This window comes from Pseudomonas sp. ZL2 (assembly GCF_054788455.1).
Map to the genome: position 1 here is coordinate 114,300 of NZ_JBGOGX010000047.1, position 56,128 is coordinate 170,427.

Here is a 56,128-nt window from a genome sequence, read left to right on the forward strand (position 1 = left end):
CGCCAAATTGCTCGATGTGCTCAAGGACGTTCCGCAAGAACAGCGCGGCGCCCAGTTCGTCTGCGTCCTGGCCCTGGTCCGCCATGCCGACGACCCGCTGCCGATCCTCTGCGAAGGGCTGTGGCATGGTCGCATCCTGACCCAGGCCAGCGGCGCCCACGGTTTTGGCTATGACCCGCTGTTCTGGGTGCCGGAGCTCGATTGCTCCAGCGCCGAGCTGAGCCCTGCCGACAAGAACCAGATCAGCCACCGTGCCCGCGCCATGAGCCTGTTGCGTCAACGTCTGGGCCTGGCATGACCGAGCGTTCGCCGGCACAGCCACTGCACTTGGGCGAGGCTGGCTTTTCTTCCCAAGCACCGCGGGCGGCATTGACGCAGTTGCCGCCCCTGGCGCTGTACATCCATATCCCCTGGTGCGTGCGCAAATGCCCGTACTGCGACTTCAACTCCCACGCCGCCACCCCCGAGCTGCCTGAAGAAGCCTACGTCGATGCCTTGCTGGCCGACCTGGACCAGGAACTGGGCGCCGTTTATGGCCGCCCGATCAGCTCGATCTTCTTCGGCGGCGGCACCCCGAGCCTGTTCAGCGCCCGCGCCCTGGGCCGCTTGCTGGTGGGTGTGGAGCAACGCATCCCGTTTGCCAGGGACATCGAGATCACCCTGGAAGCCAACCCCGGAACGTTCGAGCAGGAGAAGTTCAAAGCCTACCGGCAGCTGGGCATCAATCGCCTGTCGATCGGCATCCAGAGCTTCCAGCAGGCCAAGCTCGAAGCCCTGGGCCGCATCCACAACGGTGACGAGGCCATTCGTGCCGCCGATATGGCGCGCAATGCCGGGTTCGACAACTTCAACCTCGACCTGATGCATGGCCTGCCCGACCAGTCGCTGGACGACGCCCTGGGCGACCTGCGCCAGGCCATCGCGCTGAACCCCACGCACCTGTCCTGGTACCAGTTGACCCTGGAGCCGAACACGGTGTTCTGGAACCAGCCGCCGCTGCTGCCCGAAGACGACATCCTCTGGGACATCCAGGAAGCCGGCCAGGCGCTACTGGCCAGCCACGGCTACGCCCAGTACGAAGTCTCGGCCTACGCCCAGCCCGGCCGCGCCGCCCGCCACAACCTCAACTACTGGAGCTTTGGCGATTTCATCGGCATTGGCGCTGGCGCCCACGGCAAGCTCAGCCACCCCGACGGGCGCATCCTGCGCACCTGGAAAACCCGCCTGCCCAAGGACTATCTGAACCCGGCCAAGGCCTTCAAGGCCGGCGAGAAGCTGTTGCCGGTGGATGAACTGCCCTTCGAGTTCCTGATGAACGCCCTGCGCCTGACCCAGGGCGTGGACATCGAGCTGTTCAGCCAGCGCACCGGCTTGCCACTGGAGCAGCTCACCGCAGCGCGGCGTGAAGCCGAACAAAAAGGGCTTTTGCAGGTCGAACCGACGCGACTGGTCGCTACCGCGCGTGGCCAGTTGTTCCTCAACGACCTGCTGCAGTATTTCTTGACCTAAGGATTGCGAATGGACCTGGTACTCGACTTGCTCTCGACCGTTTCCCGCTGGAGTCGCAGCAACTTGTCGGAGATTTCCCTGGCCTTGGTGGGCTGTTTGCTGGTGCTGTTCGGCACCGACATCAAAGGCTGGGTCGAACAACGCCTGGGCGGCCTTGCAGGCGCCTTGCGCGTGCCGTTCATGGCCCTGCTGGTGATGATCGGCAGCGGTGCGGCGCTGATCTATGCCACGCCGTGGGTAGTGAAGGGGCTCGCGCAGTTCAACAACTATGCGTTGGCGCCGGTGTTGCTGATTGTGCTGGTGTTGATTGGCGTGGTTGCTGATCGACGCTGAAGATCAGGGCGCTTTCAGGGCTGCTTCGCAGCCCATCGCCGGCAAGGCCGGCTCCCACACAGATCTCCTGACAATTTAACACTGCAGGCAATCACAGCACCTGTGGGAGCCGGCCTTGCCGGCGATCGACCGCAAGGTTTACGCCAGCTTCTCGAACTTCAGATCCCACACCCCATGCCCAAGCCGCTCGCCGCGGCGTTCGAACTTGGTGATCGGGCGTTCGGCCGGGCGCTCTACGCACTTGCCGTCTTCGGCCAGGTTGCGATAACCCGGGGCCACGTTCATCACTTCCAGCATGTATTCGGCATAGGGCTCCCAGTCGGTCGCCATATGGAACACGCCGCCCACCTTGAGCTTGCTGCGCACCAGCGCGGCGAATTCCGGCTGAACGATGCGGCGCTTGTGGTGACGGCTCTTGTGCCATGGGTCGGGGAAGAACAGCATCAGCCGGTCGAGGCTGTTGTCAGCCACGCACTTGTTCAGCACTTCAATGGCGTCGCAGTCATACACCCGCAGGTTCTTCAGGCCCTGGGTCAGCACGCCGTTGAGCAGCGCGCCGACACCCGGACGGTGCACTTCGACACCGATGAAGTCCTGCTCCGGTGCGGCAGCAGCCATTTCCAGCAGGGAATGGCCCATGCCGAAACCGATCTCCAGGGTCCGCGGCGCCGAGCGGCCAAAGACCTGGTCGTAGTCCACCGGGCTCTCGGCCAGGGGCAGGATGAACAACGGCCCACCCTGGTCCAGGCCACGCTGCTGGCCTTCGGTCATGCGCCCGGCACGCATCACGAAACTCTTGATGCGGCGGTGTTGGCGCTCTTCGCCTTCGGTGGTGATCGGCGTTTCTTGCGATTCAGTCATCAGGGGCTCTTACTTGATCAGACCATCCAGCGGCGACGAGGCGCTGGCATAGAGTTTTTTCGGCATACGCCCGGCCAGGTAGGCCAGACGGCCAGCGACAATGGCGTGTTTCATGGCTTCGGCCATCATGACCGGCTGTTGTGCGTGAGCAATCGCCGAGTTCATCAGCACCGCCTCACAACCCATTTCCATGGCGATGGTGGCGTCCGATGCGGTACCGACTCCAGCGTCGACCAGCACAGGTACTTTCGATTCTTCGAGGATGATCTGCAGGTTGTACGGGTTGCAGATCCCCAGGCCCGTACCGATCAGACCGGCCAGCGGCATCACTGCGATACAGCCGATTTCGGCCAGCTGACGGGCAATGATCGGATCGTCACTGGTGTAGACCATCACATCGAAACCGTCCTTGACCAGCACTTCGGCGGCCTTGAGGGTCTCGATCACATTAGGGAACAGGGTCTTCTGGTCGGCCAGCACTTCGAGCTTGACCAGGTTGTGGCCATCGAGCAGTTCACGGGCCAGGCGGCAGGTGCGCACGGCTTCGACCGCGTCATAGCAACCCGCAGTGTTCGGCAGGATGGTGTAGCGATCGGGTGGCAGCACGTCGAGCAGGTTCGGTTCGCCCGGGTTCTGACCGATGTTGGTCCGGCGCACGGCCACGGTGACGATCTCGGCACCGGAGGCCTCGATGGCCAGGCGGGTTTCTTCCAGGTCACGGTACTTGCCGGTGCCGACCAGCAGGCGCGACTGGAAGGTACGACCGGCCAGGGTGAAGGGCTTGTCGCTACGAACGTTGCTCATCGGTAATCCTCTTGAAGGTTGAGGGACTTGCAGGTAAATCGCGAAGGCCTAGCCACCGCCAATAGCGTGTACCACTTCAACCTGGTCGCCTTCGTTCAGCGCGGTGCTGTCGTGCTGGCTGCGCGGCACGATGTCCAGATTGAGTTCGACCGCCACCCGGCGACCCGCCAGGTCAAGCCGGTTGAGCAGGGCCGCGACGCTTTCGCCATCGGGCAATTCGAAAGGTTCACCGTTCAGTTGAATGCGCATGCGCACGGCCGCCATTATTTTTAGGGGCCCGCATTCTAGCCCTGATCAGGGCGCAAACCCAAGGCCGGGCCGCGCCATTCGTCTCGATCCGGACTCGCGGGTCAGCTCAGGCGCCAGGCTGCAAGGCCCAGGCACAGCCATCCGCCGAGAAACGCCAGACCGCCAAAGGGGGTGATGATGCCAAGCTTGCCGATGCCGCTCAGCGTCAGCACATACAGGCTACCGGAAAACAGCAGGATCCCCAGGGCGAACAGACCACCGGCCCAACCGACCAGGCGCCCGGGCAGGTGCACCGAGAGCACGGCCACCGCGAGCAGGGCCAGGGCATGCACCAGCTGGTAGGTCACGCCGGTATGGAAGATCGCCAGGTATTCGCTGCTCAACCGGCCCTTGAGGCCATGGGCGGCAAAGGCCCCCAGGGCCACGCCGGTGAATCCGAAAAATGCCGAGAGCAGCAGAAAGCTACGAAGCATTGGGAAGACTCCTAGTCATCACAGGGTCTGTATAATGGCCCGCTCCATCGGTTCGGCCAAGCCATCACCTATGCTGTCTTCCATTTTCCGCCGTCTCACCCGTGCCCTGTTGTGGTTCGCCGCTGGCAGCGCCCTGCTGGTGCTGGTGTTTCGCTGGGTGCCGCCGCCAGGTACCGCGCTGATGGTCGAGCGCAAGGTCGAGTCCTGGTTCAACGGCCAGCCGATCGACCTGCAACGGGACTGGGAGCCGTGGGAGCAGATCTCCGATGAGCTCAAGCTGGCGGTGATCGCCGGCGAAGACCAGAAGTTCGCCTACCACTGGGGCTTTGACTTCAATGCCATCCAGGCGGCGCTGGCCCATAACGAACGCGGTGGCAGTATCCGCGGCGCCAGCACCCTGAGCCAGCAAGTGGCCAAGAACCAGTTCCTCTGGGCTGGCCGTAGCTGGCTGCGCAAGGGCCTGGAAGCCTGGTTCACCGCGTTGATCGAGCTGCTGTGGTCGAAAGAGCGGATTCTTGAGGTCTATCTCAACAGCGCTGAATGGGGTGAAGGCGTGTTTGGCGCGCAGGCCGCAGCGCGGCACCACTTTGGCGTTGATGCCCGTCAACTATCGCGCCAACAGGCCAGCCTGCTGGCTGCGGTGCTGCCCAGCCCGTTGAACTGGAGTGCCAGCCGGCCAAGCACTTATGTGGCGCGACGTGCCGGCTGGATTCGCCAGCAGATGCGCCAGCTGGGCGGTAGTGGTTATCTGGCGCAGCTGGACAGCCCGCGCCGGGCGCCCTGGAGCCAATAAAAAACCCGGCAAAGCGCACACTTTGCCGGGTTTTTTATTGGCTGATTACTGGGTAACCGCCTTAGAACGCGCCCATATAGTCACGTTTGCCCACTTCGACACCGTTGTGACGCAGGATTGCGTAAGTGGTGGTGACGTGGAAGAAGAACTGTGGCAGGCCGTAGGTCAGCAAATAAGCCTGGCCACTGAAGCGCTTCTCTTTCGGCGTGCCCGGACGGGTCACGATTTCGATGCCTTCCTTGCCGTCGATCTGCGCCGGCGCAACGCCATCCAGGAAAGCCAGAACCTTACTGATCAGCGCTTGCAGTTCAGCAAAGGTGGTTTCGCTGTCATCGTATTTCGGCAACTCGACCTCAGCCAGGCGCGCCGATACACCCTTGGCGAAATCAACAGCGATCTGCACCTGGCGAACCAGTGGAAACATATCCGGATACAGGCGAGCCTGGAGGAAGACGCTCGGATCAATGTTTTTCGCCGTGGCGTGAGCTTCGGCCTTGTTCAGAACATCACTCAAGGCGTTGAGCATTTGCTTGAAAACAGGAACAGAAGCGGCGTACAAGGAAATGGTCATAACAGTCTCGACAGGGTGGCGGAGAATCATGAAAAAGCCCCGACACGTCGGGGCTTTTTGGTTATTGCCGTATCGCGAATCAGACTGCGATCAAGGCTTTGACCTTGTTCATCGCATTCTTTTCCAGCTGGCGAATCCGCTCGGCAGACACGCTGTATTTCTCGGCCAGGTCATGCAAGGTGGCCTTTTCCTCGGCCAGCCAGCGCTGGTAGAGGATGTCACGGCTGCGATCATCCAGGCCCTGCAGGGCTTCGTGCAGGTTGCTGGTGGAGTTGTCACTCCAGTCGGCATCCTCCAGTTGACGCGCCGGGTCGTAACGGTGGTCTTCCAGGTAGTTGGCCGGCGACTGGAATGCACTGTCGTCGTCGGCTTCACTGGCCGGGTCGAAGGCCATGTCCTGACCGGTCAGGCGGCTCTCCATCTCACGCACTTCACGCGGCTCGACACCCAGGCTTTCGGCGACACGATGGACTTCATCGTTGTTCAGCCAGGCCAGGCGTTTTTTCTGGCTGCGCAGGTTGAAGAACAGCTTGCGCTGAGCCTTGGTGGTAGCGACCTTGACGATGCGCCAGTTACGCAGGATGAACTCGTGAATCTCGGCCTTGATCCAGTGCACCGCAAAGGACACCAGACGCACACCCATTTCCGGGTTGAAACGCTTGACCGCTTTCATCAGGCCAACGTTACCTTCCTGGATCAGGTCGGCCTGGGCCAGCCCGTAGCCGGAATAGCTGCGAGCAATGTGTACAACAAAACGCAGGTGGGCGAGCACCATCTGCCGAGCCGCCCCAAGATCCTGCTCATAGTAGAGACTCTCGGCCAGTTCACGCTCCCGCTCGGGCGTCAGCAATGGAATGCTGTTGACCGTGTGCACATAGGCTTCCAGGTTTGCGCCGGGAACCAGGGCATAGGCAGGTTGCAACGAAGTGGTCATACGAAAAAACCTCCGACTCACTAAACTCGTGCCATAGGCACTGCCAACATTGACCGGGAACCGCGAAACAAGTTCCCTAAAAATGAAAAGAGTCAATACCAGCAAAAAGACACTATCGCGGTGCAAGCTCGCTCAAGTGGCGGGCGACCGCAATCCAAGCACCGATATACCCTAACAATACCGCTCCAAGCAAGAGGGATAGACCATCGGCTGACGGAACCCCGGCCAGGGCAAAATCACTGCCGTACAGTCCGGAGAGCCCGATAACCGCGTCGTTCAGCCAGTTCAGGCCAAACGCCAGCACGCCCCAGGCCAACACCCCGGCACCCAGGCCATACAAGGCGCCCATGTACAGGAAAGGCCGGCGCACATAGCTGTCGGTACCACCGACCAGCTTGATTACCTCGATCTCGGTACGGCGGTTCTCGATGTGCAGGCGAATTGTGTTACCAATTACCAAAAGCAGTGCCGATACCAGCAAAACCGTCAGGCCGAAGACAAAGCGGTCACCCAGCTTGAGAATCGCCGCCAGCCGCTCGACCCAAACCAGGTCGAGCTGCGCCGCTTCGACCTTGGGCAGCTCCGCCAGGCGCTGACGCAGGGCTTCCAGCGCCGGCTTGTCGACTTCCGCCGGGGTTACCACCACCACGCCAGGCAGCGGGTTCTCCGGCAATTCACGCAGGGCTTCGCCCAGGCCGGACTGCTGCTGGAACTCATTGAGGGCCTGCTCGCGGCTGACATACTCAGCCTCGGCAACCCCGGGCAAACCCTTGATCTGCTCACGCAGGGCTTCGCCTTCGTGGCTGCTGGCATCGAGCTTCAGGTACAGGGAAATCTGTGCCGCGCGCTGCCAGGAGCCACCCAGGCGTTCGACGTTGCTCAGGAGCAACGACAGGCCCATGGGCAGGCTCAGGGCCACCGCCATCACCAGGCAGGTAAAGAAGCTGCCGATCGGCTGCTTGCCCAGGCGCCGCAGGCTGTCGAGCAGGCTCGAACGGTGGCTTTCCAGCCAGGCATGCAGCAGGGTACGAAAATCCGGGCCGTCATCATCGTGACCGCCACGTTTGTTTTTTTCCGGTGCAGCGTCCGCCGCCTTGGGTGCTACCCGCTCGGAAACCTTGGGACTACGTGTCGCACTCATTGCCCGGCCTCCCCGTCGCCGATCAAGCGGCCGCGCTGCAGGGTCAGCATGCGATGGCGCATGCGCGCGATCAGCGCCAGGTCGTGACTGGCGATCAGCACGCTGGTACCCAGGCGGTTGATATCTTCGAATACACCCATGATCTCCGCAGCCAGGCGCGGGTCGAGGTTACCGGTAGGTTCGTCCGCCAGCAGCAAGGCCGGGCGGTGGACAATAGCGCGGGCAATGCCGACGCGCTGTTGCTGGCCGGTGGACAGGTCGCCGGGGTACAGCTCGGCTTTGTCTGACAGGGCCACGCGTTCCAGCGCCGAGTCGACCCGCTTGGCCACTTCGACCTTGGACAGGCCGAGGATCTGCAGCGGTAGGGCGACGTTGTTGAATACGGTACGGTCGAACAGCAGCTGGTGGTTCTGGAACACCACGCCGATCTGCCGGCGCAGGAACGGGATCTGCGCGTTGCTGATCTGCCCCAGGTCCTGCCCGGCCAGCAGCAGCTTGCCGCTGGTGGGACGTTCCATGGCCAGCAACAGGCGCAGCAAGGTACTTTTGCCGGCGCCGGAATGGCCGGTAACGAACAGGAATTCGCCCCGACGCACCCGAAAACTCAACTCATGCAGGCCAACGTGACCATTGGGGTAGCGCTTGGCGACCTGTTCGAATCGAATCATGGATGCTCCCGCTCGGCAAACAGTGCTTTCACGAAGGGTTCGGCTTCGAAGGTGCGCAAATCGTCAATCCCTTCGCCCACGCCAATATAGCGGATCGGCAGGCCGAACTGCTTGGCCAGGGCAAAGATCACCCCACCCTTGGCGGTGCCGTCGAGCTTGGTCAGGGCCAGGCCGGTCAGTTCGACGCTCTGGTTAAAGTGCTTGGCCTGGTTGATGGCGTTCTGGCCGGTACCGGCGTCGAGCACCAGCAGCACCTCGTGGGGTGCGTCGGCATCGAGTTTGCCGATCACCCGACGGACCTTCTTCAGCTCTTCCATCAGGTTGTCTTTGGTGTGCAGGCGACCGGCGGTGTCGGCGATCAATACATCGATATTACGGGCCTTGGCGGCCTGCACGGCATCGAAGATCACCGAAGCCGAATCGGCGCCGGTGTGCTGGGCGATGACCGGGATCTGGTTGCGCTCGCCCCAGACCTGCAGTTGCTCGACCGCAGCAGCGCGGAAGGTGTCACCGGCGGCGAGCATGACCTTCTTGCCTTCGAGCTGCAGCTTCTTCGCCAGCTTGCCGATGGTGGTGGTCTTGCCGGCGCCGTTGACGCCGACCACAAGGATCACGAACGGCTTGCTCTGGTTATGAATGCGCAGCGGCTGCTCGACCGGCTTGAGCAGGTCGGCCAGCTCGCCTTGCAGCGACTTGTACAGCGCATCGCTGTCGGCCAGCTGCTTGCGCGCGACCTTCTGGGTCAGGCTCTGGACGATCACCGAAGTGGCTTCGACGCCGACGTCGGCGGTCAGCAGGCGGGTTTCGATTTCATCCAGCAGGTCGTCATCGATGGCTTTCTTGCCGAGGAACAGGCTGGCCATGCCCTCGCCGATGCTGGCGCTGGTCTTCGACAGGCCCTGCTTGAGGCGGGAGAAAAAGCCACTTTTGCTCTCTTCGCTACGCACTGGAGCGGCTGGTTCGGCAACCGGGGCAGCCACTTCCACGGCAGCGGCCACGGGTACAGGCTCGGGCTCCGGTGCGACGACTGGCGCAGGCACGACAACAGGCTCAGGTGCAATGACGACGGGCTCAGGCGCAACTACAACCGGCTCAGGCTCAGGCTCGATGACCGGCATGGGAGCGGGATGCGCACGCTCGGGAATCGGCGGCGGGGTATGCGACTCAAGGTCGGCAACCAGGGCCACCGGCTCTTCAGGCACAGGCAGGACAAGGCCGACGGAAGGCGCGGGCTGAACTTCGACCGGCACGGCAACTGGAGCGACATGCACGGCTTCTGGCACAGCAACAGGTGCAGGTGCAGGTGCAGGTGCAGGTGCAGGTGCAGGTGCAGCCTCGACCGGTGCAACGGCAGCCGCAACCTCGGCAGGCAACGCAGCAGGTTGCTCCGCTTCAATCGGTGCAGGGGCTTGCGGCTGTTCAGCTACGGGTTGCTGGGGCTTTTTGCGCAACCAGCCGAACAGGCCTTTCTTTTCACCAGCCGCGGCCGGCGTCTTTTTGTCGTCGTTGGAACCAAACATGGAAGACGGCTATCTCAGGGTAGCGATGCGCCACTGCGGCGCCTCGTAAATTCTTTTAACGCAGAACAGTCTACTTTTAATCCGGCTCGTTCTTGCGCAGCATTTTGTCATCAAGCCTACGGGCTGGATCCACGACAGGCATGGTCCTCAGGCAACCGGATCAGTATCCTAGCACCTCCAAGCCCGCTGACGCTAAGACCACGCGGGCAGTCCTACAGGTTAAACAACGTATGAATGCTCTAGCCCGCCGCGCCGCTGGCCTGTTGCTCAGCACAGTTTGTCTGCCGTTCGCGGCCTTCGCCGCCGATACGCAACCCACTCACGAGTTCATTCTCGACAACGGCCTGAAAGTGGTCGTGCGCGAGGACCACCGGGCGCCGGTGGTGGTCTCGCAAATCTGGTACAAGGTCGGATCGACCTATGAATCCCCCGGCCAGACCGGCCTTTCCCATGCCCTGGAACACATGATGTTCAAGGGCAGCGAGAAGCTCGGCCCCGGCGAAGCCTCGCGCATCCTGCGCGACCTGGGCGCCGAAGAGAACGCCTTTACCAGCGACGATTACACCGCCTATTACCAGGTGCTGGCCCGCGACCGCCTGCCGGTAGCGCTTGAGCTCGAAGCCGACCGCATGGCCAGCCTGCGTCTGCCGGCCGACGAGTTCAGCCGCGAAATCGAGGTCATCAAGGAAGAACGCCGCCTGCGCACCGACGACCAGCCCAATGCCAAGGCCTTCGAGCTGTTCAGCGCCATGGCCTTCCCGGCCAGCAGCTACCGCACCCCGACCATAGGCTGGATGGCTGACCTTGACCGTATGAAGGTCGAGGAGCTGCGTCACTGGTACGAATCCTGGTACGTGCCGAACAACGCCACCCTGGTGGTGGTCGGCGATGTCACTGTCGAGGAGGTCAAGGGCCTGGCCCAGCGCTTCTTCGGCGCCATCCCGAAACGCGCGGTGCCACCGGCCAAGCTGCCGCTGGAGCTGGCCGAGCCTGGCCTGCGGGAAACCACCCTGCATGTACAAACCCAGCTGCCGAGCCTGATCTACGGCTTCAACGCCCCCGGCCTCGCCACTGCCAAGGACCCCCGCACCGTGCACGCCCTGCGGCTGATCTCGGCACTGCTCGACGGCGGTTACAGCGCACGCCTGCCGAGCCGCCTGGAGCGTGGCCAGGAGCTGGTCTCCGGCGCTTCCTCCAGCTACAACGCATTTACCCGCGGCGACAGCCTGTTCCTGATCTCGGCCACGCCGAACCTGCAGAAACACAAAACCCTGGCCGACGTCGAAGCCGGTATCTGGAAGCTGCTCGACGAGCTCAAGACCACCCCGCCTTCGGCTGAAGAGCTTGAGCGCGTACGTGCCCAGGTCATCGCCGGGCTGGTCTACGACCGTGACTCCATCAGCAGCCAGGCCACCGCCATTGGCCAGTTGGAAACCGTCGGCCTGTCGTGGAAGCTGATCGACAGCGAGCTGGACGAGCTGAAAAGCGTGACCCCGGCAGACATCCAGAGCGCCGCCCGCACCTACTTCACCCGTGAACGCCTGAGCGTTGCCCATGTACTGCCCGAGGAGAACGCTCATGAGTGAACGCAGCGCACCCCGCTACACCCTGATCGGCCTGGGCCTGCTGTTGCTGCTGGGCTTGCTGGCTTTCTTCCTGGCCAAGCCGGCGCAGTCGGATAACGCCGCGCAACCGGCCACCAGCACCGCCGCCAAGGCGGCCAACACCTTGCAATCGCTGGCTGAGCTGGACGGCAAGGCGCCAAGCCGCCGACAGTTGAACATCCAGACCTGGAATACCGCCGAAGGCGCCCGCGTGCTGTTCGTCGAAGCCCGCGAGCTGCCAATGTTCGACCTGCGCCTGACCTTCGCCGCCGGCAGCAGCCAGGACGGCGATGCCCCGGGCCTGGCGACCCTGACCAACGCCATGCTTAACGAAGGCGTAGCCGGCAAGAGCGTCACCGCCATCGCCGAAGGCTTCGAAGGCCTGGGCGCCGACTTTGGCAATGGCGCCTACCGCGACATGGCCGTGGCTTCGCTGCGCAGCCTGAGCGCCGCCGACAAGCGCGAGCCGGCGCTGAAGCTGTTCGCTGAAGTGGTCGGCAAACCAACCTTCCCGCAGGACGCCCTGGCACGCATCAAGAACCAGATGCAGGCCGGCTTCGAGTACCAGAAGCAGAACCCTGGCAAACTGGCCGGTATCGAGCTGTTCGAGCGCCTGTACGGCACCCACCCTTATGCCCACCCGAGTGACGGCACAGCCAAGAGCATCCCGCCGATTACCCTGGAGCAACTGCGCGCCTTCCACGCCAAGGCCTATGCCGCCGGCAACACAGTCATCGCCCTGGTCGGTGATTTGAGCCGCAGCGAAGCCGAAGCCATTGCCGCGCAAGTTTCCTCTGCCCTGCCAAAAGGCCCGGCACTGGCCAAGGTTGAACAGCCTAGCGAGCCCAAAGCTGGCACCACGCACCTCGATTTCCCGTCCAAGCAGACCCACCTGATGCTCGCTCAACTGGGCATCGACCGTAACGATCCGGACTACGCTGCGCTTTCGCTCGGCAACCAGATCCTCGGCGGCGGCACCTTTGGCACCCGCCTGATGAGCGAAGTGCGCGAGAAGCGCGGCCTGACCTACGGCGTGTACTCGGTGTTCAGCCCGATGCAGGTGCGGGGCCCATTCATGATCAACCTGCAGACCCGTGCCGAGCTCAGCGAGGGCACCCTCAAGCTGGTTCAGGACATCCTCGCCGACTACCTCAAGAGCGGCCCGACCCAGCAAGAGCTGGACGATGCCAAGCGCGAACTGGCCGGCAGCTTCCCGCTGTCCAATGCCAGCAACGCCAGTATCGTCGGCCAGTTGGGCGCCATCGGCTTCTACCACCTGCCGCTGACCTGGCTGGAAGACTACATGCAGCAATCCCAGGCGCTGACCACCGAACAGGTCAAGACCGCGCTGAACAAACACCTGGCCGCTGACAAGATGGTCATCGTCACCGCCGGGCCAAGCGTGCCGCAAAAACCACTGCCGCCGCCCACTGACAAACCCGCCGAGCAACCGCTTGGCGTACCGGAGCATTAATGGCCAGTCCATCCGCAAAATCGGCCAAGCCGCACCACGGCCAGGGCCAGCTGCGCATCATTGCCGGCGAATGGCGCAGCCGGCGCCTCGGCTTCCCTGACGCGCCGGGCCTGCGGCCGACCCCGGACCGGGTCCGCGAGACCCTGTTCAACTGGCTCGCCCCGCACATCGAAGGGGCAAAAGTGCTCGACGCCTACACCGGTAGCGGCGCGCTGTACCTCGAAGCGCTGTCCCGTGGCGCGGGCGAGTCCGTGGCCCTGGACAGCAACCCGGCGGCCATCGCCAGCTTGCGGCAGAACCTGGAAACCCTGCGTTGCCCACGCGGCCAGGTGATCCAGACCGACGCCCAGCGCTACCTGCAGGGCGAGCCGAAGCTGGCCTTCGACCTGGTGTTCCTCGATCCGCCGTTCAACCAGGGCTTGCTGCCCACCACCTGCGCCCTGCTTGAAGAGCGTCAGTGGCTGGCCGAGAACGCCTGGATCTACACCGAGAGCGAAACCCCGCCATCGACCCTGCAGCTGCCCGGCAACTGGCGCCTGCACCGAGAGAAGAAAGCCGGCCAGGTGTATTACGCACTCTGGCAACGCAGCTGATTCACAGCAGGAAGGCGCAACGGGCGTTACACTTCAAGACAACCGTTGCGCTTTTCTGCCGAGATACCTCCGATGTCATCTGCCCCGTCCAGCCCCTTCAAACCCGCCCTGGGGCTGGGCAATCCGCATATGCAGACGCTATGGGGACCGTTGTGGCGTAAATCAGCGGCCCTGAGCCGCCAGCGCGAACGTTTGTGGCTCGCTGATGGCGATTTTCTCGACCTCGACTGGCACGGCCCCCATGAAGCGACAACGCCAGTGGTGCTGGTGCTGCACGGGCTCACCGGCTCCTCCAGCTCACCTTACGTGATTGGCATGCAACAGGCCCTGGCCGACCGTGGCTGGGCCAGCGTGGCGTTGAACTGGCGCGGCTGCTCGGGCGAGCCCAACCTGCTGCCACGCAGCTACCATTCCGGCGCCAGCGAAGACCTGGCTGAAACTATCAACCATCTGCGTGCGCAACGGCCTCAAGCGCCGCTGTATGCGGTGGGCTACTCGCTGGGTGGCAACGTGCTGCTCAAGCACCTGGGTGAAGCCGGTTCGACCAGCCAGTTGCAGGCGGCGGTAGCGGTATCGGTGCCATTTCGTCTGGACCAGTGTGCCGACCGCATCGGCCTGGGCTTTTCCCGGGTGTACCAGGCGCACTTCATGCGCGCCATGCTCGCTTATGTGAAAGACAAGCAGCGCCACTTCCAGCATCACGGGCACCATGAAGGGCTGGCTGTATTGGAGCGCCTGGGATCGCTGGAAAACCTGCGTACATTCTGGGATTTCGATGGTCGGGTGACCGCGCCGCTCAATGGCTTTGCTGACGCCAAGGACTATTACCGGCGCGCATCGAGCCGGTACTTTTTGGGCGAGAACCGTACGCCAACGCTGATCATCCACTCCAGCGATGACCCGTTCGTGTTTGCCCACAGCCTGCCAGGGGCCAATGAGCTGGCGGCGCAGACCACCTTCGAGCTGCACACACGTGGCGGGCATGTGGGGTTTGTCGATGGCAGTGTGCGCAACCCGGGGTACTACCTGGAACGGCGGATTCCGCAGTGGCTGGCGATAAATCGAGCTGACTGAAAAGCTTCGCCGGCAAAGCCGGCTCCCACAGGATTTGTGGTGTTGCACAGTTCTGTGGGAGCCGGCCTTGCCGGCGAAAGGCTGCATTGCAGCCCAACAAGGGCTTACTCAGTCGCCGGTGGCCACCGCCCGCTTGGGATCGGTAATCCACTCACTCCACGAGCCCGCATACAACTTGCCCAGCGGATACCCCGCCAGCGCCAGGGCAAACAGGTTGTGGCAAGCCGTCACGCCGGAGCCACAGTAAGCCACCAACTGCTCTGGCGAACGCTTGCCCAGTTTCTCGGCAAAACGCTGCTTGAGCTGCTCGGCCGGCAAAAACCGTCCATCCGCCCCCAGGTTGTCGGTAAATGCCGCGCACTGCGCGCCTGGGATGTGCCCGGCGACCGGGTCGATGGGTTCGACCTCGCCACGAAAACGCGGCAAGCCACGGGCATCGATCAGGGTCAGCTCGGGCTTGCCCAGGCGCTCGCCCAGCTGCGCGGCATCCAGCACCAGGCTGTCGTCCGGCTCACCGCTGAAGGTGCCTTCACGTTTGGCTGGCGGGTCGAGGCTCAACGGCAGCCCGGCCGCGTGCCAGGCTTTGAGGCCGCCATCCAGGATCGATACGCCGCTGCGCTTGCCTAGCCAGGCCAGCAGCCACCAGGCCCGGGCTGCGAAGGCGCCCGGGCCGTCATCGTAAAGAACGATCGCACTGTCATTGTCGATGCCCCAGGCCCGCAGCCGCTCGACCAGTTGCTCTGGCTCCGGCAACGGATGACGCCCGGTCACGCCCTTAATGATTGGCCCGCTGAGGTCGCGTTCCAGGTCGGCAAAATACGCTCCGGCGATATGCCCCTCGGCGTAACTGCGCTGACCATAATCGATGTCTTCCAGGGCAAAACGGCAATCGAGAATCACCAGCGCCGGCGCCTCCAGGCGTTCGGCCAATTGCTGGGCGGTGATCAGTTGCGCGAGGGGCATGACAGTCTCCTGAACGATTGAACGGATAAGGCCCGGGCGTTATTGCTCCAGCGCCTGGTTAAGCGAAACGTAGAATTCCTGGCACAAGGCATCCACCGCGGGGCGCGCCTTGGCGGTGACGAAGCCGAGCTCCAGCACCAGTACCTGATAGACACCGCGCTTGAAGGCTTCTTCACTCAGGTGCGCGGAATTTTCGCGAGTGGTGCAGAGAAAGCGCACCCAGGAAGTGAGGATGATCCAGGCATTGAGGGTCAGCGACTCGATCTGCACGGTATCCATCTCGACGATGCCGGCCTCGACAAAGCCGCGGTAGATCGCCTGGCCCTGCAGCAGGCAGCGCTGGGAAAAACGCCGGTATCGGGCGGCCAGCTCCTTGTCGCTGTCGAGCAGGTGCTCCAGGTCGCGGTGCAAAAAACGGTAGTTCCACATCGCCGCCAGCAGCGCCTTGAGGTAGAAGCGCTTGTCTTCCACCGTGGCCAGACGCCCTTGCGGCGGGCGCAGGAAGCTTTCCACCAGCTCTTCATACTGAGTGAAGAGCACAGCGATGATTTCCTGCTTGTTGGCGAAGTGGTAGTACAGGTTGCCGGGCGAAATCTCCATGTGCGCGGCAATGTGGTTGGTGCTGACACTACGCTCGCCCTGCTGGTTGAACAGCTCCAGGCTGTTCTGCACGATGCGCTCGCGGGTCTTGATACGCGGGGCCATGATCAATTCCAGGCGTTGAGCTTGAATGAATAGGTCCATCTTACGGTGTATCCACACCGGTATGTACCTGCAGACGCTGTGAAAAACAGTCGCACAGCACACATATTAGAGTATATGCTCTAGAAAACCTGCCTTGCCGTGGAGTTTCGCATGCTCGCCGACGCTACCCGCTCCCTGCCGCTCACTGAATTCGACGCCCTCGACGCGCTGTTTGCCAAGCAGCGCCAGGCCTTTGCCGATAACCCCCGGCCCACGGCTGCACAACGCCTGCAATGGCTCAAGAGCTTGCGCACTGCGCTTCTCGGCCAGCAGGACACCCTGATCGCAGCGATCAACGAGGACTTTTCCGGGCGTAGCGCCGACGAAACACTGCTGGCCGAACTGATGCCGAGCATCCAGGGCCTGCGCCATGCTGAAAAACATCTCAAGCAGTGGATGAAAGCCTCGAAACGCAAGGTCGGCCTGGCCTTCCAGCCAGCCAGCGCCGAGGTGCAGTACCAGCCGCTGGGCGTGGTCGGCATCATCGTGCCGTGGAACTACCCGCTGTTTCTCGCCATCGGCCCGCTGACCTGCGCCCTGGCCGCCGGCAACCGGGTGATGCTCAAGCTCAGCGAAGCCACACCGGCCACCGGCCTGCTGCTCCAGCAATTGCTCGACAAGGTATTCCCCGAAGACCTGGTCAGCGTGGTGCTGGGTGAAGCCGACGTTGCCCAGGCCTTCTCGCGCCTGCCGTTCGATCACCTGCTGTTTACCGGTGCCACCAGTGTCGGCCGCCAGGTGATGCTCGCCGCCGCGCAAAACCTCACCCCGGTAACCCTGGAGCTGGGCGGCAAATCGCCGGCCATTGTCTCTTCCAGCGTGCCACTGGCCGACGCCGCCGAACGCATCGCCTTCGGCAAGACCCTCAATGCCGGCCAGACCTGCGTGGCACCCGACTACGTGCTGGTGCCACGCGAGCGCTTGGACGATTTCGCCAGTGCCTACCAGAACGTGGTGCGGCGCTTTTATCCGACCCTGGCCAACAACCGGGACTACAGCGCGATCATCAACCCACGCCACCTGGCCCGCCTGGAGAGCTACCTGGAAGATGCGCGTAACAAGGGCGCCGAGATCATTGATCTGTATCCCGAAGAGCCGCGCCAGGGGCGCCGTCTGCCGCCGCACCTGCTGCTGAAGGTCAGCGACGAGATGCGCGTGATGCAGGACGAGATCTTCGGCCCGCTGCTGCCGCTGGTGCCCTACGACAACCTCGACCAGGCGCTGGCCTACATCAATCAGCGCCCGCGCCCGCTGGCGCTGTACTACTTCGGCTACGAACGCAGCGAACAGCAACGGGTACTGGAGCAGACCCACTCCGGTGGCGTGTGCCTCAACGACACCCTGCTGCACGTCGCCCAGGACGACCTGCCGTTCGGCGGTATCGGCCCATCGGGCATGGGCCATTACCACGGTCATGAGGGCTTCCTGACCTTCAGCAAGGCCAAGGCGGTGTTCGCCAAGCAGCGCTTGAATGCCGCGCGGCTGATCTACCCGCCCTACGGCAAGGCGCTGCTGAAGCTGGTGTACAAACTGTTCATTCGCTGAAAAACCATCTTCGGGCCTGATAACAATGACCACAAGCCTGCCTGTAAACCCCGCGCTGAGCCGGCGCGGGCTGCTCAAGCTCAGCCTCGGCGCCAGCGCTTTTCTCGCCACTGCCGGGCTGGGTGCCAGCCTCAGCGGCTGCTCGGCGCAAACACCGGCCAGCGGCTTCACTGCCCTGCGCCAGAACGACCTGCCGATTGTTCAGGCCCTGATTCCGGTAGTTCTGGCCGGCACCAAGGCGGCGGACAACCGCGAAGCCTTGCTACGCAGGCTGGACAACAAGCTCGCTGCCCTGTCGCCGGCCATGCTCAAGCTGACCCGGCAGCTGTTCGACGTGCTTGCCATGGCGGTCACCCGCGGGCCGTTGACCGGCATCTGGGGCAGTTGGGACAACGCCAGCAGCACGCAAATCGAAGCCTTTCTGCAACGCTGGCAGGACAGCTCGCTGAACCTGCTGCGCATGGGCCACGCCTCGCTGCTGCAACTGCTGCACATGGCCTGGTACGAACTGCCTGAATCCTGGGCCCATTGCGGCTACCCGGGGCCACCCAAGGTCTGATCCCCCCATAACGACAAGAGGCTGAAGATGCCCGTACCCGACCTGTTCCGCGACGGCCTTGGCCGTGGCTGGAAAACCCGTGACGCCTCGCGCCTGGACCAGGACCTGAGCCTGGAAACCGATATCGCCATCATCGGCAGCGGCGCCGGGGGTGCCACCAGTGCCGAGCTGCTCAGCGCCGCCGGTTTCAAGGTGCTGCTGATCGAAGAAGGCCCGCTGAAAACCAGCAGCGACTTCCACATGCTCGAAGACCAGGCCTACGCCAGCCTCTACCAGGAAGGGATCGGCCGTATGAGCAAGGACGGCGCCATCACCATTTTGCAAGGCCGCGCGGTCGGCGGCACGACCCTGATCAACTGGACCTCGAGCTTTCGTACACCCGAGCCCACGCTGGAGCACTGGGCCAGGGAACATGGCGTCAAGGGCCTGAGCAGCGCCGAACTGGCGCCGTGGTTCGCACGTATGGAGCAACGCCTGGGCATCGAGCCGTGGATCATGCCGCCCAACGCCAACAACGAGGCGCTACGCCGCGGCTGCGAAGCGCTGGGCTACAACTGGAAGGTGATCCCGCGCAACGTGCGCGGCTGCTGGAACCTGGGCTATTGCGGCATGGGTTGCCCGGTCAACGCCAAGCAGTCGATGCTGGTCACCAGCATTCCAGCGACCCTCGAGCACGGCGGCGAGCTGCTTTATCTGGCCCGGGCCGAGCGCCTGGAACACAACGGTGAACAGATCAGCGGTCTGCACTGCGTGGCCATGGACGCGCGCTGCGTCGAGCCGACCGGCCGCAAAATCCGGGTCAAGGCCCGGCATTACATCCTCGCCGGTGGCGGTATCAACAGCCCGGGCCTGCTGCTGCGCTCCGAGGCTCCGGACCCCCACGAGCGCCTGGGCAAACGCACCTTCCTGCACCTGGTCAACTTCAGCGCCGGGCTGTTCAAGGACCAGGTCAACCCGTTCTACGGTGCGCCGCAGTCGATCTATTCCGACCATTTCCAGTGGCGCGACGGCGTTAGCGGGCCGATTGGCTACAAGCTCGAAGTACCGCCCCTGCATCCAGCGCTGGCCAGCACCCTGCTGGGCAGCTTCGGCAAAGAAAACGCCCTGCGCATGGAGCAACTGCCGCATACCCACGTAATGCTCGCCCTGCTGCGCGACGGTTTTCACCCGGACAGCGTCGGTGGCGAGGTGCAACTGCGTGGCGATGGCTCGCCGGTGCTCGACTATCAGGTCTCGCCCTATGCCTGGGATGGCGTGCGCCGGGCTTTCCAGAGCATGGCCGAGATCCAGTTCGCGGCGGGTGCCGAAAGTGTGCTGCCGGTGCACAGCGATGCCCGCCATGTGAAAACCCTGGCCGAAGCCCGGCAAATGATCGACGGGCTGAATCTTGAGCTGTTTCGTACCCGCCTGGGCAGCGCCCATGTCATGGGCGGCTGCGCCATGGGCGAGGACCCACGCCAGGCAGTGTGTGACAGCCTGGGACGGCATCATCAGCTGGCCAACCTGTCGATCCACGACGGTTCACTGTTCCCCACCAGCATCGGTGCCAACCCGCAATTGTCGGTGTATGGCCTGACTGCGCGGCTCAGTGACGCCCTGGCCGAGCGCCTGGCAGCCGGCAGATGACAACAAATGGCCTCACTGTCTATAGTGCCTTCAGCGTGCGCGGGCGACTTGGCCGACCGCCATTGCTGCGATACCATCCGACTCCCCAACGCACTCCTGCCAGGACGACGCGATGAACCGAGTGTTGTACCCAGGTACTTTCGACCCTATTACCAAGGGCCATGGCGATCTGGTCGAGCGAGCCTCGCGGCTGTTCGACCAAGTGATCATTGCGGTCGCCGCCAGCCCGAAGAAAAACCCATTGTTCCCGCTGGAACAACGGGTGGAACTGGCTCGTGAGGTCACCAAGCACCTGCCCAATGTCGAAGTCCTCGGCTTCTCCACCTTGCTGGCGCATTTTGCCAAGGAACAGCAGGCCAATGTTTTCCTGCGCGGCCTGCGGGCTGTTTCGGACTTCGAGTACGAGTTTCAGCTGGCGAACATGAACCGCCAGCTGGCCCCCGACGTCGAGAGCCTGTTCCTTACCCCTTCGGAGCGTTATTCGTTCATTTCCTCGACCCTGGTCCGGGAAATCGCGGCGCTGGGCGGCGACATCACCAAATTCGTCCACCCGGTGGTGGCCGAGGCCCTGACCGAACGCTTCAAAAAGTGACATTGGCGATTTGACCACGGCGCCCGCGTGCACTGCGGGCGCTAATGCGGCACAATTATGCCCATTGGTTTTCAAATGCCTGGGTTCTGAGCCCTGGCCGGAGTCCCCATGTCCCTGATCATCACCGACGATTGCATCAATTGCGACGTCTGCGAACCCGAGTGCCCGAACGCTGCGATCTCTCAAGGCGAAGAGATCTACGTGATCGACCCCAACCTGTGCACCCAGTGCGTGGGTCACTACGACGAGCCGCAATGCCAGCAAGTCTGCCCGGTAGACTGCATCCCTCTGGATGAAGCCCATCCGGAGACCGAAGCGCAGCTGATGGAAAAATACCGCCGAATCACCGGCAAGGCCTGATGCCGTTCGTCGCCCGACTCATACCGCTGGTACTGGGCGCCACCCTGGCGCTAGGGGCTGCCTGTGCCCAGGCAGAAGGCCCGGGTCGCGCGGCGATTGCCACACCCCATGCCGAAGCCACCGCCGCTGCGCGGGAAATTCTCGAGCAGGGCGGTAACGCCTTTGACGCCGCCATTGCCGTCAGCGCCGCGCTGGCGGTGGTCGAGCCCTATGGCTCCGGCCTTGGCGGCGGCGGATTCTTCCTTCTGCGCGAAGGCGAAACGCCCGCCCGCTATACCTTTATCGACGCTCGCGAGCGCGCGCCAGGCAGAGCCAGCGAAGCCATGTACCTCAAGGACGGCAAGGTCCAACCGGGGTTGTCGATCAATGGCCCGCTGGCGGCAGCGATTCCCGGCTTGCCGGCAGCACTCGCGGATCTCGCTGCCCATTACGGCAAGCTGCCGCTGCAAAGCACCCTGGCTCCTGCCATTCGTCTGGCCAACCAGGGTTTTGCCGTCGACCGCATTTACCGCGACCGCGCGCAGATGCGCTTGAGCGCATTGCGCGACGACCCGGAAAGCGCCCGGCTGTTCCTCATCAATGGTGAAGTACCGGCCCTTGGCGCTCAGATCCGCCAACCGCAACTGGCCATTACCCTTGAGCGCATCGCCAGCCAGGGCCGCGACGGCTTCTATGCCGGCCCTACCGCTCAGGCCATGGTTGAGGGCGTACAAGCTGCAGGGGGCATCTGGCGCCTGGATGACCTGGCCAACTACCGCACCGCCAAACGCGAGCCGCTGCGCTACCAGCTTGCCGGCCAGCGTGAACTGATCAGCGCTCCGCCGCCCTCGGCCGGTGGCGTGGCCCTGGCCCAGAGCCTGGCGATGCTGCAGCGCCTGCCCTGGCAAAGCGCCGAGCCGGTGCAGCGCAGTCATTACGTGCTGGAAGTGTTGCGCCGGGCCTATCGCGACCGCGGTCTGCTCGGCGATCCGGACTACGTCGCCAACCCGTTGCCACAACTGCTCGCACGCAATTACCTGACTTCGCTGGCCGACAGCATCGACGCGCACCAGGCCACGCCCAGCAACAGCCTGCCGCCCGCCCCGGCCTGGCGCGAAGGTGATCACACCACTCACTTTGCGCTGATCGATGCCGACGGCAATGCCGTGGCCGCGACACTGTCGGTCAACCTGCCGTTCGGCGCCGCCTTCAGCGCCCCCGGTACCGGTGTGGTGCTGAACAACGAAATGGATGACTTTGCCGCCGACCCGCGTGGCAGCAACAGTTATGGCCTGGCCGGCAGCCAGGCCAACGCCGTGGCCGCCGGTAAACGGCCGCTGTCGAGCATGAGCCCGAGCTTTATCGAGAGCCCGACCCAGTTCGCCGCCTTCGGCACACCGGGCGGCAGCCGCATTCCGAGCATGGTGCTGCTGTCGATGATGGGCTTTCTTGAGGGCAAGCCGGTGGCCGACTGGCCGGCGGTGCCGCGCTATCACCACCAGTACCTGCCGGATGTGGTCGAGCACGAGCCGGGGGCGTTCAGCACCGGGCAGCAGCGTGAACTGCAGGCACGCGGCTACCAGCTCAAGGACCTGGGGCGGACCTACGGCAATCAGCAAGTACTGTACTGGGACAAGGCCGGGCAAACCCTCGAAGCCGCCAGCGACCCCCGCGGCGTGGGCGCCGCGCAGGTGCTCAGCCCGCGCTAAACACCTTCACTTCTGGCAGCGTAGGCAGAAGACGCTGGCGCGCTGGCCGAGCTTGACCTCACGCAGGATGCTGCCACACACCTTGCACGGCTCTTCCCCACGCCCGTAGACGAACAGTTCCTGCTGGAAGTAGCCCGGCTGGCCGTCGCCACCGATAAAGTCGCGCAAGGTGGTGCCGCCGCGCTCGATGGCGCAGGCCAGGATGCGTTTGATCTCGATCGCCAGCTTCAGGTAACGCGCCCGGGAAATGCTCCCGGCTTCACGGCGCGGATCAATGCCAGCGGCGAACAGCGCCTCGGTCGCATAGATATTGCCCACCCCGACCACCACCGCGTTGTCCATGATGAACGGCTTGACCGCCATGGAGCGGCCGCGTGACAGCTGGAACAGCCGCTCGCCGTCGAACAGATCGGTCAGGGGTTCCGGGCCGAGCTTGATCAGCAGCTCATGATTGAGCGGATCGAGGCTCCACAGCATCGCCCCGAAGCGCCGCGGGTCGGTGTAGCGCAGGGCCAGGCCCGACTCCAGTTCGATATCCACATGCTCGTGCTTGGCCGCCGGCAGGCCGATCTCGACCAGGCGCAAGTTGCCGGACATGCCCAGATGGCTGATCAGGGTGCCAACCTCGGCATTGAGCAGCAGGTACTTGGCGCGCCGCTCGACCTTGACGAAACGCTGCCCGGACAGGCGAATGTCGAGGTCCTCGGGGATCGGCCAGCGCAGGCGCCGGTCGCGCACGATCACCCGGCTGACCCGCTGGCCTTCCAGGTAAGGCGCAATACCGCGCCGGGTGGTTTCGACTTCTGGCAATTCCGGCATGGATCAGTGACCGCCCAGTTCGCGAATGGTCTGCTTGAGGTTCTCGAAGTCATACTCGGACAGGCCGACATAATCGAGCACCAGGTGCCCGACGGTATTCCATTCGTGGTCGACGCTCTGGTTGCCCAGCACCCGGTAGGAGGCACAGATGTGCTCGGCCATCTTCAGGATCGCCAGCAGGTTCTTCAACTGGCTGTTGCGCGCCGAGTCATCGCTGAACACCGCCAGGGCGTTGTGATGGTTGGCAATGGCATTGCTCAGGTGCTCGGGCAGGCGCCACGACTTGGCGGTGTAGTACCCGACCACCGCATGGTTGGTGTTGAACACCTGGTTTTCGGTATCGACCACCCGCTGTTCGGCGCCGGCACTGGCGTAGGCATCCTCGAGCACGCTCATGTACTCGGGGAAGCGCTTGAGCATCAGCGGCACGCCACAATCGTGGAACAGGCCCAGGGCATAGGCTTCGTCCACCGCCTGGGAGCCGATGCGCTTGGCCAGGGTCAGGCAGGTCATGGCCACGTCCTGGGCGGTGTCCCAGAAACGGTTGAGGGTGACGATGGTGTCGTCGCTCATCTCGCCCTTGATCGACTGCGCATTGATCAGATTGATGATCGAGCGGCTGCCGAGCAGATTCACCGCACGCTGGATCGAGGCGATCTTGTTGCTCAGGCCGTAGTACGGCGAGTTGACCAGCTTGAGCAATGCCCCGGACAAGCCCGGGTCCTGGGAGATCAGCTTGGCGATCACCTCCAGGTCGGGGTCGGGCATGTATTGTTCGAACTGCAGGTCAACCATGATCTGCGGCTGCGGCGGCACGCTGATGCCTTGCAGGGCGTTCTGGATCTGTTCGGCGGAGAGTTCCTGGGACATAAGTACACACTCGGGGCTGAGCGGCGATTCTAACCCGATCGTACTGGCCAGGGGTGAAGCTAAAGGCCACCGCTCTGTTGCAATTTGTCGCTATTCCCCATCGACACGGCAGGCATCGCGCTATAATCCCGCTCTTTTTTCCCGGAGCGACGTCATGTCCCTGCCCAGCCTTCGTCTCAAAGCCAATGCCGACCGCCGCCTGCGCGCTGGCCACCTGTGGGTCTACAGCAACGAAATCGACGTCGCCGCGACCCCGCTGCATGGCTTCAAGGCCGGTGACCAGGCGATCCTCGAAACCGCCGGCGGCAAGGCTTTGGGCGTCGTTGCCATGAGCCCGAACAACCTGATCTGCGCCCGCCTGCTGTCGCGTGACGCCAAGCTGGCCCTGGACAAGTCGCTGCTGGTGCACCGCATCAACGTTGCCCTGTCGCTGCGTGAGCGCCTGTTCGACAAGCCGTTCTACCGCCTGGTGTACGGTGATTCCGACTTGCTGCCGGGCCTGGTGGTCGATCGTTTCGGCGACATCCTGGTGGTCCAGCTTGCTTCGGCGACCATGGAGCAGCACAAGGATGACGTCGTAGCCGCCCTGGTCCAGGTGCTCAAGCCGACCGGCATCCTGTTCAAGAACGACTCGGCCGCGCGCGATGCCGAAGGCCTGGGCCGTTACGTCGAAACCGTGTTCGGCCTGGTACCGGAGTGGGTGGCCCTGGAAGAGAACGGCGTGAAGTTCGAAGCGCCGGTCATGGAAGGCCAGAAGACCGGCTGGTTCTACGACCACCGCATGAACCGCGCGCGTCTGGCGCCGTACGTCAAAGGCAAGCGCGTGCTCGACCTGTTCAGCTACATCGGTGGCTGGGGCGTACAGGCCGGTGCCTTTGGCGCCAGCGAAGTGTTCTGCGTCGATGCCTCGGGCTTTGCCCTGGACGGCGTCGAGCGTAACGCCGGGCTCAACGGCATTGCCGAGAAGCTGACCTGCATCGAAGGCGACGTGTTCGAAGCGCTGAAAGAGCTCAAGGCCTCCGAAGAGCGTTTCGACGTGATCGTGGCCGACCCGCCCGCCTTCATCAAGCGCAAGAAAGACCTGAAAAACGGCGAGGGCGCCTACCGCCGCCTGAACGAACAAGCCATGCGCCTGCTGACCAAGGACGGCATCCTGGTCAGTGCATCCTGCTCGATGCACCTGCCGGAAGACGACCTGCAGAACATCCTGCTGACCAGCGCCCGCCACCTGGACCGCAACATCCAACTGCTCGAACGCGGCGGCCAGGGCCCGGATCACCCGGTCCACCCGGCGATCCCGGAAACCCGCTACATCAAGAGCATCACCTGCCGCCTGCTGCCGAACAGCTAAGGCGTGGTGCAATAAAAAATCCCGGCCAGGTGCCGGGATTTTTTTGCCTGCAATACGCTAGCGGTTGGGCTGCCAGGTCAAATCGATACCATCGAGGGTCAGCGTCTTGTAACGTGGCATCACCGGTTTCATCTGCCCACTGCGGATCAACTGAACCAGTCGCTCGGTGTTATCGCGAATACTGTGCAGGCTACCGACTTCGCGCCACTCCCCCTTGCCCTCGCGGGCAAACAGGAAAACGCTGGATGCGTAGGTGTGCCGCGGGATCATCAACACTTCGTTGCGCCCGTCGCCATCCATGTCCACCCCCCACAGGAAACAACCCTTGCCGCCGCATTGGCTCAGGGCCATGACCATCGTGGCGAACTCCTCGCTGCCAGGTTGCTCAGGCCCCAGCCATTCAAGGTTCGGGGCGTGACTGTCGTCGGCGTACAGCGGGTGGGCTTCATCCATGATCCACTGCAGCTTTTTCCGTCCTTCGGCGTCGAACAGTTCGTCAGTCTTGAGCCGCGCTTCCAGCGCCTTGAACGCCTCACGTCCCGGCTTGCCCAGGCGGTGGTACAAAGTTCTGGCATCGAATTCCTGGATCGCGGTACGCCCGCTAAGCAGACGCTCGACCTGGTTGTTTGCACTGAGCTGCAAAGGGTTCAGCAGCGGCGTATAGAACAGCACCACGAGCACCGCGCTGAGCAGGGCAATCCACGGGTTGCTGACCCGCAGGCTGTGCAACCAGCCCTGGCGCGAGGCGAACACTGCCCAGAGTGCGGCCAGGCTGTGAACCTGCATCACACCGATCAGCAACAGGGCGAGGATGCGCTCAGGCGTAAGGCCATACTGATTTACCCGCAACCAGCTTGAATAGCCCGCCAGCGCCACCAGTACCGGCAAGCACAGCAAGCAGGCCTCGACCAGGCGCTTGAGCACGCTCGGATAGGGATTGGCCTGATGGCCATCCTGGAACACGCCGTTGACCAAAAACAGGTTGATGACCACCAGCAACAACAAGATGGTGGTCGAGTAGCCGGTACTCCAGATCGGCTGCAACCCGGTAAACGGCAGCATCAGGCTGAACAGTACGGCGATCAGTGCGCTCAGTGGCAGCAACACACGACACAGGGTCAGTAGCACGCCGCGCAGCAGGCCGATGACTTTTTCGTTCTCCAGGCCCATGCGCATCCCCAGGGAGAACACTACCGCCAGGCCGATGCGCACTACTGGCGCCGAGGTCAGCACGTCTTCGACCTGGGGGATGCCGAGCATCAGGAACAGGCGTCCGCACAACCACAGCAGCAGCCAGAACAACAGGGTGAACAGCAGTGCCAGGAGGACGATGAAGATGTTGTTCCAGGCATGCCGGAACAGGTCTTCATAGCGCAGCCGCAGGCCTTCGCGGGTCGGCCAGCTGAGGATGAAGGCGGTGCCGATGTAGGTGACGGCAACCGCAGCCACCCATGAGCTCTGCCAGACCCAGCCCAGGGTGTCCTGACTGAAGGTCCAGCTGCTGATAAAGCCGATCAGCAGCGTCAAGCCCAGTACCAGCCAGCCCGTACCGCGATGCAGCACTGCACTGCCAAGCAGTTGCAGGTTGACCCCGGCCACCAGCACGGCGGCGCACAGGCCGAATGGCAGCCCGGCGATATCGATTTGGACGTGCCTGGCGTAGAGGAACACCAGGCCCTGAATCAGGCCGATAGCCAGGTAGAACAGTAAAGATCGACTTATCGCAGGCATTGCAAATCCTTTTGGCCAGTGGGGTGCGAAGGGCGCAAGTCTACCTAAAGCCTGGCAACCGACGCCAAGGCCTTTACCTTGCTGGCTGCGCCAACGGCCAATTATCACAACGCCATTCCCTCAAGGCCGTGGCGGTGTAGAATCGGGCTATTCATCGCCAGTCATCCCCGGCGGGTTTATGAGCTCTGGCCGAGCGCACGGCGATCCCGCGGCGATCTCGGCTTCATCCGTACCAGCGGCCACCTGCCTTCGGTGCAAAGGACAAGAGAAGCTCACTCCCCTTTTTGTTACCTGATTAGCCGCCAGGAGTGCTTCATGCCTGATTACCGCTCGAAAACGTCCACCCACGGCCGCAATATGGCCGGCGCCCGCGCCCTCTGGCGTGCCACCGGGATGAAGGACGAAGACTTCAAGAAACCGATCATCGCCATCGCCAACTCGTTCACCCAGTTCGTCCCGGGCCACGTGCACCTGAAGGACCTGGGCCAGCTGGTCGCCCGCGAGATCGAACGCGCCGGTGGCGTGGCCAAGGAATTCAACACCATCGCGGTCGACGACGGCATCGCCATGGGCCATGACGGCATGCTCTATTCGCTGCCTAGCCGCGAGATCATTGCCGACTCGGTCGAGTACATGGTCAACGCCCACTGCGCCGACGCCATCGTCTGCATCTCCAACTGCGACAAGATCACCCCCGGCATGCTGATGGCCGCGCTGCGCCTGAACATCCCGGTGATCTTTGTCTCCGGCGGGCCGATGGAAGCCGGCAAGACCAAACTGGCCAGCCACGGCCTGGACCTGGTCGACGCCATGGTCATTGCCGCCGACTCCACCGCCAGCGACGAAAAAGTCGCCGAGTACGAGCGCAGCGCCTGCCCGACCTGCGGTTCGTGTTCCGGCATGTTCACCGCCAACTCGATGAACTGCCTGACCGAAGCCCTGGGCCTGGCCCTGCCGGGCAACGGTTCGACCCTGGCCACCCACAGCGATCGCGAACAGCTGTTCCTGCAGGCTGGCCGTACCATCGTCGAGCTGTGCAAGCGCTACTACGGCGACAACGACCAGAGCGTGCTGCCGCGTAACATCGCCAACTTCAAGGCGTTCGAGAACGCCATGATGCTGGACATCGCCATGGGTGGTTCGACCAACACCATCCTGCACCTGCTGGCCGCCGCCCAGGAAGCCGAGATCGCTTTCGATCTGCGCGACATCGATCGCCTGTCGCGCAAAGTGCCGCAACTGTGCAAGGTGGCGCCGAACATCCAGAAGTACCACATGGAAGACGTCCACCGCGCCGGTGGCATCTTCAGCATCCTTGGGTCGCTGGCCCGTGGCGGTCTGCTGCACACCGACCTGCCGACCGTGCACAGCCCGAGCATGGAAGAAGCCATCGCCAAGTGGGACATCACCCAGACCAGCGACGAAGCGGTTCACCATTTCTTCAAGGCGGGCCCGGCCGGTATCCCGACCCAGACCGCGTTCAGCCAGTCGACCCGTTGGCCGAGCCTGGATGACGACCGCGAAAACGGCTGCATCCGCAGCGTCGAGCACGCCTATTCGCAAGAAGGCGGCCTGGCCGTGCTGTACGGCAACATCGCCCTGGACGGCTGCGTGGTGAAAACCGCCGGCGTCGACGAGTCGATCCACGTCTTCGAAGGCAACGCGAAGATCTTCGAAAGCCAGGACAGCGCCGTACGCGGCATCCTTGCTGACGAAGTGAAGGCAGGCGACATCGTCATCATCCGCTACGAAGGCCCGAAGGGCGGCCCGGGCATGCAAGAAATGCTCTACCCGACTTCGTACCTCAAGTCCAAAGGCCTGGGCAAAGCCTGTGCACTGCTCACCGACGGCCGTTTCTCTGGCGGTACCTCGGGCCTGTCGATTGGCCACGCTTCGCCAGAAGCCGCAGCCGGCGGCGCGATTGGCCTGGTGCAGGACGGCGACAAGGTGTTGATCGACATCCCCAACCGCTCGATCAACCTGCTGGTCAGCGATGAAGAGCTGGCCGCGCGCCGAGTGGAACAGGACAAGAAAGGCTGGAAACCGGTCGAAGCGCGGCCACGCAAAGTGACCACTGCGCTGAAGGCTTATGCCCTGCTGGCGACCAGCGCCGACAAGGGCGCGGTCCGCAACAAGGCGCTGCTCGACGGGCTGTAAGTCGTTCTGGCGGTGCAAAAACCGACGCCTTGTGCGCCGGTTTTTTTATGCCTGTGGTTTACGCGGTGCGACCTATCGCCGGCAAGCCGGCTCCCACAGTGGCTGTGTACACCGGGCCACTGTGGGAGCTGGCTTGCCAGCGATGGGCTGCAAGGCAGCCCCACTCAATACTTGGCCCGCACGCTAAAGGTCAGGTTGCGCGGCTCGCCATAGAAGTTCGACCCCCACGAACTGTCCACCCGCTCATAGTAAGTACGATCAAACAGGTTGTTGGCCGTCAGCGTCGCCGACAGGTTCTGGTTGAACTTGTACCCCACCTGGGCCGTGGCGATGCTGTAGCCGCCCTGGACGAAGTCCACGTCACGTTTGTAGTAAGTGGCACTCACTGCCCGCACCCCGCCACCGACGCTGAAGTCCTTCAGCGGGCCATCGGCAAATTCGTAGCGCGTCCACAGGTTGAAGTTGTGCTTGGGGGTGATGGTGGTGCCCTGGTTGGTGTCTTCGCCACTCAGCGACTTGAGCATGGTGAAGGCGTAGCCGGTGCTGATGCTCCAGTTGTCGGTGAGGTTGCCGCTCAGCTCGGTTTCCCAACCCTGGCTGCGAATCTTGCCTTGCGGCTCGTAGTACTGGTTGTTGGCCACCAGCTCGGCGCGGTTCTCGTCGTAGATGCGAAACAGCGCCACGCTGCCATTCAAACGGCCATCGTAAAACTCACGCTTGAGGCCGATTTCGTACTGTTTGCCTTTGCGTGGGGCGATGGTCTGGCCACCGGCATTCACATCGGTCTGCGGCTTGAACACACTGGTGTAGCTGGCATAGGCCGACAGCTCCGGCGTCAGCTTGGCCACCAGCGCCCCGTAGGGAATGACCTTGCGGTTGATGCTGGTCTCGGTGCTGTTGAAGTTGTTGAAAAAGGCGTTGGCGTTGTGCGCATCGCTTTCGAACCAGGTCACCCGGCTGCCAAGGATCACGTCCAGCCAGTCGGTGGCGCTGATCTTGGTGCGGGCGTAGAGGCCGTACTGGTGCGATTTCGACCAGTTGCCGTTGTCCATTTCGTACTTCTGCTTGGGGATATTGATGCTGCCTGGGTCGAACACATTGGTGTCGAAGTATTCACCGCCGCCGTAGGTGAAATCCTTGTCCAGGTGCTGGTACTCGGCGCCCACGGTCAGCTCGTGGGTACGGCCGAACGCTTCCACCGGAACGGTCACGAAGCTGTCCAGGCCCAGGGTCTTGATGTGGGTGTAGTAGGAGTAGGCCACGGCCGAGCTGGCGCCGGTGGCCGGGTCTACCGCGCCGTCGCTCCAGGTGAAGTTGCGGGTCGGGGTTTCGGCATCGCGGTAGGTCAACGAGGTCTTGAACTGGCCGCCGTTCTCCAGCGCGTGATCGACTTCGAAGAAGCTCTCCCAGACGTGCTCGTCCAGTTCATTCCACTTGGCATCGACGAAGGTCGAGCGCTTGACGTCCAGCAGCTTGCCGTTGGCGTAAGCCGGCAGGCCGAACGCCGGGGTGGAGTGGTTTTTCTGATAGGCGCCGCCCAGCGACAGCGTAGTGTCCGGGGTCACGTCGTATTCCAACCGGCCATAAACCATTGGCCGCTCGTTCTGGGCGTAATCGACGAAGGACTTATTGTCCTCATAAGCGGTAACGAAGCGCCCGCGCAGGCTGCCGTCGCTGTTGAGCGGGCCGGTGATGTCCACGGTCGAGTGGTAGCGATCGTAAGAGCCTGCCGACAGCTCGCCACTCAGGGCGAACTGCCCGAGGGCGCGCTTGCGCACCAGGTTGATGGTACCACCAGGCTCGCCGGCGCCCTGATACAGGCCGGAAGGCCCGCGCAACACTTCGACGCGGTCGAACATCGCCAGGTCGAAGCTGGTCATCAGGTCGCCCTGGCCAGTCATTTGCGAGACGCCATCGACCTGCACCTGATCGACCAGAAAACCGCGCATATACACGTCATTAAGGCTGGAGCCGGAGTTGTAGCTCTTGATCGTCGCCCCGGTGACCTGGCGCATGGCGTCCTGCAGGCTGTTCATGTTCTGGTCGTCCATGCGCTGACGGGTGACGACCGATACCGACTGCGGAATGTCCTTGAGCTTTTGCTCCCCCTTGCCGATGGTCAGCGCACCTGTGGTGTAGGACTGGCTGCCTTCGGTAGTGGCGCCCAGCACCTTGCCGCCGACCATGGTCGCGCCCAACTGCAACGCGGCGTCATCGCCCTGGCGTCTTTCCAGGGTTACGCTGTCGCGATCGATGTAGGTTGCGCTCAGGCCAGTGCCGGCCAGCAGCCGGGCCAGTGCCTGGTCCTGTGGATAACTGCCGCTCAAGCCCGGGGAGCGCAAGCCTTGAGTGACCTCGGCGCCGACCAGCACCTGCACCCGGGTTACCGCACTGAAGGCTGCCAGCGCCGCATCCAGCGATTGCGCCGGGATCTCAAAGCGATAGACCTGCGCTTGCGCGGCAGGCGCGGCCAGGGTCGGCAGTGCCAGTGTGCCGCAGCCCAGGGCAATGGCCAGGCTCAGCAGGGTCGGCACGCCGGGCAGGCGCCGGGTGGCGGTGGTGTGTTCCATCAGTGATGCTCCCCAGAATCGTCGAAGTCGTTAAGTGGCGCCGCACTGTCTGAGAGTGCTTATTATTTGCGCCTACGAGATCAAGGACGTCAGCTACTGGGGAAACCCTGAAACTTTCGTAAGAATTTTTTCAGCCCTCACGCAATACGCGCAGGTACGAGGTGTAGTGCTCGGCGCGCAGGCCCAGGGTGTGGGTCAAGGCCTTGAGCACGGCCTCGGGCTTGTCGATCTCAAACACCCCCGAGACCTTGCGCTGGCGCAGGCTCTCGCCCAGCACCAGGGTCTGCCCCGGCCAGTAACGGTTGAGGGCATCGACCACTTCGACCAGCGGCTGCTCGCGGAATACCAGCTGGCGTTGGCGCCAGGCGAACTCGGCGGCCACATCGAAAGCATGCTCGGAACTCAGTTGAGCGCCGCGATACTCAACTGCGCGACCGGGTTCGAGCAGCACTGTCCGGTGATTGTCGGCGCTGACCTGGACCTTGCCCTGAGCTACCCGCACGCGCGTCTGGTCACCCTGCCGGGCCACGCTGAAGCGCGTGCCTACGACCTTGACCCAGCCATCGCCCGAGCGAATCACGAACGGCCGCGCCGGGTCATGACTGACATCGAACCAGGCCTCGCCACGCAACAGACGCACCCGCCGCTCGCCATCAGCCAACTCGACCTGCAGCGCCGTGTCAGTGTTGAGCTGAAGTTGCGAACCGTCCGCCAGGGCAATGTTGCGCGACTCTCCGGTGCTGGTGGCAAAGTCGGCGCGCCAGCGGTCCGGCCAGGGGCTGTACGCCAGCAAACCGACCATCAACAACACTGCTGCAGCACTGGCCCAGACCTGCAACCGCGGCCGGCGCCAGCGCGCACGCTGGGCGTCGCGTATCTGCCGCGCCGGCTCACGTAACGCACCCAGCAGGCCAAGCACTTCGTCCCAGGCCTGGACCTGTGCCGGGCCCCGGGCCAGCCAGGCGGTGAAGGCCTCGCGCTCAGCGAGCGTGACGTCCTCGGCCTGCAGGCGGTAGTACCAGCCACTGGCTTCGGCGAACAGGTCGTCGGCCTCTGTGGCGTGTGGGTCGGTCATCGGGGTATCCGTCGCTGCAATTGGCCGGCTCATGGGCACGACCTCGGCGTGCCGCTGAGCAAGCGCGCCTTGATAAAGGCCCGGCAGTCGATCAGCGCACGGCGCAATTGGTATTCGACACTACGCGGGGAAATCTGCAGCCGCTGGCCAATTTCCCGGTAGGAACATTCGTCGACATGATAAAGCAGGAAGATATGCCGGGTCGCCTCGGGCAGGGCCTGGATGGCCTCGTGCATCAGCGCTTGCTCCTGCAGCGCAGACAATTGCTCGTCGACCCCGGGCGTTTCGCAGGCCAGCTCCTCGCTGGGTTCACCGCCGTCCAGGCGCTCGCGGCGAATGGACTGACGCTGGTGGTCACGTACCAGGTTGCTGGCAATGGTGAAGAGAAAGGCCGGCAGGTTGTCGATCTTCTTGTCGGCAGGCAGCCGCGCCAGGCGCAGGAACGATTCCTGCGTCAGGTCGGCTGCCACCTGCGAATTGCCCGTGCGGCGCGCAACAAAGGCTTCCAGCGCTTTCTTGTGCTCGGCGAACAAGCGGGCAATCTGCGTATTCCACGAAGACACGGTACTTCCTGGCGGTGGACCTCAAGGTGAGCGCACGCTAGCAGAAGATGAGATGAATTCGCAATTGATATCTATTTTGCTTACTGAATCTGCTCCGGCGTAACGATCACCCAGTTCTTATCAGCCGTCACCGGCAACCCCTCTTTGGCCTGCGCCGCTGCATGCTTGGCGATCATGCCGTTGATCTGGTCCATGTACTTGGCCTTGCGATTTATCCACAGGTGGATGCCGCCCTTGGCCACGTCGACGCTATGGAACTGCATGTAGCCATCACTGGTTGGGGTATCGCCACCGACCAGCACAGGCTTTTTCCATTCATCGATATAGGTGAGGATCGCGGCTTGCTTACCGGCCATCCAGGTCGCCGGGGTCCACAGGTACGGGGTCAGTTCCAGGCCCATGTTGGCTTGCGGGTCGTAGCTGCCGGCACTGATCTGCTTGCGCGCGGTGGTCAGGGCGCCGCTGCTGCGGTCCTTGAGCAGCAGGCTGACGCCGATCACGTTCTGCGGTTTGACGTTGTAGCCGTACTTGGGATCGGCGGCGACCATGCGCACCAGCTCTTCGGAGGCGGCGCTGATCACGTAGACCTCGATGCCGTTCGCCATCAGCTTGTTGAACAGCTCGGCTTGGCCTGCGAACACTTTCGGCGGCTGCACGTCGATGCGCTTGACCTGATCACCCTCGTAGTAAGTGCTCGGCACCGGCTTGCCCGAGGCCATCAGCTCGTCGACATAGCCCTTGAGCTCCTTGAGGGTGAAGCCAGCAAACACCTGGGCGACCCAGGGATAACAGACCATGTCGTCGATTTCGCAGAGCCGGTAGTAGTAACTGAACAGGCTCTCCTTGTGCTCGGCGGTGTCTTTGAAGGGGATGAGCTTGAGCGACGGATCGAGCTTGTCGCGGCTGAGCAGGCCCTTGTTCTCCATGAACGGCAGCAGCGATTCCTCGAGGTCGAAGCGGTAGCTGGTGTTGTCCATGTCGAAAACCGCGTAGTTGCCCTGGTTGGCATTGGCGGCAATCATTGTGTCCAGTTGTTTGGCAGCCTCGGCCGGCCAGTGCTTGAGTTCAGTGGCCCAGCTGTGCCCGGCCAGCAACAGGGCCAGGCCGGCGGCGAGGATTTTCGGAGCAGACGTCATGTGCATTTCTCCAGAAAAGTGGCCCGCCCACGCTAGCAAAGCCTGTAATGCACACCGACCCGACAGCGACACCGGCACGCCCCTGAGCGGCCACAAGCATTCTGTTTGCGACGTAACGTTATTCCAAAAACGACTATCGAAATTCCATTTCGATATAAATTCGTTCGTTTTCATGCTGTTAGCATTTCTGTTCGCAATCGCACACAGAGGCGATGCCCCGCCTTTTTTCCTGGAGCTTCAATGAATCTGCCGTTGTCTCTCAATCTGCTGGCGTTCCTGGCCTTGCTGCTAGGCCTGGCGCAAACCCGTCATGGCAACTGGAGCCTGGCCAAGAAGGTCCTGGTCGGCCTGGTCCTCGGCGTGTTGTTCGGCGCTGCCCTGCATGCCATTTATGGCGCCGGCAACCCGATCCTCAAGGCCACCATCAGCTGGCTCGACCTGGTCGGCAACGGTTATGTGCAGTTGCTGCAGATGATCGTCATGCCGCTGATCTTCGCCTCGATCCTCAGCGCCGTGGCACGCCTGCACAACGCTTCGTCGCTGGGCAAGATCAGCTTCCTGACCATCGGCACCCTGCTGTTCACCACGGCCATCGCCGCGCTGATCGGCATCGTGCTGACCAACCTGTTCGGCCTGACCGCCGAAGGCCTGGTGGCCGGCACCGCCGAAACCGCACGCATGGCGGCGATCCAGAGCGATTACGTGGGCAAGGTCACCGACCTGAACATCCCGCAGCTGCTGCTGTCGTTCATCCCCAGCAACCCGGTAGGCGACCTGGCCCGGGCCAAGCCGACCTCGATCATCAGCGTGGTGATCTTTGCCGTGTTCCTCGGCATGGCCGCCCTGCAACTGCTCAAGGATGACGCCGAAAAGGGCAACCGCGCCCTGGCCGCCATCGACACCCTGCAAGCCTGGGTGATGCGCCTGGTGCGCCTGGTGATGAAGCTCACCCCGTACGGCGTGCTGGCGTTGATGACCAAGGTGGTGGCCAGCTCGAACCTGGACGACATCCTCAAGCTCGGCAGCTTCGTGGTGGTCTCGTACATCGGCCTGGGCCTGATGTTCGTGGTGCACGGCGTGCTGCTGGCACTGAGCGGCGTGAACCCGCTGCGCTTCTTCCGCAAGGTCTGGCCGGTGCTGACCTTCGCCTTCACCAGCCGCTCCAGCGCCGCGAGCATCCCGCTGAGCATCGAGGCGCAAACCCTGCGCCTGGGTATTCCGCAGTCGATCGCAAGCTTCGCGGCATCGTTCGGAGCGACCATCGGCCAGAACGGCTGCGCCGGTTTGTACCCGGCGATGTTGGCAGTGATGGTGGCGCCAGCGGTGGGCATCGATCCATTTGACCCGCTGTGGATTGCCACCCTGGTGGCGATCGTCACCTTGAGTTCGGCGGGTGTCGCGGGCGTGGGTGGTGGTGCGACCTTCGCGGCACTGATCGTGCTGCCAGCCATGGGCTTGCCGGTCGAGCTGGTGGCCTTGCTGATCTCGGTCGAGCCATTGATCGACATGGGCCGTACGGCGTTGAACGTGAACGGTTCGATGACTGCCGGGGCGATTACCAGCCAGATGCTCAAGCAGACCGACAAGTCGCTGCTGGATGCGCAGGAGCATGCGCAGCTGACGCACTCCTGAGTCCTGCGTCGCCCTGAAGGGCCTCATCGCCGGCAACGCCGGCTCCCACAGTTAGTGCATATGCCAGACACTGTGGGAGCCGGCGTTGCCGGCGATGCTTTTCAGGCCTTTTCCCAGACCTCGAAGTGATACGCCGGCTTGTCGCCGTCAGCCGCATTCGGCTGGCTCGACGCCAACGTCCACTGCGCCTGATCAAACTGCGGAAACCACGCATCCCCTTCCGGGCTCAGCTCTACCCGCGTCAGGTACAGCCGATCCGCCAGGCCGCGCTCGATTGCCTGGGTGTACAACTGCGCGCCGCCGATCAGCATCAGCTCATCGACGCCCTGCTCCAGCGCCCATTGCTCGGCACGCACCATGGCTTCATCGAGCGAGGCGAACACCTCGGCGCCTTCGAGCTGCAGGCCCGACTGGCGGCTGACCACCAGGTTCAAGCGCCCCGGGAGCGGGCGGCCAAGCGAATCCCAGGTCTTGCGGCCCATGATGATCGGCTTGCCCAGGGTGGTGGCCTTGAAATACTTGAAATCCCCCGGCAGGTGCCAGGGCATGCTGTTGTCGATGCCGATCACGCGGTTCTCGGCGAGGGCCGCGATCAGGCTGAGGGGGAGTGATGTTTTCATGCCGGCGAGGATAGCAAAGCCCGATCTTCGATGCCTGGGTTATGCTTTGGGCTGACTTGATCAATGGAAGACCGCGTGACTGCACTGACTGACCTGGACAAACGCTGGCTCACCGAAGCCGTGCGCCTGCGCGAAGAACATGCAGGCCCCTTGGAAGACCAGGAAGCCAACCGCCGCGCCCGCCAATCGGGCGGCGATCTGCCGGCGCGCATCGAAAGCCGCGCCCTGTGGCTGGCCGAACGCGACGGCATGCGCAGCGCCCTGCAGCACTGGAAACAAGGCGCACGCCTGGCACTGGCGGCCCTGGTGGTACTGGCCGTGCTCAGCGGCGCCGGCCTGGCCCTGGCGGCCCTGGGCGACAGCCAGCGCCCGGTAAACGTGTTCTGGGCCCTGGGCAGCCTGCTCGGGCTCAACTTGCTGCTGTTGCTGAGCTGGCTGCTGGGGTTTTTTCTGGCCGGCGAACAGGGTGCCAGCCTTGGCCGTCTGTGGCTGTGGCTCAGCGAGAAATTCGCCCGCGATGCCCAGGCCGCGCACCTGGCTCCCGCTCTGCTGGTGATGCTGCAACGGCAAAAACTCAACCGCTGGCTGCTCAGCCTGCTGGTGCACAGCCTGTGGCTAGTGGCCCTGGGCACGGCGCTGGTGATGCTGTTGGCCCTGCTGGCGACCAGGCGTTATGGCTTTGTCTGGGAAACCACCATTCTTGGCGCCGACACCTTCGTGGCCCTGACCCAGGCCCTGAGTGCCCTGCCGGCGTTGCTCGGCTTCAGTGTGCCGGACGTGGCCATGATCCGCGCCAGCGGCGACACTCAACCGGCACTGGAACTGGCCCGCCAGGCCTGGGCCGGCTGGTTGCTCGGGGTACTGCTGGTGTATGGCATCGTCCCGCGCCTGCTGCTTGCCGCCTTGTGCCTGTGGCGCTGGCGCAGTGGCCGGGCGCGCTTGCAACTGGACCTCAACCTGCCCGGCTACAGTCAATTGCGTGATGCCCTGATGCCCAGCAGCGAACGCCTGGGCGTCAACGATGCCGCGCCTGATGCCCTGCCGCAGATTGTCCGTGGCGTCGGCGAAGAACACAGCAATGGCGCCCTGCTGGTCGGCCTGGAACTGGACGACAAACGCCCATGGCCACCCGCCCTGCCAGCAGCGGTAAGCAACGCCGGCATCCTCGACAGCCGCGAGTCGCGCAACAAGCTGCTCGAACAGCTCAGCCGCTTTCCTCCGGCGCGCCTGGCGATTGCCTGCGACCCGCGCCGCTCGCCCGACCGCGGCAGCCTGGCGCTGCTCGCCGAGCTGGCGCGTAATGCCGGGGCCACGCGCATCTGGCTGCTGCAGGCGATGCCCGGCCAGGCGCTGGACGCTGACCGCCTGGGCGACTGGCACCAGGCCCTGGAGCAACTCGGCTTGAACTATGCCGACACCGCCCCGCTGAACTGGCTGGAGCATGGCCATGACTAAGCCGCTGAAACTGGCCGTGGTCGGCCACACCAACGTCGGCAAGACCTCGCTGTTGCGTACGCTGACCCGCGATGTCGGCTTCGGCGAAGTCTCCCATCGCCCGAGCACCACCCGTCATGTCGAAGGCGCACGCCTGTCGGTAGACGGCGAGCCGCTGCTGGAGCTCTACGATACGCCGGGGCTGGAAGATGCCATCGCCCTGCTCGATTACCTTGAACGCCTGGAGCGTCCGGGCGAGCGCCTCGACGGCCCGGCGCGGCTGGAGCGCTTTCTGCAGGGCAGCGAAGCACGCCAGCGTTTTGAACAAGAGGCCAAGGTGCTGCGCCAGTTGCTGGCCAGCGATGCCGGTCTGTATGTGATTGATGCCCGCGAGCCGGTGCTGGCCAAATACCGCGACGAGCTGGAAGTGCTGGCCGGGTGCGGCAAGCCGCTGTTGCCGGTGCTCAATTTCGTCGCCAGCAGCGACCATCGTGAAGCTGATTGGCGCGAAGCCCTGGCGCGTCTGGGTCTGCATGCGCTGGTGCGCTTCGACAGCGTCGCCCCGCCGGAAGACGGCGAGCGCCGCCTATACGAAAGCCTGGCCTTGATGCTGGAGCACTCCCGCAGCGCACTGCAACGCCTGATCGACGATCAGCAGGCCCAGCGCCAGGCCCGACGTGAAAGCGCCAAGCGCCTGGTCGCCGATCTGCTGCTCGACTGCGCCGCCTGCCGGCGCAGCGTGGTCGCCGAACCTGGCGCCGAAGCCGTGGCCATCGAAACCCTGCGCCGCGATGTGCGCCAGCGCGAGCAACGCTGCGTCGAAGCACTGCTCAAGCTCTATGCCTTTCGCAAGGAAGACGCTGCCAGCAGCGACCTGCCCTTGCTCGACGGGCGCTGGGGCGATGACCTGTTCAACCCGGAAACCCTCAAGCTGCTCGGTGTGCGCCTTGGCAGCGGCGTGGCGGCCGGTGCGGCGGCCGGGGCCGGGGTCGATTTGCTGGTCGGCGGCCTGACCCTCGGTGCTGCGGCGCTGGCCGGGGCGATTGCTGGTGGCGCCCTGCAGACTGCCCGCAGCTATGGCTCGCGCCTGCTCGGCAAGCTCAAGGGCCAGCGTGAACTGACGGTGGATGACAGCGTGTTGCGCTTGTTGGCGCTGCGTCAGCACCAGTTGATTCATGCCCTGGACGCCCGTGGCCATGCGGCGATGGAGCGGATCAAGCTGGCAACACCACAGGAGCAGACCTGGCGCGAAGGCAAATTGCCGGAAGCGCTGAGCAAGGCGCGGGCGCATCCGCAGTGGTCGTCGCTCAATCCGGGGGCGAGGGTCAATCAGGCGGAGCGTCAGGAGCAGATCGATGCTCTGCTGCTAGAGCTTTAGGGCGCTATCGCGGGGCAATGCGGGAGCGGGCTTGCCCCGCGATCAGTAGCTCCAACGCCTTGCCCTTGAGCAGCTGCAGATCAATCACCGGCACATCCATCTCCTTGGCCAGTTCGTCCCACTGACGCATGCGCAAGCTCACCGCACACAGTGGATCCTGCTCGAAAGCATCGGCCTCGGCCTCGATCATCACTCCACCCTGATACTCCAGGGTGCGCCGGCTGGCCTCACTCAAGCGCTGGTAATAGCCCGGCTGGCGCAAGGTCAGGTAGCGCTTGGCCTCGACGTGGTACTCCACCAGCCTGGCCAAACGCTCGCTGAAGCCGCAGCGGCGCAGGTAGTTGGCGCCTACCCGCTCGTGGCTGACCGCGCCGTAACCGCCCATGTCGCCTTCGGCGCCGCCACAGATATGGCCGATGTCATGGAAGAACGCCGCCAGCACCACTTCATCGTCATAGCCCTCGGCCAATGCCAGTTGCGCCGCCTGGGACATGTGCTCCAGTTGCGAAACCGGCTCGCCGATATAGTCCTCATGGCCATGCTGCTGATACAAGGCGAAGACTTCGCTGACTATCTGTTCGGCGCTAGGCATGGTCAGTCGCTCTCCTCCAGCAAACGGGCGATATGTTGCTCGGCCAGGGCCGGGCCGACGCTCATGCCGACGCCGCTGTGCATCAGCGCGGCGCTGACACCCGGCACGACCTGCAGCAAGGAAAACGGCCCCGGCCCGCCAGAACCATAGACGCCCTGCCAGCGTTCGACCACCTCAATGCGCCCGCCGAGCGTCTGCTCGGCCAGCTCGATCATCCAGTTGTCGACCTGCTCGGCGTTGAACGGTGAAGCATCGCTGCCATAGGCATGGGAGTCGCCAATGATCAGCTCGCCATGGGGCGTCGGGCTGATCAGCAGGTGGATGCCGTGCTCCAGCAGGTGCGGGCTGTTGGCCTGCAGTTGCGCTTTCAGCGCCTGGGCCTGCGGCAGGTCGGCGAAGGCGCCGTAGTGCACGCAGCTCAGGCCGGTCAGCAATGCGTGCTGCAGGTCGAGTTTGAAACGCGGCCGGGTGCGCAGCATCTGCAGGCGACAGACCTGCGGTTGCAGGGCGGCGATGGGTTCGGCGAGCAAGGTCTGGTAATCGTGGCCGGAGCAGACCACAACCTGTTTGGCGTTGAAATCTCCCGCCGTGGTCGACACCCGCCCCGGTTCGATACCGCGCACCAGGGTAGAGAAATGAAACTGTACATCCAGCTCCTGCTGCAGGAAGCGGATCAGGCTCGGCAAGGCTTCGCGTGAATACAGCTGCTGGTCTTGCAGCCCGCGCAAGGCGGCGCGGTGGTGGCGAAACTGGCCGCCGTACAGGTCGTTCAGGGCGGCGCCGCTGAGCAGTTGCACCTGGTAGTCATGTTGTGGCGCACGCTCGGCGCAGAAGGCTTCGAGCAGTTCCAGTTCCAGCGCGGTACGGGCAAACAGCAGCGAGCCATTGGCCTTGAGCTCGAAGCCGGCCTGATGCGCCCAGTGCTTCCAGATGCCGCTGCTGGCCTTGGCCAGCTCGAGCATCTGGCCGGGCGGCTGGCCGGTGACCAGGGCCTGGCCAAAGTTGCGCACCGAGGCGCCCAGGGGCGTGGCGCTGCGCTCGAAGACCCGCACCTTGAGCCCGCGCCGGGCGGCGGCGTAGGCGTGGGACAGGCCGAGGATGCCGGCGCCGACGATGAGTAGATCGGTCATCTGAGGTTCCTTGGAAAATTCAGTGGCCCCATCGCTGGCAAGCCAGCTCCCACAGGTACTGCATACACCGATCCTGTGGGAGCTGGCTTGCCAGCGATGAAGTCAACGCAGTATTACTGCTGCGCCACCTTCTCCGACTTGCCGTCATAGCGCTTGCGCCACTCGGCGAGGATGCTGTCGCGGTTCTGCGAAGCCCAGGCGAAGTCGTTCTTGATCAGGCGCTGTTCGTAGTCAGCCGGCAGTTCGGTCTGCGGCTTGGCGATGCCCGGCTGGGCCAGCACGGCGAAGTTTTCCTTGTACAGCTCCATGGCCGCCGGGCTTGCCGAAAAGTCGGCCAGGCGCTTGGCCGCGTCTTCATGCTGGCTGCCCTTGATCACTGCGGTGGCTTCGATCTCCCAGCCCAGGCCCTCTTTCGGCAGGACGATGTCCAGCGGCGCACCCTGGCGCTTGAGCTGCACGGCCGGGTATTCGAAGGAGATACCGATCGGGAACTCACCCGCCGCCGCCAGCTTGCAGGGCTTGGAGCCGGAGTGAACGTACTGGCCGATGTTCTGGTGCAGGCCGTCCATATACGCCCAGCCCTGCTTCTCGCCAAAAGTCTGCAGCCAGGCGCTGACATCGAGGAAGCCGGTGCCGGAGGACGCCGGGTTGGGCATGACGATCTTGCCCTTGTACTCGGGCTTGGTCAGGTCCTGCCAGCTCACCGGTTTGCTCAAGCCCTGCTTCTCGGCTTCGATGGTGTTGAAGCAGATAGTCGCGGCCCAGACGTCCATGCCCACCCAGGCTGGCGGGTTGGCGGCATCGCGGTAGTTGGCGCCGATCTTGCCGAGGTCTTTCGGTGCATAGCTTTGCAGCATGCCCTGCTGGTCGAGGATCGCCAGGCTCGACGCGGCCAGGCCCCACACGGCATCGGCTTGCGGGCGGTCTTTTTCGGCCAGCAGCTTGGCGGTGATGATGCCGGTGGAATCCCGCACCCATTTGATTTCGATGTCCGGGTTGGCCTTCTCGAAGGCCTGCTTGTAGCTCTTGAGCTGTTCGGCTTCGAGCGCGGTGTAGACCGTCAGCTGGGTGTCGGCGGCGTAGGCCTGCACGCTGAACGCAGTGAGGACGGCAGCGGCAAGAGCAAGTGGCTTGAACATGATGCGGTTCCTTTGAACGGTACAGGTTGGGAGAGGCAATCAGTGACCCGGCGCGCGCTGGCGCCAGGCTTGGGAGCGTTGCAACAGGCCGCGCGAGGCCCAGGCCAGGAGCAGCGAAACAGTGGCGCTGGTGAGCAGAATCAGGGTCGACATCGCCGCGGCGCCGCCAACGTTGCCGGCGTCGTCCATGTTCAACACGGCGACCGCGGCAAGGATGGTGTCGGGGCTGTAGAGGAAGATCGCCGCCGACACCGTGGTCATTGCCGAGACGAACAGGTAGCGGATGATGTCGAGCAATGCCGGCAGGCAGATCGGCACGGTGACCCGCAGAAAATGCCGGTACAGCGGCGCCTTGAGCGACAGCGCGGCGGCCTCGAACTCGCCATCGAGCTGGCGCAGCGCGGTGGTCGCGGTCATGTTGGCGGTGGTCAGGTAGTGGGCAATGGTGCACACCACCAGCAGCGCCATGCTGCCGTAGAACACATGCAGCGGGTTGCTGCTGAGGTTGAAGAAGAACACATAGCCAAGACCCAGAACCAAGCCCGGCACCGCCATCGGCACGAAGCTGAGCAAGCGCAGCAGCAGGTTCAAGCCGCGCTGGCCCTTGGTTTTTTCCATCAGGTAGGCGCCGGTGAAAATCACCGCGCTGCCGATCAGCGCCGTACCCAGGGCCATGGTCAGGCTGTTGCGGTAGGCCAGCCAGCCGCCACCGGCGGTTTCGTCGAACTGGTAGTGCTTGAGCGACAGCGACAGGTTGTAGGGCCAGAACTTGACCAGGGAGGAGTACACCGCCATGCCCACCACCAGCAACAGCACCGCGCAAATCAGCATCACCACGGCCATGAAGCAGGCATCGCGACGCCGCGAAGGCTGTGGCTGGAACACTTGCGCACGGCCGCTCATCGAATCGCCCTGGCGCCGGCGCAGCCAGGCATCGACGGCAAAGCTGAACAGTGCCGGCACCAACAGGACCATGCCGATCAAGGCACCACGGCCGAACTGCTGCTGGCCGACCACCGCCTTGTAGGCTTCCAGCGCCAGCACCTGATAATCGCCACCAACCACCACCGGCACACCGAAGTCGGTGATGGTCAGGGTGAACACCAGGCAGAAGGCGGCGAACACCGCCTGCCGGGTCGCCGGCCAGGTGATGCTGTGAAACGCGCGCCAAGGCCCGGCGCCCATGCTCGAGGCGGCATCGAACAGACGCGCATCGGCCAGCGACAGCGCCGACAGCAGGATCATCAGCGCATGCGGGAAGGTGTAGATGGCTTCACCGAGGACAATGCCCCAGAAGCCGTAGATGTTGTCGCTGAGCAGCCCGCGCAGCAGGCCCTGGTTGCCGAACAGGTAGACCAGGGCAATGGCCGGCAACATCGACGGCGCCAGCAACGGCAGCAACGAGATGCCGCGCCACAGGCCCTTGGCCGGAATCAAAGTGCGCTGCAGGGCATAGGCGAACAGGTAGGCCAGCGGCACCACGATTGCCGCAACACTGAGCGAGACCTTGAGGCTATTGCCCAGCAGCCAGTGAAAGTTGGCACTGGCAAACAATTCGCGGGCGGCAACCAGGCCACCGCCCTGACCGGCATCACTGCTGAAACCGCGCCAGAAGATCGCCAGCAGCGGCATCAATACCGCGACGGTGAGCAGAAGCAGCAGCAACCCTTTGCCGCCGACCACGAACAGTCGATCACCCAGTGAAACACCGGGGCGCTGTGCTGCCTTCGCGTGCGCGATCGGCATGGCGATTGGCGCGGCCATCTCAGGCAAACACCTGCAGACTGCGCGGCGGCAAGGCGACCCAGATATCCTGGGAGCCCAGGCGCGGCATCGACTCGGGGGCGACTTCGGCAAGCAGAGCATGGCCCGGCAGTTCGGTGAGCTCAAAACTCATGCGGCAGCGATTACCGAGGAAGGTGATCTCGCGCACCCGCGCCGGGAACAGGTTTTCTTCATGCACCGGCGGGTTGACGCTGATCGCCTCGGGGCGGCAGAACAGTCGGCCGCTGCTGGCCTGGTTGGCCCCGTCGGCCAGGCGCATGTTCAACGTACCGACCTGGGCATGGCTGTCGCTGTGACGCTGGAACGGCAGCCAGTTGCCCTGGCCAACGAACTCGGCAACGAACGGCGTGGCCGGCTTGTCGTAGATTTCCTGCGGGGTGGCGTACTGCTCGACCTGGCCGTTGTTCATCACCGCAATGCGGTCGGCCATGAGCATGGCCTCGTCCTGGTTGTGGGTGACCATCAGGGTGGTGATGCCAAGCTGGCGTTGCAGCTGGCGCAGTTCGCTGCACAGGTGCTCGCGAACCCGCGCGTCGAGGGCCGACATCGGTTCGTCGAGCAGCAACAACGAAGGTGCCGGGGCCAGGGCGCGGGCCAGGGCCACCCGCTGTTGCTGGCCGCCGGAAAGCTGGCCGGGATACTTCTTCTCGCTGCCGCTCAGGCCCACCAGCTCGAGCATCTGCGCCACCCGCTGGCGCACTTCGTCGCGACCGCTGCCGGCCAGGCCGTAGGCGATGTTGGCTTCGACGGTGAGGTTGGGGAACAGCGCGTAAGACTGGAACAGAATGCCGTAATCGCGGGCTTGAGGTGGCAGCTCGGAGATGTCGCGGTCGCCGATGTACAGGGTGCCGCGGTCCTGGCGCTCGAGGCCGGCGATGCAGCGCAACAGGGTGGTCTTGCCGCAGCCGGAGGGGCCAAGCAGGCACACCAGTTCACCGGCAGCGACGTCGAGGGAAACATCGTGCAGGGCGGTAAAGGCGCCGAAACGCTTGTGGATACCGCGCACCTTCATGTGTGCGCCTGGGGTTGCGACCGCAGTGTTCATGGCAGGACCTCATCGAACGAATGAGGGCCATGCTAGGCGGGCAATGCGAAGGTTCTGTGGCGCAGAGGCAAAAGTTGCCGATAGTGGTATAGGCAGATTTTGGTGTGATCTCGGTTGGCAAGGCTGCGCCTTGCATCGCTGGCAAGCCAGCTCCCACAGGTCCAGTACATGCAGTACCCTGTGGGAGCTGGCTTGCCAGCGATTATCTATATCTCTACCGCCGCCACTTCCTGAGCCAGGCCCAGGAACGCCGCCGGCAACCGCGCCTGGCGCCGCTCCTTCAGGCAATACAGGTATTCATGCATCAGCGGCGCCCCCTCCAGGCTCAGTACCCGCAGCTCGGGGTTATGCGGTACTTCATGGCGGGCAATGATGCTGATGCCGATATTGCGCAGTACCGCTTCGCGAATCGACTCGCGGCTGCCAATCTCCAGCAGCGACCCGACCTTCACCCCCGCCGCTTCCAGCATCTGTTCGGTCAGCTTGCGCGTGGTCGAGCCCTGCTCACGCACCAGCAGGCAGTGCCCGGCCAGCGCCGACAGCGGCAACGATTCACGGCTGGCCAGCACATGGTTGCGATGCACCGCCACCACCAGCGGATCGGTGCCCAGCACCCGCCGCACCAGGCGCGCATCCTCGACCAGTTGCGAAGACGCAGCCAGGTCCACCCGATAGTCTTCGAGCAACTCCAGCACCTGCTGGGAGTTGCCGATCTCCACCGAAACCTCCACCTGCGGCAGGCGCTCGCGGAAGATCTTCACCAGGTCGAGGATGTAATACGGCGCCGTGGCGGCGATGCGCAAACTGCCCTGGCCCTGGCCGCTGTTACGCAGAAAGAACTCGATATCGGCTTCCTGCTGCAGCAGGGCCTTGACCATCGGCAGCAGCCGCGTGCCGTCGTCACTGAGGGTCAGACGGCGACCGCCGCGGTAGAACAGCTCGACCGCGTACTGGCTTTCCAGGTTGCGGATCTGCGTGGTCACCGTCGGCTGGCTGAGCCCGAGTTTCTTCGCCGCCAGGGTAATACTGCCCAGGCGGGCAACCATGTAGAAGGCCTTCAACTCGGAACTCAACATACATCCTCTATTTACGCAGCAGGCGCAGGCCGTTGAACACCACCAGCAAGCTCACGCCCATGTCGGCGAACACCGCCATCCACATGGTTGCCATGCCGGCGAAGGTGACTGCCAGGAAGATCGCCTTGATCCCCAGGGCCAGGACAATGTTCTGGGTCAGGATCGCCGCACTCTGGCGCGAGAGCCTGACGAAGGCCGGAATTTTGCGCAAGTCATCATCCATCAGCGCCACGTCGGCGGTCTCGATGGCGGTATCGGTACCGGCCGCAGCCATGGCAAAACCGATCTCGGCCCGGGCCAGTGCCGGCGCATCGTTGATGCCGTCACCGACCATGCCGACCCGATGGCCCTGGGCGTACAGGTCTTCGATGGTCTTGAGCTTGTCGGCCGGCAGCAGGTTGCCGTGGGCCTGGTCGATACCGACCTGGGCGGCAATGGCCTGGGCGGTGTGCGGATTGTCGCCGGTCAGCATGACAGTCTTGATACCCAGCTCATGCAATTCGGCAATCGCCTCGCGGCTGCTCTCCTTGACCGTGTCGGCGACGGCGAACAGCGCCAGCGGGCCGGACTTGTCGAGCAGCAGCACGACGGTCTTGCCCTGACGCTCGAGGGCATCGAGCCGGGCTTCGAGCTGCGGCGAGCACAGGCCGAGTTCTTCGACCAGACGGTGGTTACCGAGGTGATACAGCTCGCCGTCAATCTCACCGCGTACGCCGCGACCGGCCAGGGCTTCGAAGGCCGTCACTTCACTCAGGGGCAGTTGCTGCTCAGTGGCGAACACGGCAATGGCACGGGATACCGGGTGGTCGGAGCGGTCGGCGAGGCTGGCGGCCAGCGCCTGGGCACGGCCTTCGAACAACGGCTCAAGCACTTCATGGTCGGTTTGCACCGGCTTGCCATGGGTGATGGTGCCGGTCTTGTCCAGGGCCAGGAAGTCGAGTTTGCGCCCGCCTTCCAGGTACACCCCGCCCTTGACCAGGATGCCTTTGCGCGCCGCCGCGGCCAGGCCGCTGACGATGGTCACCGGGGTGGAAATCACCAGGGCACACGGGCACGCCACCACCAGCAACACCAGGGCGCGGTAGATCCAGTCGAACCAGGCGCCAGCCATGAACAGCGGCGGAATCACCGCTACCGCCAGGGCGAAGGCGAACACGGCCGGGGTGTAGATGCGCGAGAACTGGTCGACGAAACGCTGGGTCGGCGCCCGCGCGCCCTGGGCCTCTTCCACCGCCTTGATGATCCGCGCCAGGGTCGATTGCCCGGCTGCCGCCGTCACCCGGTACTCCAGCGCACCGGCCTGGTTGATGGTACCGGCGAATACCTTGTCGCCCGGGCCCTTCTCTACCGGCAAGCTCTCGCCGGTGATCGGCGCCTGGTCGATGCTCGACTGGCCGCTGACCACCTCACCGTCCAGGCCGATGCGCTCGCCAGGGCGCACCCGCACCAGCGCACCGAGGGCGACCTGCTTGACGTCCAGCTCACGCCACTGGCCATCGGCGTCCTGTACGGTGGCCAGGTCCGGGCTCAACTGCATCAAGCCGCCGATGGCGTTGCGTGCGCGGTCCAGCGAGCGCGCTTCGATCAGCTCGGCGACAGTGAACAGGAACATGACCATGGCCGCTTCCGGCCACTGGCCAATCAGCACCGCGCCGGTCACAGCGATGCTCATCAGCGCGTTGATATTGAGGTTGCCGTTCTTCAGGGCAATCCAGCCCTTCTTGTAGGTACTCAGGCCACAACTGAGGATCGACACCAGGGCAACCAGGGCAACCACCCAGGAAGGCGCCAGTTCGGCGAAATGAATCGCCTCGGCACCCAGCGCTGCCACACCTGCCAATGCCAGCGGCCACCAATGCTTTTTCACCGGTGCAGGCGCAGCGGCAGTTTCCTCGGTGGAATCGCTCAGCGGTTCAGCCTGCATGCCCAACGAGGCAACCGCCTGCTCAATGGCGACGGTGTCGGCATGGGTATGGCGCACGCCGAGGACGCGATTGATCAGGTTGAACTCCAGCTGCTCGACCCCCGCCAGCTTGCCCAGCTTGTTCTGGATCAGCGTCTGCTCCGTCGGGCAATCCATGGCCTCGATGCGAAAACGGCTCAACCGTGCACCGGCACTGCTCGCCTCGCTCAGTTGCACCAGCGCCGGTGCGGCGTCGTGGGAACAGCAGCTGTGGGCGTGTTCGGCATGTTCATGCTTGGCGTGATCATGGCTGTGCTCATGATCGTGGGGGGCTTTACCGGGGGTGTGGCTGACAGGCTGATTCATGGGTTCATCCTTAAATGTCCTGTTGCCAAGTGAACACCCTGTAGCCACTATAGGGTCAAGCCACTTGTCGAGGTATTTGCAGATGAAGATCGGAGAACTGGCCAAGGCCACCGATTGCGCGGTGGAAACCATCCGTTACTACGAGCGGGAAAACCTGCTGCCGGAGCCGGCGCGCAGCGAGGGCAACTACCGGATGTACACCCAGGCCCACGTCGAGCGCCTGACCTTCATCCGCAACTGCCGCACCCTCGACATGACCCTGGAAGAAATCCGCAGCCTGCTGCACCTGCGCGACAGCCCGGAAGACCAGTGTGAAAGCGTCAATGCGTTGATCGACGAGCATATCCAGCACGTCAAGGCGCGCATCGACGGGCTGCAGGCGCTGCAGGCACAACTGCTGGAACTGCGTCAGCACTGCCATCCCAAGGAGGTCCAGTGCTCGATCCTGCAGCATCTTGAGGTCAATGGTGCGGTGACGGCGCCAGAGGCGGAGCATTCACATGTGGGCAGAAGCCACGGGCACTGATTGAGGTACCTGTAGGAGCGGGCTTGCCCCGCGAGGCGATGTGAAAGACAGATCGCTATCGCGGGGCAAGCCCGCTCCTACAGACAGCCCAGCCAGTTCAGTGGCAGAACTCAGACCGCCATCGGCGCCGTCATCGGCGCGTGGTGCTCGTAGCCTTCGAGGCTGAAGTCGCTCGGTTCGATCTTCTCCAGCCACTCCGGCTCGTACACGCCGGTCTTGGCGAACTCCGGCACGCGATCATTGATCACCAGCTTCGGCGCTGCCAGCGGCTCGCGCTTGAGCTGTTCGTTGAGCATGTCCAGGTGATTCTCGTAGACGTGCGCATCACCGATGAAGTAGGTGAACCAGCGCGGCGTGTAGCCGGTCAGGCGGCCCATCAGCGACAGCAAGGCGGCGCCTTCGGTGAGGTTGAACGGCGTGCCCAGGCCCAGGTCGTTGGAGCGGATGTAGAGAGTCAGGGAAATTTCCCTGGTCTCGACATTCGGGTGGAACTGGTACAGCAGGTGGCACGGCGGCAGGGCCATCTCGTCGAGCTGGGCGCAGTTCCAGCCGTGGAACAGAATGCGCCGGCTGCCCGGATCGTTGTGGATGGTGTCGATGCACTGGCGGATCTGGTCGATGGCCTTGTACAGCACGACAAAGGCTTCGCCGTCTTCTTCGGCCTGGGCGATCTGCTGGAAGCCCTGGCTCTTGGCCAGTTCGATGGCCGCCGGATTGCTCAGCGGGATGCGCTTGTAGGCCGGCCACTGGCGCCATTGCACGCCGTAGATCTCGCCGAGGTCGTCATGGCCCTGGCGGAACGGGTTGGCCAGCCACTGGGCATTCTCGTTGGCGTTCTGGTCCCAGACCTTGCAGCCCAGATCGCGGAACTCGCCAGCGTTCTTCACGCCGCGCAGGAAGCCGACCATCTCGCCAATCGCCGACTTGAACGCCAGCTTGCGGGTGGTGATGGCCGGGAAGCCCTTCTGCAGGTCGAAGCGCAGCATGGCGCCCGGCAGGCTGATGGTGCGGATGCCGGTACGGTTACCCTGCAGGGTGCCGTTTTCGATCACGTCACGGACCAGATCTAGATACTGTTTCATGGCTTACCTGTAGCTAGGACGGCAGGGGATCGCCCTGCCGTGGAAATTCAAACGGCGGCCTTGGCCGTGGGTTTGCGGTTGTAGGCCCACCAGATCAGGCCGATGCCGCCGAGGATCATCGGCACGCAAAGCAACTGGCCCATGGTCAACCAGCCAAAGGCAAGGTAGCCAAGCTGGGCGTCGGGTACCCGCACGAATTCGACGATGAAGCGGAAAATTCCGTAGAACAGCGCGAACATGCCGGAAACCGCCATGGTCGGGCGCGGTTTGCGCGAGTACAGCCAGAGAATCAGGAATAATGCCACACCTTCCAGGGCGAACTGGTACAGCTGCGACGGGTGACGCGGTAGCTGCGCCGGATCGCTGAACGGCGGGAAGACCATGGCCCACGGCACGTCGGTGGCCTTGCCCCACAGCTCGGCGTTGATGAAGTTGCCGATGCGCCCGGCGCCCAGGCCGATCGGCACCAGTGGCGCGACGAAGTCCATCAGCTCGAAGAACGACTTGTTGTTGCGCTTGCCGAACCACAAGGCCGCCAGCATCACGCCGATGAAGCCACCGTGGAACGACATGCCGCCCTTCCATACCTCGAAGATCAAGGTCGGGTTGGCCAGATAGGCGTGCAGGTCATAGAACAGCACGTAGCCCAGGCGACCACCGACAATCACCCCCATCGACAGCCAGAACACCAGGTCGGAGAGCTTTTCGCGGCTCCAGGTCGGGTCAAAGCGGTTCAGGCGACGCGAGGCCAGCAGCCAGGCGCCGCCGATGCCGATCAGGTACATCAGGCCGTACCAATGGATTTTCAGCGGACCCAGGGCCACTGCCACTGGATCGATCTGCGGGTAAGGCAGCATGGTGACTCCTCTCGTTAAAGCAAAAAGCTCAGGCCGACGCAGAACAGCAGCGCGGCGAATAGCCGTTTGAGCAAGCGTGGCGACAGTTTATGCGCCAGGCGCGCGCCGAAGCGGGCGAAAAACATACTGGTCAGGGCAATCCCGAGCAGCGCCGGCAGGTACACGAAGCCCAGGCTGTGCGCCGGCAGGTGCGGGTCGTGCCAGCCCAGCCAGATGAAACTCAGGGCGCTGGCCACGGCAATCGGGAAACCACAGGCCGAGGACGTCGCCACCGCCTGCTGCATGGGCAGACTGCGCCAGGTCAAGAACGGCACGGTCAACGAACCGCCGCCAATGCCAAAGATCGCCGAGGCCCAGCCGATGACGCTGCCCGCGACAGTCAGCCCGGGCTTGCCGGGAATGCCGCGGCTGGCCTTGGGCTTGAGGTCCAGGGCCATCTGCGCGGCGATCACCAGGGCGAACACACCGATGATCTTTTGCAGCATCGGGCCCTGGATCGCCGAAGCGGTCTTGGCGCCGATACCGGCGCCGATCAGTATGCCCAAGGTCATCCAGACGAAAATCGGCCACTGCACCGCGCCCTTGCGATGGTGTTCGCGGATGGCATTGACCGAGGTGAAGACAATGGTCGCCAGCGAAGTACCCACCGCCAGGTGGGTCAGCACCGAAGCGTCGAAGCCTTGCACGGTGAAACTCAATACCAGCACCGGCACGATGATGATGCCGCCACCAACGCCGAACAGCCCGGCCAGCACGCCTGCGCAGGCGCCCAGCGCCAGATAGAGCACGAATTCCATTGTCGCCCCCGTAAATTCAGTCCGGCATGGTAACGGAAGGTAGGCCTGCGGCTCTAGTGAAGACACATTAAGTCGATGGATCGCGTCAGGCGCTATGGGTAGAGTGGGCAAAAACACAGAGGTCCACCTATGTGTCTGATCGTTTTCGCCTGGCGGCCGGGCCATGCCCAGCCGCTGATCGTCGCGGCCAACCGTGATGAGTTCTACGCCCGCCCCAGCCGTGTACTGGGGGCCTGGGAGGATGCGCCCGGGGTTTATGCCGGGCGTGACCTTGAAGCCGGCGGCACCTGGCTGGGTGTCGGGCCCAACGGCCGTTTTGCCGCGCTGACCAATATCCGCGACCCGCAGCAGCCCCAGGGCACCCGTTCACGGGGCGAGCTGGTGGCGGCATTCCTGCGCGGTGAGTTGGGGGTTGAGGCTTATCTGGACCAGGTCGCCAGCCGTAGCCAGCAGTATTCGGGGTTCAACCTGCTGGTCGCCGATAGCGTGCATCTGGGTTACCTGAATGCCCGGCAAGCCACGCCGCTGCTGCTGGGCGAAGGGGTTTACGGCGTGTCCAATGCCGGGCTGGATACGCCCTGGCCGAAGCTGCTCAAGGCACGGGCGGGGTTGCAACAGCACCTGGCCGATCCGCAGCCGGAGCGTTTGCTGGAATTGCTTGGGGATAACCTGCCGGCGGCGGACAGCGAGCTGCCGGAGACCGGCGTGGGGTTGGGTACCGAGCGCTTGTTGTCGAGCGTGTTTATTGCCAGCCAGAACTACGGGACGCGGGCCAGTACGGTGCTGATTGTCGAGGCGGATGGTCGGCGACGGTTGCTGGAACGCAGTTTTGGGCCGCTTGGCGGGCATCTGGGGGAGGTGTGCTTGCAGGTCTGACGCTATCGCTGGCAAGCCAGCTCCCACAGGGTCGGTGAATGCAGGTCCATTGTGGGAGCTGGCTTGCCAGCGATGGGCTGCAAAAAGCAGCCCCAAAATCACAAGGCCTTGCCCACCCCGGGCCCGATCATCCGCGCCAGGCCCAGGTTCTTCAGGGCCAACTGCAGCGAGCTGTGGATAACTTGCGGGTTGTCGATGCCCATGGCCTGGGCCAGCAGCTCCTTGGATTTGCTCAGGCTGACCTGACGCAACATCCACTTCACCTTGGGCAGGTTGGTGGCGTTCATCGACAGGCTGTCGAAACCCATGGCCATCAGCAGCACCGCCGCCGCCGGATCACCGGCCATCTCGCCACAGATGCTCACCGGCTTGCCTTCGGCGTGGGCATCGCGCACCACGTTCTGCAGGGCCTGGAGCACCGCCGGGTGCAGGTAGTCATAGAGGTCGGCGACGCGCGGGTTGTTGCGGTCAACCGCCAGCAAGTACTGGGTCAGGTCGTTGGAGCCGACCGAGAGGAAGTCCACCTGGCGCGCCAGCTCGCGGGTCTGGTACACCGCTGCGGGGATTTCGATCATCACCCCCACCGGCGGCATCGGCACGTCGGTGCCTTCGTCGCGCACTTCGCCCCAGGCCCGGTGGATCAGGTGCAGGGCCTCTTCGAGTTCGTGGATACCGGAAATCATCGGCAGCAGGATGCGCAGGTTGTTCAGGCCTTCACTGGCCTTGAGCATGGCGCGGGTCTGCACCAGGAAGATTTCCGGGTGATCGAGGGTGACGCGAATACCGCGCCAGCCGAGGAACGGGTTGTCTTCCTTGATCGGGAAGTACGACAGCGCCTTGTCGCCGCCGATATCCAGGCTGCGCATGGTCACCGGCAGCGGGTGGAAGGCCGCCAGTTGCTCGCGATAGATCGCCAGCTGCTCCTTTTCACTGGGGAAGCGCTGGTTGATCATGAACGGCACTTCAGTGCGGTACAGGCCGACGCCTTCGGCGCCACGTTGCTGGGCGCGGGCGACATCGGCGAGCAGGCCGGTGTTGACCCACAACGGCATGCGGTGACCATCGAGGGTTACGCAAGGCAGTTCGCGCAGGGCGTCGAGGCCCTGGGCCAGCTGGCGCTCCTCTTCGACCACTTCGGCGTACTGCTTGCGCAGCACTTCGCTGGGGTTGGTGTAGACCTCGCCCTTGTAGCCATCGACGATCATGTCGATGCCGTCGACCTTGGAATACGGCAGGTCGACCAGGCCCATGACGGTCGGGATGCCCATGGCCCGGGCCAGGATGGCGACGTGGGAGTTGCCCGATCCCAGTACCGAGACCAGGCCGACCAGCTTGCCTTCCGGCACTTCGCCGAGCATCGCCGGGGTCAGTTCTTCACTGATGAGAATACTGTTGTCGGGATAGACCAGCGACAACTGACGGGCCTCCTGCAGGTAGGCCAGCAGTCGCCGGCCCAGATCCTTCACATCGGAAGCCCTCTCGCGCAGGTAGGCATCGTCCATCAGCTCGAAGCGATTGACGTGCTCACCGACCACCTGGCGCAGCGCGCCCTGGGCCCACTGGCCGGTCTTGATCACCTGCACCACTTCACCGCCCAGGGCCGCGTCTTCGAGCATCATCAGGTAGACGTCGAACAGCGCGCGCTCTTCCGGGCGCAACTGGGTGGCGAGCTTGGCGGAGAGGTTGCGCATGTCTTCGCGCACCCCTTCCAGGGCGTTGTTGAACAGTTTCAGTTCGGCGTCGATGTCATCGACGCTCTTGTCCGGTACCACGTCGAGATCGGCCGGTGGCAGCATGACCACCGCCTTGCCCACCGCAGCGCCGGGTGAACCAGGGACACCGACGAACTTGGCCTCCTGGATACCCTTGCCCTGACGGCCCAGGCCGCGGATCGAACCGGTGGCCTCGGCATGGGCGATAACTCCGGCGAGCTGCGCGCTCATGGTGACCAGGAAGGCTTCTTCGCCTTCGTCGAACTGGCGCCGCTCCTTTTGCTGGATGACCAGCACCCCGACCACGCGGCGGTGGTGGATGATCGGCGCACCGAGGAAGGAAGCAAAACGCTCCTCGCCGGTTTCAGCGAAGTAGCGGTAACGCGGGTGGTCGGCGGCGTTTTCCAGGTTCAGCGGCTCTTCCCGGGTACCGACCAGGCCGACCAGACCCTCGTTGGGCGCCATGCTGACCTTGCCGATCGAGCGTTTGTTCAAGCCCTCGGTGGCCATCAGCACGAAGCGGTTGGTCTCGGGGTCGAGCAGATAGACGGAGCAGACCTGACTGCCCATGGCCTCTTTTACGCGCAACACAATGATCCCCAACGCCGTCTTGAGATCCTTGGCGGAGTTAACTTCCTGGACGATCTTGCGCAGCGTATTGAGCATGGCTCGGGGTCGAACTCCGTCGTCAGTCGCGCGCCAGCAGGCGCGGGGCAAGCTCTTTGAGAGCGCGGCGGTAAACCTCGCGCTTGAATGTCACCACCTGGCCCAGCGGATACCAATAGCTGACCCAGCGCCAGCCGTCGAACTCCGGTTTACCGGTCAAGTCCATTCGCACCCGCTGCTCGTTGGAAACCAGGCGCAGCAGGAACCATTTCTGTTTCTGGCCGATGCACAGCGGTTGGCTGTGGGTACGGACCAGGCGTTGGGGTAAACGATAACGCAACCAGCCGCGGGTGCAGGCAAGAATTTCAACATCATCTCGCTCCAGCCCCACTTCTTCGTTCAGCTCGCGGTACAGGGCATCTTCCGGCGTTTCCTCGGGGTTGATACCTCCCTGGGGAAACTGCCAGGCATCCTGGTTGATCCGTCGAGCCCATAGCACCTGCCCAAGATCATTCGTCAGAATGATCCCGACATTGGGGCGAAAACCATCGGGGTCGATCACGGCAGCAACCTCGCAAACGCATGTCACGGCATTGTTCCACAAAGGTCACAAGGCCAGCAA

Annotated in this window: 52 protein-coding genes (1 of these 52 running past the window's edge); 21 read left to right on the forward strand and 31 right to left on the reverse strand. The window is 63.6% G+C overall.

All coding sequences use genetic code 11. The features are described 5' to 3' along the window. The 3 genes in view from rdgB to ABM562_RS21845 are tightly spaced (at most 9 nt apart) and all read left to right on the forward strand, a layout consistent with a single transcriptional unit that may run on beyond the window. Window positions 1-298 carry the end of an RdgB/HAM1 family non-canonical purine NTP pyrophosphatase gene (rdgB, locus tag ABM562_RS21835; protein WP_460423306.1) on the forward strand. 299 nt of this gene lie to the left of the window's left edge, so 298 of the gene's 597 nt are visible here — the last part of the coding sequence; the start codon falls outside the window, past its left edge; the stop codon is at window positions 296-298. After that, window positions 295-1,509, forward strand: a complete 1,215-nt coding sequence (gene hemW / locus ABM562_RS21840; RefSeq protein ID WP_460423308.1) for a radical SAM family heme chaperone HemW — start codon at window positions 295-297, stop codon at window positions 1,507-1,509. Before rdgB ends, hemW begins: the two co-directional genes overlap by 4 nt. 9 nt (window positions 1,510-1,518) lie before the next feature. Further along, window positions 1,519-1,842 (forward strand): DUF3392 domain-containing protein, encoded by a 324-nt coding sequence (locus ABM562_RS21845; protein WP_010222202.1) that lies wholly within the window; start codon window positions 1,519-1,521, stop codon window positions 1,840-1,842. Window positions 1,843-1,980: 138 nt separating this feature from the next. Here ABM562_RS21845 and trmB read toward each other — a convergent pair whose 3' ends face one another. The 4 genes from trmB to ABM562_RS21865 all read right to left on the reverse strand — a co-directional run bounded on the left by trmB (window position 1,981) and on the right by ABM562_RS21865 (window position 4,229). Continuing rightward, a complete protein-coding gene (gene trmB, locus ABM562_RS21850; RefSeq protein ID WP_134061197.1) occupies window positions 1,981-2,703 on the reverse strand; it encodes a tRNA (guanosine(46)-N7)-methyltransferase TrmB in 723 nt (240 codons plus the stop codon). A gap of 9 nt (window positions 2,704-2,712) precedes the next feature. Beyond that, window positions 2,713-3,507: a thiazole synthase gene (locus tag ABM562_RS21855; protein WP_460423310.1), complete on the reverse strand. Its 795-nt coding sequence runs from the start codon at window positions 3,505-3,507 to the stop codon at window positions 2,713-2,715. Between the two features lie 48 nt (window positions 3,508-3,555). Next, the gene (thiS, locus tag ABM562_RS21860) at window positions 3,556-3,756 is read right to left on the reverse strand and encodes a sulfur carrier protein ThiS (RefSeq protein ID WP_010222198.1); all 201 of its coding nucleotides are present in this window, start codon (window positions 3,754-3,756) and stop codon (window positions 3,556-3,558) included. Window positions 3,757-3,857: 101 nt separating this feature from the next. After that, a complete protein-coding gene (locus ABM562_RS21865) occupies window positions 3,858-4,229 on the reverse strand; it encodes a DUF423 domain-containing protein (RefSeq protein WP_010222197.1) in 372 nt (123 codons plus the stop codon). Between the two features lie 34 nt (window positions 4,230-4,263). Between ABM562_RS21865 and mtgA the strand changes: the two genes are divergently transcribed. Next, window positions 4,264-5,022 (forward strand): monofunctional biosynthetic peptidoglycan transglycosylase, encoded by a 759-nt coding sequence (gene mtgA / locus ABM562_RS21870; protein ID WP_415842484.1) that lies wholly within the window; start codon window positions 4,264-4,266, stop codon window positions 5,020-5,022. Window positions 5,023-5,083: 61 nt separating this feature from the next. On the opposite strand, the gene ABM562_RS21875 is transcribed toward mtgA, so the two are convergent. From ABM562_RS21875 to ftsY, 5 genes are all read right to left on the reverse strand, one after another. Beyond that, complete coding sequence (locus ABM562_RS21875) at window positions 5,084-5,593, reverse strand: DUF1993 domain-containing protein (RefSeq protein ID WP_028943901.1); 510 nt, start codon at window positions 5,591-5,593, stop codon at window positions 5,084-5,086. 79 nt (window positions 5,594-5,672) lie between these two features. Beyond that, the gene (gene rpoH / locus ABM562_RS21880; protein WP_115089405.1) at window positions 5,673-6,527 is read right to left on the reverse strand and encodes an RNA polymerase sigma factor RpoH; all 855 of its coding nucleotides are present in this window, start codon (window positions 6,525-6,527) and stop codon (window positions 5,673-5,675) included. Window positions 6,528-6,639: 112 nt separating this feature from the next. Then, window positions 6,640-7,668 carry a permease-like cell division protein FtsX gene (ftsX, locus tag ABM562_RS21885; protein WP_115089406.1) on the reverse strand — a complete coding sequence of 343 codons (1,029 nt, stop codon included), beginning with the start codon at window positions 7,666-7,668 and terminating at the stop codon, window positions 6,640-6,642. After that, the gene (gene ftsE, locus ABM562_RS21890) at window positions 7,665-8,336 is read right to left on the reverse strand and encodes a cell division ATP-binding protein FtsE (RefSeq protein ID WP_065757980.1); all 672 of its coding nucleotides are present in this window, start codon (window positions 8,334-8,336) and stop codon (window positions 7,665-7,667) included. The genes ftsX and ftsE overlap by 4 nt, the downstream gene beginning before the upstream one ends. After that, window positions 8,333-9,856: a signal recognition particle-docking protein FtsY gene (gene ftsY, locus ABM562_RS21895; protein WP_460423315.1), complete on the reverse strand. Its 1,524-nt coding sequence runs from the start codon at window positions 9,854-9,856 to the stop codon at window positions 8,333-8,335. Before ftsY ends, ftsE begins: the two co-directional genes overlap by 4 nt. 230 nt (window positions 9,857-10,086) lie before the next feature. Between ftsY and ABM562_RS21900 the strand changes: the two genes are divergently transcribed. From ABM562_RS21900 to ABM562_RS21915, 4 genes are all read left to right on the forward strand, one after another. Then, complete coding sequence (locus tag ABM562_RS21900) at window positions 10,087-11,442, forward strand: M16 family metallopeptidase (RefSeq protein WP_115089409.1); 1,356 nt, start codon at window positions 10,087-10,089, stop codon at window positions 11,440-11,442. Next, the gene (locus ABM562_RS21905) at window positions 11,435-12,934 is read left to right on the forward strand and encodes a M16 family metallopeptidase (RefSeq protein ID WP_115089410.1); all 1,500 of its coding nucleotides are present in this window, start codon (window positions 11,435-11,437) and stop codon (window positions 12,932-12,934) included. The genes ABM562_RS21900 and ABM562_RS21905 overlap by 8 nt, the downstream gene beginning before the upstream one ends. Then, entirely contained in the window at window positions 12,934-13,527 is a 594-nt protein-coding gene (rsmD, locus tag ABM562_RS21910) for a 16S rRNA (guanine(966)-N(2))-methyltransferase RsmD (RefSeq protein ID WP_460423317.1), read from the forward strand. Before ABM562_RS21905 ends, rsmD begins: the two co-directional genes overlap by 1 nt. 72 nt (window positions 13,528-13,599) lie before the next feature. Continuing rightward, window positions 13,600-14,601: a hydrolase gene (locus tag ABM562_RS21915; protein ID WP_115089412.1), complete on the forward strand. Its 1,002-nt coding sequence runs from the start codon at window positions 13,600-13,602 to the stop codon at window positions 14,599-14,601. Window positions 14,602-14,709: 108 nt separating this feature from the next. Here the strand turns inward: ABM562_RS21915 and ABM562_RS21920 are convergent, their stop codons facing one another. Together ABM562_RS21920 and ABM562_RS21925 are read right to left on the reverse strand one after the other, a co-directional pair. Then, window positions 14,710-15,564 (reverse strand): sulfurtransferase, encoded by an 855-nt coding sequence (locus ABM562_RS21920; protein ID WP_115089413.1) that lies wholly within the window; start codon window positions 15,562-15,564, stop codon window positions 14,710-14,712. A 39-nt stretch (window positions 15,565-15,603) separates the two neighbouring features. Continuing rightward, complete coding sequence (locus ABM562_RS21925) at window positions 15,604-16,269, reverse strand: TetR/AcrR family transcriptional regulator (RefSeq protein WP_115089523.1); 666 nt, start codon at window positions 16,267-16,269, stop codon at window positions 15,604-15,606. A 150-nt stretch (window positions 16,270-16,419) separates the two neighbouring features. Here ABM562_RS21925 and ABM562_RS21930 point away from each other — a divergent pair, with 150 nt between their 5' ends. The 6 genes from ABM562_RS21930 (at window position 16,420) to ggt (ending at window position 22,678) form a co-directional block, all read left to right on the forward strand. Then, complete coding sequence (locus ABM562_RS21930; RefSeq protein WP_460423320.1) at window positions 16,420-17,853, forward strand: coniferyl aldehyde dehydrogenase; 1,434 nt, start codon at window positions 16,420-16,422, stop codon at window positions 17,851-17,853. 25 nt (window positions 17,854-17,878) lie between these two features. Further along, a complete protein-coding gene (locus ABM562_RS21935; RefSeq protein ID WP_115089415.1) occupies window positions 17,879-18,412 on the forward strand; it encodes a twin-arginine translocation pathway signal protein in 534 nt (177 codons plus the stop codon). A 27-nt stretch (window positions 18,413-18,439) separates the two neighbouring features. Further along, the gene (locus tag ABM562_RS21940) at window positions 18,440-20,038 is read left to right on the forward strand and encodes a GMC family oxidoreductase (protein WP_115089416.1); all 1,599 of its coding nucleotides are present in this window, start codon (window positions 18,440-18,442) and stop codon (window positions 20,036-20,038) included. 112 nt (window positions 20,039-20,150) lie between these two features. Beyond that, window positions 20,151-20,630: a pantetheine-phosphate adenylyltransferase gene (coaD, locus tag ABM562_RS21945; protein WP_115089417.1), complete on the forward strand. Its 480-nt coding sequence runs from the start codon at window positions 20,151-20,153 to the stop codon at window positions 20,628-20,630. Between the two features lie 108 nt (window positions 20,631-20,738). Continuing rightward, complete coding sequence (locus ABM562_RS21950; RefSeq protein ID WP_038997674.1) at window positions 20,739-20,990, forward strand: YfhL family 4Fe-4S dicluster ferredoxin; 252 nt, start codon at window positions 20,739-20,741, stop codon at window positions 20,988-20,990. Continuing rightward, on the forward strand, window positions 20,990-22,678 hold the full coding sequence (ggt, locus tag ABM562_RS21955) for a gamma-glutamyltransferase (protein WP_460423323.1): 1,689 nt from the start codon (window positions 20,990-20,992) through the stop codon (window positions 22,676-22,678). Before ABM562_RS21950 ends, ggt begins: the two co-directional genes overlap by 1 nt. Window positions 22,679-22,684: 6 nt before the next feature. Here the strand turns inward: ggt and mutM are convergent, their stop codons facing one another. Then, window positions 22,685-23,497 (reverse strand): bifunctional DNA-formamidopyrimidine glycosylase/DNA-(apurinic or apyrimidinic site) lyase, encoded by an 813-nt coding sequence (gene mutM, locus ABM562_RS21960; RefSeq protein WP_115089419.1) that lies wholly within the window; start codon window positions 23,495-23,497, stop codon window positions 22,685-22,687. A gap of 3 nt (window positions 23,498-23,500) precedes the next feature. Further along, window positions 23,501-24,313, reverse strand: a complete 813-nt coding sequence (locus ABM562_RS21965) for an HDOD domain-containing protein (protein ID WP_166675626.1) — start codon at window positions 24,311-24,313, stop codon at window positions 23,501-23,503. A gap of 208 nt (window positions 24,314-24,521) precedes the next feature. On the opposite strand from ABM562_RS21965, the gene ABM562_RS21970 reads away from it, so the two are divergent. Beyond that, complete coding sequence (locus ABM562_RS21970; RefSeq protein ID WP_010222172.1) at window positions 24,522-25,718, forward strand: class I SAM-dependent rRNA methyltransferase; 1,197 nt, start codon at window positions 24,522-24,524, stop codon at window positions 25,716-25,718. 57 nt (window positions 25,719-25,775) lie between these two features. On the opposite strand, the gene ABM562_RS21975 is transcribed toward ABM562_RS21970, so the two are convergent. After that, complete coding sequence (locus tag ABM562_RS21975) at window positions 25,776-27,449, reverse strand: DUF4153 domain-containing protein (RefSeq protein ID WP_460423325.1); 1,674 nt, start codon at window positions 27,447-27,449, stop codon at window positions 25,776-25,778. 315 nt (window positions 27,450-27,764) lie between these two features. Between ABM562_RS21975 and ilvD the strand changes: the two genes are divergently transcribed. Then, window positions 27,765-29,606, forward strand: a complete 1,842-nt coding sequence (ilvD, locus tag ABM562_RS21980) for a dihydroxy-acid dehydratase (RefSeq protein ID WP_093377274.1) — start codon at window positions 27,765-27,767, stop codon at window positions 29,604-29,606. 164 nt (window positions 29,607-29,770) lie between these two features. Here the strand turns inward: ilvD and ABM562_RS21985 are convergent, their stop codons facing one another. The 4 genes from ABM562_RS21985 to ABM562_RS22000 all read right to left on the reverse strand — a co-directional run bounded on the left by ABM562_RS21985 (window position 29,771) and on the right by ABM562_RS22000 (window position 34,950). Continuing rightward, on the reverse strand, window positions 29,771-32,176 hold the full coding sequence (locus tag ABM562_RS21985) for a TonB-dependent siderophore receptor (RefSeq protein ID WP_115089425.1): 2,406 nt from the start codon (window positions 32,174-32,176) through the stop codon (window positions 29,771-29,773). Between the two features lie 130 nt (window positions 32,177-32,306). Beyond that, the gene (locus tag ABM562_RS21990) at window positions 32,307-33,251 is read right to left on the reverse strand and encodes a FecR family protein (protein ID WP_346617753.1); all 945 of its coding nucleotides are present in this window, start codon (window positions 33,249-33,251) and stop codon (window positions 32,307-32,309) included. 29 nt (window positions 33,252-33,280) lie between these two features. Further along, window positions 33,281-33,814 (reverse strand): RNA polymerase sigma factor, encoded by a 534-nt coding sequence (locus ABM562_RS21995; protein ID WP_460423327.1) that lies wholly within the window; start codon window positions 33,812-33,814, stop codon window positions 33,281-33,283. A gap of 80 nt (window positions 33,815-33,894) precedes the next feature. After that, window positions 33,895-34,950: an HAD family hydrolase gene (locus tag ABM562_RS22000; protein ID WP_115089428.1), complete on the reverse strand. Its 1,056-nt coding sequence runs from the start codon at window positions 34,948-34,950 to the stop codon at window positions 33,895-33,897. A gap of 240 nt (window positions 34,951-35,190) precedes the next feature. Between ABM562_RS22000 and ABM562_RS22005 the strand changes: the two genes are divergently transcribed. After that, window positions 35,191-36,582 (forward strand): L-cystine transporter, encoded by a 1,392-nt coding sequence (locus ABM562_RS22005; RefSeq protein ID WP_115089429.1) that lies wholly within the window; start codon window positions 35,191-35,193, stop codon window positions 36,580-36,582. A gap of 101 nt (window positions 36,583-36,683) precedes the next feature. Here ABM562_RS22005 and ABM562_RS22010 read toward each other — a convergent pair whose 3' ends face one another. After that, window positions 36,684-37,202, reverse strand: a complete 519-nt coding sequence (locus ABM562_RS22010) for a dihydrofolate reductase (RefSeq protein ID WP_115089430.1) — start codon at window positions 37,200-37,202, stop codon at window positions 36,684-36,686. Window positions 37,203-37,265: 63 nt separating this feature from the next. Between ABM562_RS22010 and ABM562_RS22015 the strand changes: the two genes are divergently transcribed. Continuing rightward, entirely contained in the window at window positions 37,266-38,657 is a 1,392-nt protein-coding gene (locus ABM562_RS22015; RefSeq protein ID WP_460423330.1) for a DUF2868 domain-containing protein, read from the forward strand. Continuing rightward, a complete protein-coding gene (locus ABM562_RS22020) occupies window positions 38,650-40,014 on the forward strand; it encodes a GTPase/DUF3482 domain-containing protein (RefSeq protein WP_115089432.1) in 1,365 nt (454 codons plus the stop codon). Before ABM562_RS22015 ends, ABM562_RS22020 begins: the two co-directional genes overlap by 8 nt. Before the next feature lie 4 nt (window positions 40,015-40,018). On the opposite strand, the gene ABM562_RS22025 is transcribed toward ABM562_RS22020, so the two are convergent. The 7 genes from ABM562_RS22025 to ABM562_RS22055 form a co-directional block, all read right to left on the reverse strand. Beyond that, complete coding sequence (locus tag ABM562_RS22025) at window positions 40,019-40,606, reverse strand: phosphonate degradation HD-domain oxygenase (protein ID WP_115089433.1); 588 nt, start codon at window positions 40,604-40,606, stop codon at window positions 40,019-40,021. Window positions 40,607-40,608: 2 nt separating this feature from the next. Then, entirely contained in the window at window positions 40,609-41,736 is a 1,128-nt protein-coding gene (locus ABM562_RS22030) for a TIGR03364 family FAD-dependent oxidoreductase (RefSeq protein WP_115089434.1), read from the reverse strand. Window positions 41,737-41,849: 113 nt separating this feature from the next. After that, the gene (locus tag ABM562_RS22035; RefSeq protein ID WP_115089435.1) at window positions 41,850-42,875 is read right to left on the reverse strand and encodes a putative 2-aminoethylphosphonate ABC transporter substrate-binding protein; all 1,026 of its coding nucleotides are present in this window, start codon (window positions 42,873-42,875) and stop codon (window positions 41,850-41,852) included. A gap of 39 nt (window positions 42,876-42,914) precedes the next feature. After that, window positions 42,915-44,639, reverse strand: coding sequence for a putative 2-aminoethylphosphonate ABC transporter permease subunit (locus ABM562_RS22040; RefSeq protein WP_460423333.1), 1,725 nt, complete (start codon window positions 44,637-44,639; stop codon window positions 42,915-42,917). Between the two features lies 1 nt (window position 44,640). Then, entirely contained in the window at window positions 44,641-45,705 is a 1,065-nt protein-coding gene (locus ABM562_RS22045) for a putative 2-aminoethylphosphonate ABC transporter ATP-binding protein (protein ID WP_134061186.1), read from the reverse strand. A 206-nt stretch (window positions 45,706-45,911) separates the two neighbouring features. Continuing rightward, window positions 45,912-46,781, reverse strand: a complete 870-nt coding sequence (locus ABM562_RS22050) for a LysR family transcriptional regulator (protein WP_045201837.1) — start codon at window positions 46,779-46,781, stop codon at window positions 45,912-45,914. Window positions 46,782-46,788: 7 nt separating this feature from the next. Further along, window positions 46,789-49,050: a heavy metal translocating P-type ATPase gene (locus ABM562_RS22055; protein WP_460423336.1), complete on the reverse strand. Its 2,262-nt coding sequence runs from the start codon at window positions 49,048-49,050 to the stop codon at window positions 46,789-46,791. Between the two features lie 82 nt (window positions 49,051-49,132). Between ABM562_RS22055 and cadR the strand changes: the two genes are divergently transcribed. Next, complete coding sequence (gene cadR, locus ABM562_RS22060; protein WP_010222147.1) at window positions 49,133-49,576, forward strand: Cd(II)/Pb(II)-responsive transcriptional regulator; 444 nt, start codon at window positions 49,133-49,135, stop codon at window positions 49,574-49,576. 110 nt (window positions 49,577-49,686) lie between these two features. On the opposite strand, the gene ABM562_RS22065 is transcribed toward cadR, so the two are convergent. Genes ABM562_RS22065 through ABM562_RS22075 form a run of 3 tightly spaced genes read right to left on the reverse strand, consistent with a single transcriptional unit; the run spans window position 49,687 to window position 52,312 of the window. Next, entirely contained in the window at window positions 49,687-50,658 is a 972-nt protein-coding gene (locus tag ABM562_RS22065; RefSeq protein WP_115089439.1) for a thymidylate synthase, read from the reverse strand. Between the two features lie 47 nt (window positions 50,659-50,705). Then, window positions 50,706-51,515 carry a prolipoprotein diacylglyceryl transferase gene (gene lgt, locus ABM562_RS22070; protein WP_115089440.1) on the reverse strand — a complete coding sequence of 270 codons (810 nt, stop codon included), beginning with the start codon at window positions 51,513-51,515 and terminating at the stop codon, window positions 50,706-50,708. A 14-nt stretch (window positions 51,516-51,529) separates the two neighbouring features. Continuing rightward, window positions 51,530-52,312: a sulfite exporter TauE/SafE family protein gene (locus ABM562_RS22075; RefSeq protein WP_115089441.1), complete on the reverse strand. Its 783-nt coding sequence runs from the start codon at window positions 52,310-52,312 to the stop codon at window positions 51,530-51,532. Window positions 52,313-52,441: 129 nt separating this feature from the next. Between ABM562_RS22075 and ABM562_RS22080 the strand changes: the two genes are divergently transcribed. After that, window positions 52,442-53,188 carry an NRDE family protein gene (locus ABM562_RS22080; protein ID WP_115089442.1) on the forward strand — a complete coding sequence of 249 codons (747 nt, stop codon included), beginning with the start codon at window positions 52,442-52,444 and terminating at the stop codon, window positions 53,186-53,188. A gap of 98 nt (window positions 53,189-53,286) precedes the next feature. Here the strand turns inward: ABM562_RS22080 and ptsP are convergent, their stop codons facing one another. Together ptsP and ABM562_RS22090 are read right to left on the reverse strand one after the other, a co-directional pair. Further along, window positions 53,287-55,566 carry a phosphoenolpyruvate--protein phosphotransferase gene (gene ptsP / locus ABM562_RS22085; protein ID WP_115089443.1) on the reverse strand — a complete coding sequence of 760 codons (2,280 nt, stop codon included), beginning with the start codon at window positions 55,564-55,566 and terminating at the stop codon, window positions 53,287-53,289. A 22-nt stretch (window positions 55,567-55,588) separates the two neighbouring features. After that, window positions 55,589-56,068 carry an RNA pyrophosphohydrolase gene (locus ABM562_RS22090; protein ID WP_010222140.1) on the reverse strand — a complete coding sequence of 160 codons (480 nt, stop codon included), beginning with the start codon at window positions 56,066-56,068 and terminating at the stop codon, window positions 55,589-55,591. Window positions 56,069-56,128: the final 60 nt, after the last annotated feature.

Coding starts and splice junctions, on each gene's coding strand:
- ftsE (WP_065757980.1), bottom strand. CDS start 8,336: ATGATTCGATTCGAACAGGTCGCCAAGCGCTACCCCAATGGTCACGTT.
- ABM562_RS22080 (WP_115089442.1), top strand. CDS start 52,442: ATGTGTCTGATCGTTTTCGCCTGGCGGCCGGGCCATGCCCAGCCGCTG.
- ABM562_RS21990 (WP_346617753.1), bottom strand. CDS start 33,251: ATGACCGACCCACACGCCACAGAGGCCGACGACCTGTTCGCCGAAGCC.
- rpoH (WP_115089405.1), bottom strand. CDS start 6,527: ATGACCACTTCGTTGCAACCTGCCTATGCCCTGGTTCCCGGCGCAAAC.
- ABM562_RS22025 (WP_115089433.1), bottom strand. CDS start 40,606: ATGCCTAGCGCCGAACAGATAGTCAGCGAAGTCTTCGCCTTGTATCAG.
- ABM562_RS22050 (WP_045201837.1), bottom strand. CDS start 46,781: ATGTTGAGTTCCGAGTTGAAGGCCTTCTACATGGTTGCCCGCCTGGGC.
- ABM562_RS22030 (WP_115089434.1), bottom strand. CDS start 41,736: ATGACCGATCTACTCATCGTCGGCGCCGGCATCCTCGGCCTGTCCCAC.
- ABM562_RS22045 (WP_134061186.1), bottom strand. CDS start 45,705: ATGAACACTGCGGTCGCAACCCCAGGCGCACACATGAAGGTGCGCGGT.
- rsmD (WP_460423317.1), top strand. CDS start 12,934: ATGGCCAGTCCATCCGCAAAATCGGCCAAGCCGCACCACGGCCAGGGC.
- ABM562_RS21865 (WP_010222197.1), bottom strand. CDS start 4,229: ATGCTTCGTAGCTTTCTGCTGCTCTCGGCATTTTTCGGATTCACCGGC.
- ABM562_RS21985 (WP_115089425.1), bottom strand. CDS start 32,176: ATGGAACACACCACCGCCACCCGGCGCCTGCCCGGCGTGCCGACCCTG.
- ABM562_RS21855 (WP_460423310.1), bottom strand. CDS start 3,507: ATGAGCAACGTTCGTAGCGACAAGCCCTTCACCCTGGCCGGTCGTACC.
- ABM562_RS21920 (WP_115089413.1), bottom strand. CDS start 15,564: ATGCCCCTCGCGCAACTGATCACCGCCCAGCAATTGGCCGAACGCCTG.
- ggt (WP_460423323.1), top strand. CDS start 20,990: ATGCCGTTCGTCGCCCGACTCATACCGCTGGTACTGGGCGCCACCCTG.
- ABM562_RS22010 (WP_115089430.1), bottom strand. CDS start 37,202: ATGAAAACATCACTCCCCCTCAGCCTGATCGCGGCCCTCGCCGAGAAC.
- ABM562_RS22055 (WP_460423336.1), bottom strand. CDS start 49,050: ATGAATCAGCCTGTCAGCCACACCCCCGGTAAAGCCCCCCACGATCAT.
- lgt (WP_115089440.1), bottom strand. CDS start 51,515: ATGCTGCCTTACCCGCAGATCGATCCAGTGGCAGTGGCCCTGGGTCCG.
- ABM562_RS22000 (WP_115089428.1), bottom strand. CDS start 34,950: ATGACGTCTGCTCCGAAAATCCTCGCCGCCGGCCTGGCCCTGTTGCTG.
- hemW (WP_460423308.1), top strand. CDS start 295: ATGACCGAGCGTTCGCCGGCACAGCCACTGCACTTGGGCGAGGCTGGC.
- ilvD (WP_093377274.1), top strand. CDS start 27,765: ATGCCTGATTACCGCTCGAAAACGTCCACCCACGGCCGCAATATGGCC.
- ABM562_RS21975 (WP_460423325.1), bottom strand. CDS start 27,449: ATGCCTGCGATAAGTCGATCTTTACTGTTCTACCTGGCTATCGGCCTG.
- ABM562_RS22065 (WP_115089439.1), bottom strand. CDS start 50,658: ATGAAACAGTATCTAGATCTGGTCCGTGACGTGATCGAAAACGGCACC.
- ABM562_RS21950 (WP_038997674.1), top strand. CDS start 20,739: ATGTCCCTGATCATCACCGACGATTGCATCAATTGCGACGTCTGCGAA.
- ABM562_RS21845 (WP_010222202.1), top strand. CDS start 1,519: ATGGACCTGGTACTCGACTTGCTCTCGACCGTTTCCCGCTGGAGTCGC.
- coaD (WP_115089417.1), top strand. CDS start 20,151: ATGAACCGAGTGTTGTACCCAGGTACTTTCGACCCTATTACCAAGGGC.
- ABM562_RS22035 (WP_115089435.1), bottom strand. CDS start 42,875: ATGTTCAAGCCACTTGCTCTTGCCGCTGCCGTCCTCACTGCGTTCAGC.
- ABM562_RS21935 (WP_115089415.1), top strand. CDS start 17,879: ATGACCACAAGCCTGCCTGTAAACCCCGCGCTGAGCCGGCGCGGGCTG.
- ABM562_RS21875 (WP_028943901.1), bottom strand. CDS start 5,593: ATGACCATTTCCTTGTACGCCGCTTCTGTTCCTGTTTTCAAGCAAATG.
- ftsX (WP_115089406.1), bottom strand. CDS start 7,668: ATGAGTGCGACACGTAGTCCCAAGGTTTCCGAGCGGGTAGCACCCAAG.
- cadR (WP_010222147.1), top strand. CDS start 49,133: ATGAAGATCGGAGAACTGGCCAAGGCCACCGATTGCGCGGTGGAAACC.
- ABM562_RS21970 (WP_010222172.1), top strand. CDS start 24,522: ATGTCCCTGCCCAGCCTTCGTCTCAAAGCCAATGCCGACCGCCGCCTG.
- ABM562_RS22015 (WP_460423330.1), top strand. CDS start 37,266: ATGGAAGACCGCGTGACTGCACTGACTGACCTGGACAAACGCTGGCTC.
- ABM562_RS21905 (WP_115089410.1), top strand. CDS start 11,435: ATGAGTGAACGCAGCGCACCCCGCTACACCCTGATCGGCCTGGGCCTG.
- ABM562_RS21930 (WP_460423320.1), top strand. CDS start 16,420: ATGCTCGCCGACGCTACCCGCTCCCTGCCGCTCACTGAATTCGACGCC.
- ftsY (WP_460423315.1), bottom strand. CDS start 9,856: ATGTTTGGTTCCAACGACGACAAAAAGACGCCGGCCGCGGCTGGTGAA.
- mutM (WP_115089419.1), bottom strand. CDS start 23,497: ATGCCGGAATTGCCAGAAGTCGAAACCACCCGGCGCGGTATTGCGCCT.
- thiS (WP_010222198.1), bottom strand. CDS start 3,756: ATGCGCATTCAACTGAACGGTGAACCTTTCGAATTGCCCGATGGCGAA.
- ABM562_RS21940 (WP_115089416.1), top strand. CDS start 18,440: ATGCCCGTACCCGACCTGTTCCGCGACGGCCTTGGCCGTGGCTGGAAA.
- mtgA (WP_415842484.1), top strand. CDS start 4,264: ATGGCCCGCTCCATCGGTTCGGCCAAGCCATCACCTATGCTGTCTTCC.
- trmB (WP_134061197.1), bottom strand. CDS start 2,703: ATGACTGAATCGCAAGAAACGCCGATCACCACCGAAGGCGAAGAGCGC.
- ptsP (WP_115089443.1), bottom strand. CDS start 55,566: ATGCTCAATACGCTGCGCAAGATCGTCCAGGAAGTTAACTCCGCCAAG.
- ABM562_RS22020 (WP_115089432.1), top strand. CDS start 38,650: ATGACTAAGCCGCTGAAACTGGCCGTGGTCGGCCACACCAACGTCGGC.
- ABM562_RS22005 (WP_115089429.1), top strand. CDS start 35,191: ATGAATCTGCCGTTGTCTCTCAATCTGCTGGCGTTCCTGGCCTTGCTG.
- ABM562_RS22040 (WP_460423333.1), bottom strand. CDS start 44,639: ATGGCCGCGCCAATCGCCATGCCGATCGCGCACGCGAAGGCAGCACAG.
- ABM562_RS22075 (WP_115089441.1), bottom strand. CDS start 52,312: ATGGAATTCGTGCTCTATCTGGCGCTGGGCGCCTGCGCAGGCGTGCTG.
- ABM562_RS21900 (WP_115089409.1), top strand. CDS start 10,087: ATGAATGCTCTAGCCCGCCGCGCCGCTGGCCTGTTGCTCAGCACAGTT.
- ABM562_RS21915 (WP_115089412.1), top strand. CDS start 13,600: ATGTCATCTGCCCCGTCCAGCCCCTTCAAACCCGCCCTGGGGCTGGGC.
- ABM562_RS21925 (WP_115089523.1), bottom strand. CDS start 16,269: ATGGCCCCGCGTATCAAGACCCGCGAGCGCATCGTGCAGAACAGCCTG.